Source organism: Vibrio sp. Vb2960 (assembly GCF_033337665.1).
GTDB lineage: Bacteria > Pseudomonadota > Gammaproteobacteria > Enterobacterales > Vibrionaceae > Vibrio > Vibrio alginolyticus.
Map to the genome: position 1 here is coordinate 173,014 of NZ_JAWORD010000007.1, position 53,349 is coordinate 226,362.

42 protein-coding genes and 5 tRNA genes (1 of these 47 only partly in view) are annotated in these 53,349 nt (G+C 45.9%); 20 read left to right on the forward strand and 27 right to left on the reverse strand.

Annotated elements, in window-relative coordinates:
- The 3 genes from R7O03_RS08375 to ftnA all read right to left on the reverse strand — a co-directional run.
- On the reverse strand, window positions 1-636 hold the 5' portion of the coding sequence (locus R7O03_RS08375; protein ID WP_005382944.1) for an NAD(P)/FAD-dependent oxidoreductase. 558 nt of this gene lie to the left of the window's left edge; only the first 636 of its 1,194 coding nucleotides appear in the window; the start codon lies at window positions 634-636; its stop codon lies off the left edge, out of view.
- Between the two features lie 180 nt (window positions 637-816).
- Entirely contained in the window at window positions 817-1,140 is a 324-nt protein-coding gene (gene uspB / locus R7O03_RS08380; RefSeq protein WP_005379169.1) for a universal stress protein UspB, read from the reverse strand.
- A 91-nt stretch (window positions 1,141-1,231) separates the two neighbouring features.
- On the reverse strand, window positions 1,232-1,759 hold the full coding sequence (gene ftnA / locus R7O03_RS08385; protein WP_005379167.1) for a non-heme ferritin: 528 nt from the start codon (window positions 1,757-1,759) through the stop codon (window positions 1,232-1,234).
- A gap of 282 nt (window positions 1,760-2,041) precedes the next feature.
- Here ftnA and uspA point away from each other — a divergent pair, with 282 nt between their 5' ends.
- A complete protein-coding gene (gene uspA / locus R7O03_RS08390; protein ID WP_005379165.1) occupies window positions 2,042-2,467 on the forward strand; it encodes a universal stress protein UspA in 426 nt (141 codons plus the stop codon).
- A 64-nt stretch (window positions 2,468-2,531) separates the two neighbouring features.
- Window positions 2,532-3,410 (forward strand): carboxylate/amino acid/amine transporter, encoded by an 879-nt coding sequence (locus R7O03_RS08395; RefSeq protein WP_017635030.1) that lies wholly within the window; start codon window positions 2,532-2,534, stop codon window positions 3,408-3,410.
- Window positions 3,411-3,478: 68 nt separating this feature from the next.
- On the opposite strand, the gene R7O03_RS08400 is transcribed toward R7O03_RS08395, so the two are convergent.
- From R7O03_RS08400 to R7O03_RS08410, 3 genes are all read right to left on the reverse strand, one after another.
- The gene (locus tag R7O03_RS08400) at window positions 3,479-4,051 is read right to left on the reverse strand and encodes a hypothetical protein (protein ID WP_104975734.1); all 573 of its coding nucleotides are present in this window, start codon (window positions 4,049-4,051) and stop codon (window positions 3,479-3,481) included.
- Window positions 4,052-4,237: 186 nt separating this feature from the next.
- The gene (locus R7O03_RS08405; RefSeq protein WP_053349765.1) at window positions 4,238-5,017 is read right to left on the reverse strand and encodes a class I SAM-dependent methyltransferase; all 780 of its coding nucleotides are present in this window, start codon (window positions 5,015-5,017) and stop codon (window positions 4,238-4,240) included.
- A gap of 89 nt (window positions 5,018-5,106) precedes the next feature.
- Window positions 5,107-8,232 carry an EAL domain-containing protein gene (locus R7O03_RS08410; protein WP_318131658.1) on the reverse strand — a complete coding sequence of 1,042 codons (3,126 nt, stop codon included), beginning with the start codon at window positions 8,230-8,232 and terminating at the stop codon, window positions 5,107-5,109.
- Between the two features lie 113 nt (window positions 8,233-8,345).
- On the opposite strand from R7O03_RS08410, the gene asnC reads away from it, so the two are divergent.
- Window positions 8,346-8,810 (forward strand): transcriptional regulator AsnC, encoded by a 465-nt coding sequence (gene asnC / locus R7O03_RS08415; RefSeq protein ID WP_086046422.1) that lies wholly within the window; start codon window positions 8,346-8,348, stop codon window positions 8,808-8,810.
- Window positions 8,811-8,876: 66 nt separating this feature from the next.
- Here asnC and prlC read toward each other — a convergent pair whose 3' ends face one another.
- Window positions 8,877-10,919: an oligopeptidase A gene (prlC, locus tag R7O03_RS08420; RefSeq protein ID WP_017635033.1), complete on the reverse strand. Its 2,043-nt coding sequence runs from the start codon at window positions 10,917-10,919 to the stop codon at window positions 8,877-8,879.
- 399 nt (window positions 10,920-11,318) lie between these two features.
- On the opposite strand from prlC, the gene R7O03_RS08425 reads away from it, so the two are divergent.
- Both R7O03_RS08425 and gorA read left to right on the forward strand, forming a co-directional pair.
- The gene (locus R7O03_RS08425) at window positions 11,319-12,158 is read left to right on the forward strand and encodes a 23S rRNA (adenine(2030)-N(6))-methyltransferase RlmJ (protein WP_285399610.1); all 840 of its coding nucleotides are present in this window, start codon (window positions 11,319-11,321) and stop codon (window positions 12,156-12,158) included.
- A gap of 259 nt (window positions 12,159-12,417) precedes the next feature.
- Complete coding sequence (gene gorA / locus R7O03_RS08430) at window positions 12,418-13,773, forward strand: glutathione-disulfide reductase (protein WP_005379157.1); 1,356 nt, start codon at window positions 12,418-12,420, stop codon at window positions 13,771-13,773.
- Between the two features lie 44 nt (window positions 13,774-13,817).
- Here gorA and R7O03_RS08435 read toward each other — a convergent pair whose 3' ends face one another.
- Together R7O03_RS08435 and R7O03_RS08440 are read right to left on the reverse strand one after the other, a co-directional pair.
- Complete coding sequence (locus R7O03_RS08435; RefSeq protein ID WP_116920845.1) at window positions 13,818-14,741, reverse strand: hypothetical protein; 924 nt, start codon at window positions 14,739-14,741, stop codon at window positions 13,818-13,820.
- A 52-nt stretch (window positions 14,742-14,793) separates the two neighbouring features.
- The gene (locus tag R7O03_RS08440) at window positions 14,794-15,009 is read right to left on the reverse strand and encodes a hypothetical protein (protein WP_069537309.1); all 216 of its coding nucleotides are present in this window, start codon (window positions 15,007-15,009) and stop codon (window positions 14,794-14,796) included.
- Between the two features lie 241 nt (window positions 15,010-15,250).
- Between R7O03_RS08440 and R7O03_RS08445 the strand changes: the two genes are divergently transcribed.
- Window positions 15,251-16,435 (forward strand): SDH family Clp fold serine proteinase, encoded by a 1,185-nt coding sequence (locus R7O03_RS08445; RefSeq protein ID WP_318131659.1) that lies wholly within the window; start codon window positions 15,251-15,253, stop codon window positions 16,433-16,435.
- Between the two features lie 86 nt (window positions 16,436-16,521).
- On the opposite strand, the gene R7O03_RS08450 is transcribed toward R7O03_RS08445, so the two are convergent.
- Window positions 16,522-17,133, reverse strand: a complete 612-nt coding sequence (locus R7O03_RS08450; RefSeq protein ID WP_268206441.1) for a bifunctional 4-hydroxy-2-oxoglutarate aldolase/2-dehydro-3-deoxy-phosphogluconate aldolase — start codon at window positions 17,131-17,133, stop codon at window positions 16,522-16,524.
- Between the two features lie 9 nt (window positions 17,134-17,142).
- Entirely contained in the window at window positions 17,143-18,519 is a 1,377-nt protein-coding gene (locus tag R7O03_RS08455) for a GntP family permease (protein ID WP_170890705.1), read from the reverse strand.
- A 153-nt stretch (window positions 18,520-18,672) separates the two neighbouring features.
- Between R7O03_RS08455 and R7O03_RS08460 the strand changes: the two genes are divergently transcribed.
- Window positions 18,673-19,197 (forward strand): gluconokinase, encoded by a 525-nt coding sequence (locus R7O03_RS08460; RefSeq protein WP_005467756.1) that lies wholly within the window; start codon window positions 18,673-18,675, stop codon window positions 19,195-19,197.
- Window positions 19,197-20,993 carry a phosphogluconate dehydratase gene (edd, locus tag R7O03_RS08465; protein ID WP_268206440.1) on the forward strand — a complete coding sequence of 599 codons (1,797 nt, stop codon included), beginning with the start codon at window positions 19,197-19,199 and terminating at the stop codon, window positions 20,991-20,993. The genes R7O03_RS08460 and edd overlap by 1 nt, the downstream gene beginning before the upstream one ends.
- A gap of 1,245 nt (window positions 20,994-22,238) precedes the next feature.
- On the opposite strand, the gene R7O03_RS08470 is transcribed toward edd, so the two are convergent.
- From R7O03_RS08470 to R7O03_RS08485, 4 genes are all read right to left on the reverse strand, one after another.
- On the reverse strand, window positions 22,239-22,568 hold the full coding sequence (locus tag R7O03_RS08470) for an SMR family transporter (RefSeq protein WP_005478614.1): 330 nt from the start codon (window positions 22,566-22,568) through the stop codon (window positions 22,239-22,241).
- Entirely contained in the window at window positions 22,565-22,969 is a 405-nt protein-coding gene (locus R7O03_RS08475; protein WP_318123666.1) for an SMR family transporter, read from the reverse strand. Before R7O03_RS08475 ends, R7O03_RS08470 begins: the two co-directional genes overlap by 4 nt.
- A gap of 269 nt (window positions 22,970-23,238) precedes the next feature.
- Complete coding sequence (locus R7O03_RS08480; protein WP_005379132.1) at window positions 23,239-24,174, reverse strand: LysR family transcriptional regulator; 936 nt, start codon at window positions 24,172-24,174, stop codon at window positions 23,239-23,241.
- A gap of 55 nt (window positions 24,175-24,229) precedes the next feature.
- A complete protein-coding gene (locus R7O03_RS08485; protein WP_268206439.1) occupies window positions 24,230-25,237 on the reverse strand; it encodes a substrate-binding domain-containing protein in 1,008 nt (335 codons plus the stop codon).
- A gap of 219 nt (window positions 25,238-25,456) precedes the next feature.
- Here R7O03_RS08485 and R7O03_RS08490 point away from each other — a divergent pair, with 219 nt between their 5' ends.
- From R7O03_RS08490 to R7O03_RS08510, 5 genes are all read left to right on the forward strand, one after another.
- Window positions 25,457-26,809 (forward strand): serine/threonine-protein kinase, encoded by a 1,353-nt coding sequence (locus tag R7O03_RS08490; protein WP_318131660.1) that lies wholly within the window; start codon window positions 25,457-25,459, stop codon window positions 26,807-26,809.
- Window positions 26,810-26,822: 13 nt separating this feature from the next.
- Window positions 26,823-28,295 (forward strand): chromosome partitioning protein ParA, encoded by a 1,473-nt coding sequence (locus R7O03_RS08495; protein ID WP_213893882.1) that lies wholly within the window; start codon window positions 26,823-26,825, stop codon window positions 28,293-28,295.
- 2 nt (window positions 28,296-28,297) lie between these two features.
- Entirely contained in the window at window positions 28,298-28,870 is a 573-nt protein-coding gene (locus R7O03_RS08500) for a sigma-70 family RNA polymerase sigma factor (protein ID WP_104979902.1), read from the forward strand.
- 2 nt (window positions 28,871-28,872) lie between these two features.
- Window positions 28,873-30,432 carry a hypothetical protein gene (locus R7O03_RS08505; protein WP_318131661.1) on the forward strand — a complete coding sequence of 520 codons (1,560 nt, stop codon included), beginning with the start codon at window positions 28,873-28,875 and terminating at the stop codon, window positions 30,430-30,432.
- 262 nt (window positions 30,433-30,694) lie between these two features.
- Window positions 30,695-33,016, forward strand: coding sequence for an acid phosphatase (locus R7O03_RS08510; protein ID WP_318131662.1), 2,322 nt, complete (start codon window positions 30,695-30,697; stop codon window positions 33,014-33,016).
- Between the two features lie 208 nt (window positions 33,017-33,224).
- On the opposite strand, the gene R7O03_RS08515 is transcribed toward R7O03_RS08510, so the two are convergent.
- The 5 genes from R7O03_RS08515 to R7O03_RS08535 all read right to left on the reverse strand — a co-directional run bounded on the left by R7O03_RS08515 (window position 33,225) and on the right by R7O03_RS08535 (window position 39,835).
- Window positions 33,225-34,238 carry an SPOR domain-containing protein gene (locus R7O03_RS08515; RefSeq protein ID WP_318131663.1) on the reverse strand — a complete coding sequence of 338 codons (1,014 nt, stop codon included), beginning with the start codon at window positions 34,236-34,238 and terminating at the stop codon, window positions 33,225-33,227.
- Between the two features lie 157 nt (window positions 34,239-34,395).
- On the reverse strand, window positions 34,396-35,346 hold the full coding sequence (locus R7O03_RS08520) for an ABC transporter permease (protein ID WP_033907403.1): 951 nt from the start codon (window positions 35,344-35,346) through the stop codon (window positions 34,396-34,398).
- A 2-nt stretch (window positions 35,347-35,348) separates the two neighbouring features.
- The gene (locus R7O03_RS08525) at window positions 35,349-36,326 is read right to left on the reverse strand and encodes an ABC transporter permease (protein WP_005379110.1); all 978 of its coding nucleotides are present in this window, start codon (window positions 36,324-36,326) and stop codon (window positions 35,349-35,351) included.
- A 147-nt stretch (window positions 36,327-36,473) separates the two neighbouring features.
- Entirely contained in the window at window positions 36,474-38,027 is a 1,554-nt protein-coding gene (locus R7O03_RS08530; protein WP_318131664.1) for an ABC transporter substrate-binding protein, read from the reverse strand.
- 92 nt (window positions 38,028-38,119) lie between these two features.
- Window positions 38,120-39,835, reverse strand: a complete 1,716-nt coding sequence (locus R7O03_RS08535; RefSeq protein ID WP_005379108.1) for a dipeptide ABC transporter ATP-binding protein — start codon at window positions 39,833-39,835, stop codon at window positions 38,120-38,122.
- A 661-nt stretch (window positions 39,836-40,496) separates the two neighbouring features.
- Here R7O03_RS08535 and R7O03_RS08540 point away from each other — a divergent pair.
- A complete protein-coding gene (locus tag R7O03_RS08540) occupies window positions 40,497-41,222 on the forward strand; it encodes an HAD family hydrolase (protein ID WP_005379107.1) in 726 nt (241 codons plus the stop codon).
- A 338-nt stretch (window positions 41,223-41,560) separates the two neighbouring features.
- On the opposite strand, the gene R7O03_RS08545 is transcribed toward R7O03_RS08540, so the two are convergent.
- The 5 genes from R7O03_RS08545 to R7O03_RS08565 all read right to left on the reverse strand — a co-directional run bounded on the left by R7O03_RS08545 (window position 41,561) and on the right by R7O03_RS08565 (window position 42,157).
- A tRNA-Pro gene (locus tag R7O03_RS08545) sits at window positions 41,561-41,637 on the reverse strand.
- A gap of 64 nt (window positions 41,638-41,701) precedes the next feature.
- Window positions 41,702-41,777 (reverse strand) — tRNA-His (locus R7O03_RS08550).
- 48 nt (window positions 41,778-41,825) lie between these two features.
- Window positions 41,826-41,902, reverse strand: a tRNA-Pro gene (locus tag R7O03_RS08555).
- A 69-nt stretch (window positions 41,903-41,971) separates the two neighbouring features.
- Window positions 41,972-42,047: transfer RNA gene (locus R7O03_RS08560), tRNA-His, on the reverse strand.
- Between the two features lie 33 nt (window positions 42,048-42,080).
- Window positions 42,081-42,157: transfer RNA gene (locus tag R7O03_RS08565), tRNA-Arg, on the reverse strand.
- 335 nt (window positions 42,158-42,492) lie between these two features.
- Here R7O03_RS08565 and R7O03_RS08570 point away from each other — a divergent pair.
- A complete protein-coding gene (locus R7O03_RS08570) occupies window positions 42,493-42,906 on the forward strand; it encodes a c-type cytochrome (RefSeq protein WP_005384252.1) in 414 nt (137 codons plus the stop codon).
- A 73-nt stretch (window positions 42,907-42,979) separates the two neighbouring features.
- On the opposite strand, the gene rep is transcribed toward R7O03_RS08570, so the two are convergent.
- On the reverse strand, window positions 42,980-44,995 hold the full coding sequence (gene rep / locus R7O03_RS08575; protein WP_005379104.1) for a DNA helicase Rep: 2,016 nt from the start codon (window positions 44,993-44,995) through the stop codon (window positions 42,980-42,982).
- Between the two features lie 170 nt (window positions 44,996-45,165).
- Here rep and R7O03_RS08580 point away from each other — a divergent pair, with 170 nt between their 5' ends.
- From R7O03_RS08580 to ubiK, 4 genes are all read left to right on the forward strand, one after another.
- Window positions 45,166-45,747 (forward strand): TetR/AcrR family transcriptional regulator, encoded by a 582-nt coding sequence (locus R7O03_RS08580; protein WP_005384254.1) that lies wholly within the window; start codon window positions 45,166-45,168, stop codon window positions 45,745-45,747.
- 18 nt (window positions 45,748-45,765) lie between these two features.
- A complete protein-coding gene (gene vmeC, locus R7O03_RS08585) occupies window positions 45,766-46,872 on the forward strand; it encodes a multidrug efflux RND transporter periplasmic adaptor subunit VmeC (RefSeq protein ID WP_005379101.1) in 1,107 nt (368 codons plus the stop codon).
- A 12-nt stretch (window positions 46,873-46,884) separates the two neighbouring features.
- Complete coding sequence (vmeD, locus tag R7O03_RS08590) at window positions 46,885-50,007, forward strand: multidrug efflux RND transporter permease subunit VmeD (RefSeq protein ID WP_005379100.1); 3,123 nt, start codon at window positions 46,885-46,887, stop codon at window positions 50,005-50,007.
- A gap of 131 nt (window positions 50,008-50,138) precedes the next feature.
- Window positions 50,139-50,390, forward strand: a complete 252-nt coding sequence (gene ubiK / locus R7O03_RS08595) for a ubiquinone biosynthesis accessory factor UbiK (RefSeq protein WP_005379099.1) — start codon at window positions 50,139-50,141, stop codon at window positions 50,388-50,390.
- A 278-nt stretch (window positions 50,391-50,668) separates the two neighbouring features.
- Here ubiK and ilvC read toward each other — a convergent pair whose 3' ends face one another.
- On the reverse strand, window positions 50,669-52,153 hold the full coding sequence (gene ilvC, locus R7O03_RS08600; protein WP_005379098.1) for a ketol-acid reductoisomerase: 1,485 nt from the start codon (window positions 52,151-52,153) through the stop codon (window positions 50,669-50,671).
- Between the two features lie 143 nt (window positions 52,154-52,296).
- On the opposite strand from ilvC, the gene ilvY reads away from it, so the two are divergent.
- Window positions 52,297-53,187 carry an HTH-type transcriptional activator IlvY gene (ilvY, locus tag R7O03_RS08605; RefSeq protein ID WP_005379097.1) on the forward strand — a complete coding sequence of 297 codons (891 nt, stop codon included), beginning with the start codon at window positions 52,297-52,299 and terminating at the stop codon, window positions 53,185-53,187.
- Window positions 53,188-53,349: the final 162 nt, after the last annotated feature.

Consider the following 53,349-nt stretch of genomic DNA (forward strand, 5'->3'; position numbering starts at 1 on the left):
ACCAGATAACTCAGCAAAGTCTTCTTTGTCTTCTTTATGCAGAGTAAATGGTACAAGACCTGCCGTGGTTGGGATAACTCGAAGACCAAATTGTTCCGCGACTTTATAACCAAATGGTGTCGCTCCCAGTTTTGGCATCGACAAGCCACCTGTTGCGATAACTAAAGACTCACATTCGACAATCTCAGTACCAGCATGCAAACGAAAGCCTTCATCAATTTTTTCAATCGAATGAACATCGCATTGGTAACGCTGCTCGATGTTCGGCATGTCACACTCAGCTAACAACATCTTCACGATATCTTTGGCCGTAAATGCATCGACACAAAACAACTGGCCGTGATCACGCTCTTCGAACTCAATGCCATGTTTACACACCATCGAGATGAAATCCCAGTTAGTGTATTGGGAGAGCGCCGACTTAACAAAGTGCGGGTTTTGACACAAATAGTGATTAGCTGAAACGTCGTAGTTAGTGAAGTTACAACGACCACCGCCCGAGATAAGGATTTTACGTCCTGGCTTTTTAGCATGATCGAGCACCAAAACACGGCGGCCTCGCTTACCTGCTTCTGCAGCACACATTAAACCTGCTGCGCCTGCGCCAATTACAACAACATCAAATTTCTTACTCATCGGTAGCTCTTAGACTGATTGGTATCGAATCAAAATAAAAAAGGATGTGCACATTGCACATCCTTGCTTTCTAGGCGCGACATTCTACCGACAAATACCGAAAGGGAAAAGCGCTTAAACTCTAAGCACTCTGTATGTACGTAAAATCTCAGAAAGAACAACTATCTAGATCATCGACTCTTAGAGAATGAAGGCCGCAAGTAGCGTCACGCCGAGCAACGCGGTCGATAGAACAAACAATTCACGCACTCTTTCACACTTACCAGTAAAAATTTCATCGTGGTGATGATGATATTCTTTACTTTTAATGTAGTGATACAACCTCACCTGCTTGGTGACATTTCCATGAGTGGTAAAAAAACCATTACCATCAACTTGCTGATATAACAGCGGATGCGCTTCACGCATGATATAAATTAGAGAACGAAGAGCGGTGAGATACCGGACCATATTAACTCCAGTTACCACCATTAGCGCAAATAAGATTGTGTCTCCACTAATCATCTTTTCCTCCCTACATCTTCAACAATGCTCAAGAGAAAAAGACGATCAACACTTCGTCTTTACCCGCTACTTACAACGTCCCAAAACGCGTTTACGCAGCTGGAGCATCCATGATTGAAGATGAACCTTCTTTCGCCATTTGTGCTAGATCTTTGTCAATGAAGAACAACGCTTTACCGTCTTCACCTACCAGTTCGATCTTATCTAAAATCCCTTTAAACAACTTCTCTTCTTCGTGCTGTTCTGACACGTACCACTGTAGGAAGTTAAACGTTGAGTAGTCTTGGCTAGTAAATGCAACGTGCGCCAGTTTGTTGATTTTTTCCGTGATCATTTGCTCATGTTCAAATGTCTCGCGGAAAACGTCACCTAGGCTCGCAAAGTCATGCTTTGGCGCATCAATAGCGCCTAAGATTGGCATTGAGCCAGTTTCACTCACGTAAGTGAATAGGCGTTGCATGTGCTCCATTTCTTCTACGGCGTGAGCGCGTAAAAATTCAGCCGCACCTTCAAAACCTTTGTCTTCACACCAAGCACTCATTTGTAAGTATAGATTGGATGAGAAAAATTCTAGGTTAATTTGCTCATTCAATTGTTCGACCATAGTTTGAGACAGCATGTTAACTCCTATTATTGTGCATGCAATATACCCAAGTAACCTCGAAATAAATGACGCTGCGAGAATAGCTTGGTCTGGCAGACACGGCGAAGTTTCACTTCAACTCTAGTCAGTAACACTACGCTTATTTCAGCATATCAAAGTCACTTGGGTATAACGCCACTATAACATGATTACTGAGACAAGACTTTGTACCTACGGCACCGATATGAGATCACTTCAGCAAATTTTTTTTGGGGTTGGTGCTAATCTAAAACTATGACCTTACAAGGAGATAGCAATATGAGTTACAAACACATACTTGTGGCAGTCGACCTTTCAGACGACAGTAAAGTGTTGATTAAGAAAGCCGTATCACTGGCTAAACCTCTGGATGCGAAAGTCTCTTTTATTCACATCGACGTGAACTACGCAGAACTCTACACCGGGCTTATCGATATCAATATGGCAGAAGCGCAACATCAAGCAATGGAAGCATCGCGCACACAATTGGCAAACTTCGCAGAATATGCGCAATACCCAATTGCCCATACTTTAGTCGGTAGTGGCGATTTGAGTAATGAGCTGTGCGATACCATTCAAGACTACAGCATTGATTTGGTGGTTTGTGGTCATCACCAAGATTTCTGGAGCAAGATTCTATCTTCGACTCGACAGCTGATTAACTGCTCACCAGTCGATATGCTGGTCGTACCGCTAAAAGACTGATTGGCGCAACGATAAAACTTGGTTAGACTGCGGGCACATTTGTTGTTGATAAAGATTCTCATCCATGGCTTATCTATCCGCAGTTACCCTACTTTGGGCATTCTCATTTAGCCTGATCGGCGTTTACCTCGCCGGTCAGGTTGATTCTTGGTTCTCGGTGTTCATGCGCGTGGCACTGGCGAGTTTGGTTTTCATTCCCTTTTTGAAATTCCGTGGCGTTAGCAAACCCCTGATCGCGAAACTGATGACTGTCGGTGGCTTCCAGCTCGGTTTGATGTATTGCTTCTACTACCAATCTTTTTTGCTCCTTTCCGTGCCAGAAGTATTGCTGTTCACCGTATTCACACCCATTTACGTCACGCTAATCTATGACTTCTTGAAAGGTCGCTTTTCACCTTGGTACTTAGTTACCGCAGCAATAGCCGTATTTGGTGCCGCCTGGATTAAATTTGCAGGCATTAATGAAGATTTCCTACTGGGCTTTTTGGTCGTACAAGGGGCAAACCTCTGCTTTGCCATCGGTCAGGTGGGCTACAAATATATCATGGAGAGTGAACCCGTCGATTTGCCACAACACACCGTGTTTGGCTACTTCTACTTAGGTGCACTTTGTGTAGCAACCGTGGCTTTCGCGCTCATGGGTAACCTCGACAAACTACCTACCACTGCAACACAATGGGGCATTCTGACATACCTTGGGTTGATTGCTTCTGGTTTTGGTTACTTTGCTTGGAACAAAGGCGCGACTATGGTGAACGCAGGTGCACTGGCAGTAATGAACAATGCATTGGTTCCGGCGGGCTTGATTGTAAACATTGTGATTTGGAACCGCGATGTTGATGTCATGCGACTCGCCATTGGCGGTGCGATCATCATGCTATCCCTATGGATTAACGAAACCTGGGTGAAAAAGCGCGTAGAGATGAGTTACGCCAATAAGTAACGCAGCTAATCCTATAAACATTTCGACAATAAAAAACGCTCTCCGACTGGAGAGCGTTTTTTGTTTGATTAATGCACTTTGGCTTGTGAGATTGCGTTCATCAAAGCATTAGGTGGCGTTGGCAGCAACACTTCTAGTTTCGCATTGCGCGCTTCAAGCTTGCGCTGACGCTTAAGTAACTTTTGTTGTTTTTTCGCCACTTTTAGCAACTTCTTTTGCTGCTTATAGTGCTTTTTCAGTGTTTTTTTCGCTTTCTTGAGCGATTTTTTATCCGCTAAATCAAACCATACTGGTGCGTCGGCTCTTACTGGCTCCGGAGATTTTTCGGCTTGTTTTTTCTCTTTCACACGCTCAACAACACGCCTCACAATCGCGGCTTTTTCGTTGCTTTGTTTAGTGGTCACTGGAATCGCTTGTGCTGGCAGAGCTTCAACCAATAAGCCACATGCTTGTTGCTCACTCAATGGCTTGTCTTGGCATTTTTGTGGAGGAATTGCGGCTGGCTTACAAAGGGTATCTTTGGCCGATGAAGAGCGTGCGCAAGAACGACAAACGAATTTTGGTGCGACAACTAAACGATGGATATCACCAAGTTCTGCCGCGATCTGTTTGCGACTCATTTTACATAAACGTTTAGCCATTCTACTACTCCAGCTTCCCAGTTATCGACCGCATCACAACAAGTGAAATAATAATAATTCTTAGTTAGATATACAGTCAGGGAAGGGAATTAGCAAGAGAAAACTATCAATAGAGACGAGGAAAGAGAGGCTGAGTCACAGCACGACACACCGTACTGTGACAAGAAAAGTTGAGCCGTCAGGAAGTTATGCCATCGATGCTTTAACGTAGACATCGAAGCGATTTTTTTTCGTTTCAATCGCCATGGTCGGTTTTTTCTCGTTCAGCCAGTTAGCATAGTCTGGGCGTTTAACTACTACACGCTTTGTGGCTAACGCCATGGCTGGTTCTAGTAGGCCATCGGCGTCCAAATCGGCGCCAACCAACGATTGGAAAACGCGCATTTCTTTTTTTACGAGCGCCGACTTCTTTTTATTTTCTGGGTGCGGATACATCGGGTCAAGATACACCACATCTGGCTGGACAAAGTCTTTATCTTGCGCCAATTGCTCTAGCGCATCATGGCTAGAAGCATGGATTAGCGACATGCGCTCAGATACCCAGGTGCCGATTTCGGAGTCTTGTTTCGCTCGAGCCAAGCCATCATCTAACAAAGCGGCTACGACTGGATGGCGCTCGACCATCTGCACTTTACAACCTAGCGAGGCGAGCACAAACGCATCACGACCAAGACCTGCCGTGCCGTCTAACACGGTTGGCGTTGCCCCTTTGTTCAACCCCGCCGCTTTCGCAATTGCTTGGCCTTTACCACCACCGAACTTGCGACGATGACCGACCGCACCACCAATCAAATCCACAAAGATTGCACCCAGCTTTGGCTCATCCACTTTACGTAGCTCCAAACGCTCGGTGGTTAGCACCAAAGCAAAATCGCTATCGTCAGTGTGTGAAAGCTGCCAACGCGCAGCGAGTTCATCAAGATGAGATTGTTGAGACGGGTTTTCACAGATCAATTGCAGTTGCAAAAGGAGGCTCCAATAAAAATCGAGGTAACTGGCGCTGAGTGTATACCTAAGTTACCTATTAATGCTAGGTTGAGCTTGCTACGCAGGGGTTATACAACCGTCAGTTGCTCCACTAGCTCAGAAAGCGGCTTAGGATGACCAATACCGTAGCCTTGACCGTAGTCCACACCGAGGTCTATCAAATGCTGCATGACCTGGTCATTTTCGACAAACTCCGCCACCGTCACTTTACCTAGTTGCTTCGCCAAGTCATTGATTGAACGAACCATCATGCGGTCCATTTCATTTACGTTGATATCTTGCACGAAAAGACCATCAATTTTCACGATATCAACAGGAAGTTTCTTTAAGTAGCCAAATGAAGACAATCCAGATCCGAAATCATCCAATGCAATCATACAACCCAAAGCCTTTAGCTTGGTAAACAGCTCAATGGCTTGATCCAGATTGCTCATCGCCGCTGTCTCGGTGATTTCTAAGCAGATTTTTTCACACGGCAGAGTCGAACTTTCCAATCGCTCCAATAAGAAGTCAATAAACTCTTGATTCCCCATAGATTGACCTGAAAGGTTTATCGAACAGCGACCAAGCTGTTCAACCACCTCAGGACGCTGTTCAAACCACTCTAGTGTTTGAGTAATAACCTGCTTATCAATCCAATGGGCAATGTTGTAACGCTCGGAAGCAGGGATAAACAGCGCAGGAGAAACATAATCACCGTACCCATTGCGAATACGCACCAAAATCTCAAAATACATTTGAGTCTCGTGCTTTTGTAAGCTTTTTATCGGTTGAGCAAACAGTTCTAAACGTTGATTCGACAATGCCTCATGCACCAAATTGACGCTCTGCATTTCCATCTGACGACGCTGCAACTCTTCGTTATCTAAGCTGAATAGATTATAGCGGTTACGGCCTTGCTCTTTAGCGGCGTGACAAGCAGAGTCTGCTTGAGCATGCACCATTTGTGGCGTATCAGCGGTATGATCGATGATACGGATACCAATTGAGCAACTGATGAACAGGCGTGTGTCTTCCCAAATAAAGAGGTGCTCGCTTAGTGTCGAGATGATCAGTTTGGCAATATTGATGGCGCCATATTCGTCACAGTCTTTGAGTAAAACCGCAAACTCATCGCCTCCCATTCGAGCCAAGATGGAATTGTACGGCAGAACGCCTTCCAGCATACTTGCGCAGAATTGAATCGCCGCATCACCTGCATCATGCCCAACCGTATCATTGAGGACTTTTAGTTGATCTAAGTCGAGGTACAACATGGCGTGGACTCGACGATGGCTGTCCACTTCGCACAGTGCGGTCTTAAGCTCTAGTTCAAAATGGTTTCTGTTGTAAGTCCCCGTCAGTAAGTCATAGCGAGCTTGGTATTCCAATTTCTCGGAAAGCAGTTTGGTTTCGGTAATATCTTCGCCCACAATCAGTAGTTGCTCAGATTCACTCAGCGGACGAATATTCTCGCGCACCCAAACACGATGACCATTTGCATGACGATACTCGACTTCACGTCGCCAAACACCATGCACTTGCTGGTTGGGTTGCAATAACACTTGGCGAGGGAACAGCACTTTGTCATCAAAATAGAACTCCCTCAGGCGATGTCCGAGCATGTCCATCGGTTTGTAGCCAAGAAGTAGTTGAGCAAATCGATTCACTTCTTGAATTCGGTTATTACTATCAAGCGTCACCATCATCACGGGCTGCTGCTCGTAATAGTTGCGTAGGGTTGACTCACGTTGGTAGAGCTTGTCCTCCATCAATTTACGACTGGTAATATCGCGCGCTTCAAACAAGTATTGCTTATGGTTCCCTACTTGCTGAGAAAAAGGCTTGAGCGAAACTTCTAATACCAAGGCGCCGTGTTCTTTACTCCAAATTTCAGCTTCAAACGTCGACACTTGATGGTGAGGCGCATGGAAATACTCCTCTAGCAGCGCTTGGGCTTTCTCACTCCAGTTGGGATGAAACCAAAGTGGTCGGTCTAAACGCAGTCCTCGGTGATAAAGTAAGGATTGAAGGTGATCGTTGCCCGATTTAAGCACACCGTTGGCATCCAAAATGCCCATATACTGCATGCTCTGATCGAAAATCGATTCTAGAATAGCCTGGCTTTCTCGCGCAGCGCTCTCACTTCGACGCATCCGCTGTAAATAGTAACCCATCAGCAAAATGACCACCGACATCACCACAAACAGGCTACCAAACAGGCGAATTTCCTTGGCAAAACGTTCAGAAAGCTTCATTGGCTTATTAAAAAATACCGCAGAAACCTCTTGTTCAGCCCCCAATCCCCAACGCGCTACCGCTTGGTAATCGAGCTTTATTTCAGAATAACTTTTTTTCACGACAGGCAGAGGCTGATCAGGATTATCCAAAACGAACTCAAGCATCTCTGCGCTCTCAATACCATGCCGATAACCACTTTGAATAACCCCTCCAACTGCGCCATGACCCAAACCAATGTCATGCACCATAAACAGCGGCGCGTTTGAGACTTTGTTGACACCAACCCAGTCACGCTCGCTGCCAACCATACCTTGTTTATCTCGGTAATAGGTCCAGAACAAGACGACTTTATCGGAACTCAGATTTGCGACTTGTTGTTTTAGATCGATGATGCTGTCTGGGACAAGTTGTACGATTTTGTCTCGATATTGCGGGAACTTGAGGACAAAATTGTCGATTTGATAACGCAACACCTCACCGGTCACCGAGTGGTCACTGACGATGAGAACTTGTGTGTAGTTCGGATGTAAGCGCTCAATAAGAGCGAGATTCGCTTCCAAATCGACATCTTCCATGACTCCGGTTGCATTCAGAGAACGATGTAAAGAAGGATGGTAGTTATTAATGCCGTTAAATATAACTGGGGTGTCTTTGATGATTGGGGCTAAACGCTGCATGAGTTCAAGCGCATTGTTATCGCTCACTAAAATGGCATCGAATCGCTCTTTGCGTAATTTCGTAAGATATAAGGATTTTAGTTGTGCAAAAAACTGCTCACTCTGGTTACGTTTCGAGTCTAGATAGAGCACACGCATGTCCAGCGCTCGATCGCCCAGCTGTTGCTCGATGCCTCGCTGTATGGAGTCCGTCCAGAAAAAACCCTGATGATAGGAGTGCACGACCAACACCTTCGGATCTGAGGCCGTAGCAAACGCGCTCCAACATAGCGCGGCAATAACCAGAAAACGCTGCACATTATCTCCATAGCTCGGAGTTAACCCGCAGTTACTCCTGCCAAACCTTGTGAATCCTATCCGCTATGAGTATAAAAGGGAGGTAAAACTCTATCCCTAACGGAAATCATAGTATGAATACGAGCCTGCCGAAACTCGACGACCTTGACCGCGCAATATTAAAAACACTGATGGCTGACGCCAGAACGCCCTACGCAGAAATGGCAAAGCAGTTCGATGTCAGCCCTGCCACTATCCATGTGCGTATCGAGAAGATGAAGTCGGCTGACATCATCGAGGGAACGGAGGTGATCATCAATACCAAAAAGCTTGGCTACGATGTGTGCTGCTTTATTGGTATTAACCTCAATGCAGCTCGTGATTACCACTCCGCGTTAGAAAAACTCAACGCGCTCGACGAAGTCGTTGAAGCTTACTACACCACGGGCGCGTATAACATATTCGTCAAATTGATGTGCAAATCGATTGAAGAGCTGCAATTTGTACTGATCGACAAGCTGCAAGCCATTGATGAGGTTCAGTCCACGGAGACATTGATATCGTTGCAGAACCCGATCAACCGAAACGTAAATCCGTAAAATTTTTTATAAAAACTGTACAAAAAAGGCCAACCGAACGGTTGGCCTTGATGTTTTTTGCTCAATTTACGCCGCAATACCCGAATGGCGCAACAGTGCATCGATTTGTGGCTCGCGGCCACGGAAGCGCTTAAACAGCTCCATTGGCTCTTCACTGCCCCCCATTTCTAGGATGTTGTTCAGGAAGCTTAGACCCGTCTCTTTGTTGAAGATGCCTTCTTCTTCAAAGCGAGAATACGCGTCTGACGACAGCACTTCAGCCCATAGGTAGCTGTAGTAACCCGCACTGTAGCCACCAGCAAAAATATGGCCGAAGCTGTGTGAGAAACGCGCCCACTCAACCGCAGGAACTACCGCGACTTTCTCTTTCACTTTCGCCAGAGTTTCCAGTACACGCGCACCCACTTCAGGGTCATATTCGGTGTGAAGCGTGAAGTCGAACAAGCCGAATTCTAGCTGACGCAAAATACCCATCGCAGATTGGAAGTTTTTCGCTGCGAGCATTTTGTCTAGCATCGCTTTAGGTAGCGGCTCACCTGTCTCATAGTGACCAGAAATGAACGCCAGCGCATCCTCTTCCCAACACCAGTTTTCTAGGAACTGACTTGGTAGCTCAACCGCATCCCAAGGCACGCCATTAATACCTGAAACAGCACCTGTATCAACTTGCGTCAACATGTGGTGGATTCCATGACCAAACTCATGGAATAGCGTCACGACTTCATCGTGCGTGAACAGTGCTGGTTTGTCGCCCACTGGACGGTTGAAGTTACACGTTAGATACGCAACCGGCGTTTGCAGCTCGCCAGATAGCGTAACGCGACGACCGCGACAATCATCCATCCACGCGCCGCCACGTTTGTGTTCACGAGCGTAGAGATCTAGGTAGAAACTGCCACGGAGTGTGCCTTCAGCATCAAAGATATCGAAAAAGCGCACGGACTCATGCCAAGTGTCTACGCCTTCGCGCTCAGTAACGGTCATGCCAAACACGCGGTTTAGCACTTCAAACAGACCGCTCACGACTTTTGACTCTGGGAAGTATGGGCGCAGTTCTTCATCCGAAATTTGGAACAGGTGCTGCTTTTGTTTCTCGCTGTAGTAAGCGATATCCCAAACGTTCAGCTCTTCAACACCAAACTCACTTTTCGCAAACTGACGTAACTCTTCGACTTCACGTTCACCTTGCGGTTTCGCTCGTGTCGCTAGGTCATTCAGGAAGCCCAGCACTTGATCCGGCGTTTCAGCCATCTTTGTTGCTAACGACTTTTCACTGTAAGTATTGAAACCTAGCATACGTGAAATTTCATGGCGCAGTTTTAGCTGCTCAGTAATGATTTCTGAGTTATCCCATTTGCCTGCGTTTGGACCTCGATCAGAAGCGCGCGTCACGTACGCTTCGTACACTTCTTTACGCAACTCTTGGTTATCGCAGTACGTCATGACAGGTAGGTAAGATGGGATATCTAGCGTAATGAGGTAACCATCTAACTCTTTTGCTTCTGCGGCAGCTTTCGCTGCTGCCAGCGCCGATTCTGGCATACCTGCTAGGTCTTTCTCGTCTGTGATGTGCTTGGTCCAACCCATGGTGGCATCCAGCACATTGTTAGAGAATTTAGAGCTCAGCTCAGACATACGTTTGCTGATCTCGCCGTAACGGTGCTGCTCATCGGATGGCAAACCAATGCCTGATAACTCGAAATCACGCAGTGCATCAGTGATGGTTTTCTGCTGGGCACGAGTTAACGTTGCAAATTCTTCGCTCGCTTTGATGGTTTTGTACGCTTCGTACAACCCTTTGTGCTGACCAACCCAAGTGCCGTACTCTGACAAAATTGGTAGGCAACTTTCGTAAGCTTCACGTAGCTCTTCGCTGTTCACTACCGAGTTCATGTGACCCACTGGCGACCAGATGCGGCTTAAGCGATCATCCGCTTCTTCAATTGGCGCAATCACACTGTCCCAAGTTGGGTGAGCGTTGTCTTGTAGAACTTCATCGATTTTTGCTCGGCAGTCAGCAATCGCTTGCTCAACGGCAGGCTTGATGTGTTCTGGTTTAATTTGAGAAAACGGAGGTAGGTCCGTAAACGTCAGAAGAGGATTAGACATGAATAATTCCTTTTGTGTTTTGACTCTGTGATTGCCTGTCTATTTTGTGTAGATAGGCCAACTCAATGTACAGACGAGCCAGCAACATGGATTGGGGGAGCTCCGTTCCCTTTCTCTATGCCGCGATGACCATCATATAGTCAACCAGCGCTACTCTGTCCTTGAGTCTTGTTATACCTAAATGAAATTTCACACCCTTTTGAGTGCGAGAAACTCACCTAGTTCAATTCGATTACCAATAGTAAGTGTGGGTGACTTAAAGAAATTTCAATAGCGTCCCCTTATCAGAGGAACAGATTTGATTGGAAGTTCTACATCTTTAAGTTACTTGAGTATAATACCGCCATAGAGTGAAAATCACAGACCACACTCAACCAAAGAGTGTTTCGAGAGTTTAATTTGTTAAGTTACCGCCACAGCTTCCACGCTGGCAACCATGCCGACGTGGTCAAACACATCGTTCAAAGTCTCATTCTTGATGCGCTGAAACAAAAAGATAAGCCATTCGTTTATCACGATACCCACTCGGGTGTGGGCCGTTACGATCTGACTCACGAATGGTCTGAAAAAACGGGCGAATACAAACAAGGCATCGCACGTATTTGGGATAACCCAAGCATTCCCGAAGACATCAAAAGCTACATCGATGCCATTAAAGTGCTCAACAATGGCGAGAAGCTGCGTTACTACCCAGGCTCACCAAGTGTGGCGCGCGCGCAAATCCGCCCACAAGATCGCATGGTGCTGACCGAGTTGCACCCGGCCGATCACCCATTGTTAGAGCAAGAATTCCATCGTGATCGCCAAGTGAGCATCTTCAAAGAAGACGGATTCCAACGCCTCAAAGCAAGCTTACCGCCACAAGAACGTCGTGGTTTGGTGCTGATTGACCCACCATACGAACTCGCGAAAGAGTACCGCGATGTGGTGCGAGCGATTCATCAGAGCCATAAACGTTGGGCAACCGGTATCTACGCGATTTGGTACCCAGTGGTAAACCGTCACGACATCGAAGATATGATCGAAGGCTTGGAAGCACTGGGCATTCGTAAAATTCTGCAAATCGAGTTAGGTGTTGCACCAGATACCAACGAGCGCGGCATGACGGCATCCGGCATGATTGTGATTAACCCGCCATGGAAACTGGAAAGCCAGATGAAAGAGATTCTGCCATTCCTGCAAGACGCGATCGCACCAGCAACTGGCCACTGGAAAGTGGACTGGATTGTGCCAGAGTAAGCACTTCAGTACTGATATCTTCAAGCGCAACGATATTCTCGTTGCGCTTTTTTATGCTCTCACCTTCTCCCTCCAATCGTGCTTATTCTTCTTTTTGTGCCTCTCATCGCTATTTGTCATAAGTATTGTCGCTTTTTCCCATTTAGGAATTAGTCGAATTCGATTTATGATAGTGGGATAACGGTGGCATTGAGTTCGGGCAAGGTCATCCCAATCTATCTATGTACCAGATAAAATTTATAAGCTCTTGGAGAAAGTAATGGCGACTCATTTTGACTATATCTGTATCGGTGGCGGCAGTGGCGGCATCGCATCTGCAAACCGTGCGGCGATGTACGGCGCGAAAGTTGCGCTAATCGAAGCTCAAGACCTTGGCGGTACCTGTGTAAACGTAGGTTGTGTACCGAAAAAAGTGATGTGGCATGGCGCGCAAATCGCAGAAGCGATGAACCTGTACGCAGAAGATTACGGTTTTGATGTCGACGTGAAAGGTTTCGACTGGAGCAAACTGGTTGAGAGCCGTCAGGCATACATCGGTCGTATTCACCAATCTTACGATCGCGTTCTAGGCAACAATAAAGTAAACGTGATTAAAGGCTTTGCTAAGTTTGTTGACGAAAAAACTGTCGAAGTAAACGGTGAACACTACACAGCAGATCACATCCTGATCGCGGTTGGTGGTCGTCCTACTATTCCAAACATTCCAGGCGCTGAATACGGCATCGACTCAAACGGCTTCTTCGACCTAGCAGAGCAACCAAAACGCGTTGCGGTTGTGGGCGCTGGCTACATCGCAGTTGAAATTGCTGGCGTACTGCACGCGCTAGGTACAGAAACGCACCTGTTCGTACGTAAAGAGTCACCACTGCGTAGCTTCGATCCAATGATCATCGATACATTGGTTGAAGTGATGGACGCAGAAGGTCCAAAACTGCACACCCACTCTGTACCAAAAGAAGTGGTAAAAGAAGCCGATGGCAGCCTAACTCTGCACCTAGAAAACGGTGAAAGCCAAAACGTTGACCAACTGATTTGGGCAATCGGTCGTCACCCAGCGACAGACGCAATCAACCTAGCGTCAACCGGCGTGGCAACGAACGAAAAAGGCTACATCAAGGTAGACGAATACCAAGAAACTAACGTGAAAGGCATCTACTGTGTGGGTGACATCATGGAAGGCGGTATCGAACTAACACCAGTAGCAGTGAAAGCGGGTCGTCAACTTTCTGAGCGTCTTTTCAACAACAAACCAAACGCGAAGATGGACTACGATTTGGTACCAACTGTGGTATTTAGCCACCCACCAATCGGCACTATCGGTCTAACGACGCAAGAAGCGGAAGAGAAGTACGGCAAAGACAATATCAAAGTCTACACGTCTGGCTTCACGGCGATGTACACCGCCGTTACTAAGCACCGTCAACCATGTAAGATGAAGCTTGTATGTGCGGGTGAAGAAGAAACGGTTGTTGGTCTACACGGCATCGGTTTCACGGTAGATGAAATGATCCAAGGCTTCGGCGTAGCAATGAAGATGGGCGCAACCAAAGCAGACTTCGACTCTGTTGTGGCTATCCACCCAACGGGCTCAGAAGAGTTCGTAACGATGCGTTGATAGATCTACGACCAACAGTAAAGACGTTCCTAGGAACGTCTTTATTAGTGCTTAATCAAACGAAACGAACCAAATTTCACTTTAACGTGCGATTTACAGGACTCACAATCCAATACATCACTCTTGCCCTCATCTCCTTTAGACATATTTCCGTTCACACTTGCAAACGTTGAAACGTTGTACCAACACACACTATCAATTTGCTCAAGCCTAAGAATTTGTATCGCTTCAGGGGCAACCTGACCTTCGGCTAAATTGGTTTGCTCATAATTATTGGTAAACTTCACCTCTAAAGAATCTTTGTGCCTATAACCGGAAATTGCAGTTACTAAAGAAATTTCTTGATTAGGCTCACGAGATTCGTTCGGTTCAGCAAGTTTATTTACAATACCAACGTACACCTTCCTACTTTTTAAGGTTACAAGGATAGCCTTTCGATAAACAAACGATTCGTAAAACATGTAATCAATAGGACTATCTTGAAGAATCTTCTTTAACATTGAGATTCTTTCAATATCATTGTGGACACGCCAACTTCTATTGGCGATTAGATTCCTAATCCAAACAAAAAATAGTTTCACGCACTGACATATGTATGAGAACAAAACTGTTAGGAATGACAAAGTCAAAAGCCAAGCGAATTGGAGAGTATCACTATCGACAACTTGCTTATTTTGAGACTCAGCAATAACTTTAGACAGATGAGTAACTAGAGGGAACTCTACTTCACTCAATGAAAATAGGGGGAAAAAGCCAAAAAAATCTAGTTGTAGTTCGAAAGAAAATTTCACATCTTTAAAGATGTATACGAGTAAGGATACGACTAAAAAGTAGCGGAGACCTATTTTAGCTGCCTTTAGGTAAAGCAGTTGACCATCATATCTATGTAAACGAAGACGTTCTTTTGGTCCTATTGATAAAACAATAAAGCCACTAATAAGAATAGGAAGGATCAAAAGTGCAAACATGAAAGACCCATGAGATTAAAGAATGGGTCTTATGATATAGCACTATTTTCTTTTATGCACCATGATTCACTTGATGCTGAGATTGAACCATTTGACGAGCTTGTTTTTGTAACGCTCTAAATTCTTCAGATGAGGCGATTACATTACCATCAATTACGATAGTACCGCGACCAACAACTTCAGCACCTTTTACATTTGCATTAGATAGCTCTTTACTTAATTCACGAGCATCTGAATTAAGAAAAATTTTACCAAGAATATCAAACATACGCGCTCTCCAAGTATCCGTTCATATGGTCGTGACGCTTACATTCCTAGTAAGCTTAGACTAATAATCACTTGAATTGTGGGAAATTGCCAGAAAAAAGTAACAGATCAAGATCAAACTTTATAACCACAACTGCAAATAGTATTATATGCAGCTGGGTGTATCAATTTGCGCGGGCATTGTACTCTTTTGAACACTTTTAGCAAGCAATATCGAGATAATTCTAAGATGAGGATTCACTGTGAGTGGTGAAAAACATGATGTCGATCCAAACAAAAGTCAAACCCTAGAGCAGCAACAAGAATCTAAAGTTAAGTCACTTGAGGCACCTCAAGCGCAGACTTTAGCTAAGGATTTGGATTGCACAACATATAAAGAAGATGCTCAGAGCAAAACAGACGTAATTAGTTATGTAGGTCCAATATCAAGGGATGGCTATACAAAGCTAACACAGATAATAGAGCAAAAAATTATAAATGGTGAAAAAGGTAATAACCTAATCCTAGTACTGACAACACCTGGAGGTAATCCAGACTATGGATATCGCATAGGTAGAGCCATAAATCATTACTATGATGATACATCTATTCTTATCCCTGATATTTGTAAAAGCGCAGGCACACTTGTGGCGTTGGCAGCCAAAAGACTTATTGTTGGCGATTTAGGAGAGCTTGGACCTCTAGATATTCAGTTCAGAAAACCAGATGAAATGGGAGAACAAACCTCGACATTGAATATCTTTAAAACTGTGTCAGAGCTTCAAGTAGCTACTCTCGACTCATTCAGACATTTTGTCACTGACATTCGCTATGGTAGTGGTATTGGTACAAAACTGTCAGCAGAAATAGCAGCTAACTTAACAAAAGCTCTGATTAGCCCCATTTCGGCTCAGGTCGATCCTATTAAGCTTGGGGAGCACAACCGAGCACTTCAAATAGCTAAAGATTACGCAAATAGACTCAATCAGGTAGCTAATAATTTAGTGTCTACAGAAGCATTAGATAAGTTAGTAAGTGGCTATCCGTGTCATAGTTTTGTAATTGATAGAAAAGAAGCAAAAACGCTATTCCGTTGTGTCGACAAACCAACAACGGAAGAAGAGAGCCTGATCTACCTATTTTCAAGACACTATTTATCTAAGGGCATCCTAGAGCGCTCTCTCTATGCAAGTGAAGCTGAAGTAATAGACTTCCACCAAATTATGGCTGAGTCCTTTAAAGATCAGGCACAAGAAGATACCTCTGATACTTCAGATACCTCTGATACTTCAGATACTTCAGATACCTCTGATACTTCAGATACTTCAGATACTTCAGATACTTCAGATACTTCAGATACTTCAGAAGATAAAGTTACAGAGCTTAGTCAAACTCAAGTAGAAGAAACAGAAGGCATTACTGTCTCAAAGTCAGCAAATGACGAATAAACAAAAAGGGTCATCAATTACTTGATGACCCTTTTTCTATTCACGTTTTCTAACGTTTGGGGGTATTTCGGAGCCGTTTGTGCGTTTTACTTAACTGCACGAACCAATTCAGCAATGCCTTCCCAATCGCCGTTGTCCATCATTGCAGTTGGCACCATCCAAGTACCGCCACAAGCCACAACCGATTTCAGCGCTAGGTAATCTTCCACGTTAGATGGGCTTACACCACCTGTTGGCATGAATTCCACTGGGTAAACTGCCGTTAGTGCTTTAAGCATGTTTACGCCGCCTGAAGGCTCAGCAGGGAAGAACTTCAGGGTACATAGACCCATTTCCATCGCTTGCTCAACCATGCTTGGGTTGTTCACACCCGGTACGATTGTCACGTTGCGTTGCTGACAGTATTTCACTGTGGTTGGGTTGAAGCCTGGGCTAACGATAAAGTCCACGCCCGCTTCAATCGCGATGTCCACTTGCTCTGTTGTCAGTACTGTACCAGCACCGATCAGCAGTTCTGGGTACGCTTCACGCATAATGCGGATCGACTCAGCCGCCGCTTCAGTGCGGAATGTCACTTCCGCACATGGTAAACCGTTTTCTACCAACACTTTTGCCAGTGGCAGAGCGTGTGCTACGTCGTTGATTGCGATAACTGGGACGATTTTGATTTCTCTTAATCGTTGTTCAAGTGTTGTCATGGGGAACCTCTAAAGAATAAAGCTTAATGTTGCGACGATAATAAACGCGATACCGCCAAGTAACGTTTCCATTACCGTCCAAGTTTTTAATGTGGTTTTCTCATCCATCTCAAGGAGACGAGATACCAACCAGAAACCAGAGTCATTGAAGTGAGACAGTACCGTTGCACCACCCGCAATCGCGATTACGATAAAGCAAAGGTCGAGTTCACTCAAACCTGTTGATGCTGCCACAACCGGCGCGATAAGAGCCGCCGTGGTGGTTAGCGCTACGGTTGCCGAGCCTTGAGCAACACGCAGACAGGTTGAAATAACAAACGCCGCCACAATCACAGGCATACCTGTGTCTGTAAGAACGTCAGCCAGTGCATCACCAATACCGCTTGAGCGCAGTACGCCACCAAACATGCCACCTGCACCCGTTACTAGGATAACACCACAGATAGGAGCCAATGACTCACCACATAATTTTTCTAGTTTTGCCATGCCGTAGTCTTTGGCAAACACAGCCAGACAGACAATCAAAGTGATCAGCAACGCAACTGGGGTTTTACCTAGCATGCGTAGGAACTCAACCAGTGCCGTTTTGCCATCAATCACACCCGCAACCGCCAGTGTGTTCAATACCGTATCCAAACAGATTAGCAGGACTGGCAGCACAAGGATGGTCATAACCGTGCCAAATTTTGGTGCGTTGCGCTCATCCACCATCGCTTCGCCATTAAAGAAGGCTTTAGATAGTGGGATATCGAATTTTTTGCCCGCGTACAAACCAAATAGGTAAGCGCCAAGGTACCAAGTTGGAATAGCAACCAGAATACCCACCACCAATAGCAGACCGATGTTTGCGCCAAGGAATTCTGCCGCTGCAACCGGACCTGGGTGTGGTGGAACAAACGCGTGCATAACCGCAAAAGCACCGGCTGCTGGCAACGCGTATTTAATTGGTGAGCCACCAAAACGAGCCGCCACACTTAGGATGATTGGCATCATCACTACAAGGCCTGCATCGAAGAAGATTGGGAAGCCAAACAGTAATGAAGCGACGCCCAAAGCAAATGGTGCGCGCTCTTTACCAAAGCGACCAATCAAAGTGTCTGCCAGCACTTTCGCACCGCCAGTCACTTCAAGAATTTTACCGATCATCGCACCAAGACCAACCAGCAATGCCACGGAAGCCAGAGTACCGCCGAACCCACCCATCATGGTCGATACGACTTTCTCTGAAGGAACGCCAGTGGCGATTGCCGTACCTAAACTCACCATAGTAAGGGAAGCAAAAGCATGGACTTTCAGTTTAATGATCAGAACGAGTAACGCTGCAATGGCAAGGCCTGCAATCGTCAGTAGGAACGTAGGATCTGGGGCTAGGGTTAATTGCTCCATAGGTTCACCTTTAAGAATTATTGTTTGTGTTATGGTTCACATTTATTTCAGTTACCGGTAACATGTTACCGATAACATGAATGAGATAAACCCATATTTTAAAGTGAATTCAAAAATTGAGATCACGCGCAAATTTGGTTATGAGGATAAGTTATGGCTGGTAGTAGTGTCATCGTTATGGGCGTTTGTGCTAGTGGTAAAAGCACAATTGGTGAGCATCTAGCGAAAAAGCTAGGGCGTAAATTCATTGATGGTGATGATCTTCATCCACGAGCGAACATTCAGAAAATGGCATCGGGCCAGCCTCTGAACGATGATGATCGCAAGCCATGGCTAGAACGCATTCGTGATGCGGCGTACAGCCTAGAAAGCAAAAACGAACACGGAATTATTGTCTGTTCAGCACTGAAAAAGATTTACCGCGATCAGATCCGCGAAGGCAACGACAACGTGACCTTCCTGTTCCTTGATGGCGATATGGAGTTGATCCTTAATCGCATGCGTATGCGCAAAGGCCACTTCATGAAAGAAAACATGGTGAAGAGCCAATTCGAGACGCTAGAGCGCCCAGACAACGAGCCTCAAACTCTGATCGTCAGTATCGACGGAGACATCAGCGACGTGGTGGAACGCTCTGCCGCTGAGCTAATCAAAATGCAAGCGATCGAGGTGGCGTAATGACTCACTCTGTTGTTCTTGAGGTCACACAACGTTTGACCGAGCGCAGCCGTGAAGCGCGCGCTGCGTTTCTTGCTCGCACCGAAGTGCAAGCCGAAGCTGGCAAAGGCCGTGTTGGTTTATCTTGTGGTAACTTAGCCCATGCAGTCGCCGCTTCTTGCTCTTCTGAAAAGAAAAATATTCTCGATTTTACTCATGCCAATGTCGCGCTGATCAGCGCCTACAACGACATGTTGAGCGCCCACCAGCCGTACCAAGACTACCCAGCGCAAATCAAACAAGTGCTGGCGGACTACGGCCATACAGCGCAAGTCGCAGGTTGTGTGCCAGCGATGTGCGATGGGGTGACTCAAGGTCAAGCAGGCATGGATATGTCGCTGTTTTCACGTGACTTAATTGCGCAATCAACGGCGTTGTCTTTGAGCCACAATGTCTTTGATGCCACATTACTGCTTGGTATCTGTGACAAAATTGCCCCGGGGCAACTGATGGGCGCGCTGTCTTACGCGCACCTGCCGACTGCGTTTGTACCAGCGGGTCTGATGGCAACGGGCATCAGCAACGAAGAGAAAGTCGACGTGCGCCAAAAATACGCAGCGGGTGAAGTCGGCAAAGACGCTCTGCTGGATATGGAGTGTCGCGCTTACCATTCTGCGGGTACCTGTACGTTTTACGGCACCGCCAACACCAACCAGTTAGTGTTCGAAGCCATGGGCTTGATGCTGCCGGGCGCGGCGTTTATTCATCCCCATACCCAACTGCGTAAAGCGTTAACCGATCACGCGGCTCTGAGAATCGCCTCAATGACGGCGGGTTCTGCACACTTCCGTCCGTTGGCAGAGGTGGTCACAGAAAAGAGCTTGGTCAACGGCATCATCGCTCTACTCGCATCTGGCGGCAGCACCAATCACACCATTCATATGATCGCCGTGGCGCGTGCTGCTGGCATCTTGCTCACGTGGCAAGACATCAGCGATCTGTCGGATGTGGTTCCTTTGTTAGCTCGCGTTTACCCGAACGGCCCAGCCGATATGAACGCGTTCCAAGACGCGGGTGGCGTGCCAGCGCTATTGCACCGCTTGAACGAATCCGAGCTTTTGCATCGCGATGTGAAACCCGTGTTTGGTGAATTTGAAGACCAGATAACGCTACCGAGTCTTGTCGATGGACAACTGACTTGGACACAGTGCCAAGGCAGCCAAGACGGTGACGTGATCGCCAAACCGGACGCCACTTTCCAAAATACTGGCGGCACTCGCGTATTGACTGGCAACTTAGGCAAAGCCGTGGTGAAAGTGTCTGCGGTGAAAGAAGAGCAACGCGTGATTGTTGCACCTGCGATTGTATTCCAATGCCAACACGAAGTGGAAGCCGCGTACAAACGTGGTGAGCTGAACAAAGATTGCATCGTTGTAGTCACACACAACGGCCCAGCAGCAAACGGCATGCCTGAACTGCACAAGCTGATGCCAATTTTAGGTAACGTGCAAAAAGCGGGCTTTAAAGTGGCGTTGGTTACTGACGGTCGTTTATCTGGCGCGTCAGGTAAAATTCCGTCTGCGATCCATGTTTCTCCAGAAGCCACTCGTGGCGGCGCGATTGGTTTGGTGCGCAACGGCGATTTGATTCGTCTGGATTGCCAAACGGGCGAACTGAACAACTTAAGCGACACCACTGGTCGCGAGTTGATTCATTTCGATACCGAATCGACCCAACAAACTTGGGGACGAGGTCTGTTTAGCGTGATCCGCCAAAACGTATCGAGTGCAGAAGAAGGCGCAAGCTTTATTGTTTAAGGCGAGAAGAAAGACCTCGTCATTTCGACGAGCCTAGACGAGATCAGGGATCTACTATCAAAGTGTTGTAAAGTCAGAGAAAACAACTCTGCTACAGCACTTTTTGTTGGTAGATTCTGAATCACGACCGTCCCTCGCTGTCCAGAATGACGAGCTTTAGGATTGGCCTCTATTCTTTCTAAAAAACGAATGAATCCGTCATTCCGACGAGCCTAGGCGAGATCAGGAATCTACTATCAACGTGCTGTGAAGACAGAGAAAACACCTCTGCCACAGCACTTTTTGTTGGTAGATTCTGAATCACGCTCGTCCCTCGCTGTTCAGAATGACGAGCGTTGGGATTGGCCTCGGTTCTTTTTAAACGAATGAATCCGTCATTCCGACGAGCCTAAGCAAGATTAGGAATCTACTATCAACGTGCTGTGAAGCCAGAGAAAATCCCCTCTGCTACAGCACTTTTTTGTTGGTAGATCCTGAATCACGCTCGTCCCTCACTATTCAGAATGACGAGCTTTGAGATTGGCCACCGCTATTTCTAAAAACGAATGAATCCGTCATTCCGACGAGCCTAAGCAAAATCAGAAATCAAATATCGACATGCTATGACGTCAGAGAAAACTCCTCTGCCACTGCACTTTTTTTGTTGGTAGATTCTGAATCTTGCTCGTCCCTCGCTGTTCAGAATGACGAACTTTAGGATTGGCCTCTGTTCTTTCTAAAAAACGAATGAATCCGTCATTCCGACGAGCCTAAGCGAGATCAGGAATCTACTATCAACGTGTTGTGAAGCCAGAGAAAACTCCTCTGCCACTGCACTTTTTGTTGGTAGATTCTGAATCACGCCCGTCCTTCGCTGTTCAGAATGAAAAACTTTGGGGGTTGATCGCGGTTCTTTCTAAAAAGTGAATCCGTCATTCCAACGAGCCTAAGCGAGATCAGGAATCTAATAGCAAGATGCTGTGAAGCCAGAGAAAACACCTCTGCCACAGCACTTTTTGTTGGTAGATTCTGAATCACACTCGTCCCTCGCTGTTCAGAATGACGAGCTTTGGGATTGGTCACTGCTCTTTCTAAAAAAGTGAATCCGTCATTCCGACGAGCCTAGGCGAGATCAGGAATCTAATATCAACGTGCTGTGAAGCCAGAGAAAATCTTCTCTGCCACAGCACTTTTTGTTGGTAGATTCTGAGTCACGCTCGTCTCTTTCTGCTCAGAATGACGATATCTAGCATTCAGTAAATTACATCAAGCGGTCTTCATCACCACGACGGCAGCAATCACCACAAAGATACCAAACCAGCCGATTGGTTTGAGTTTCTGCTTAAACAGCAAGGCTCCACCTACTGCGGTACCCAAGATACCGATCGCACCCCAAGAGGCATAAGCAATGGCTAAGTCGATCTCTTTCACCGCTTGTGCCAACAGCGTGAATGCTGTCAGTACCAACACAATCGCCGCAATGCCCCAGCCTTTATATTTAAAACCTTTTGAGCGTGTCAGCGCCATATTGGCCATGATATCGACCAAGGCAGCCATCACGACAAATCCAAATGACATCGTAAAAAATTGACTCATGATTCGCACCTTGTACTAGTAGAAAATGAACGTTCTTTTGCCGATTTATCGGCATTTTTCTTGGCGTTAGGTTGACCATGTGATTCCCCTAAGGTCACACACACAATGCCAACAACGGCTAACATCAAACCAAACAACTCTTGATGGTTTAAGTTGGAATCAAAGGCGATGATCGACACCACGGTGATCAACGAGATACCTAACCCTTCCCAGACAGCGTATGCCACACCGATAGATATTTTCTTCGCGGCAAACGCGAGAAAGTAGTAAGAGATTGCGATCAGCACATACATTACGATGTAGCCCCACCACCCGTGCCCTTGTCCGATAAGAGACATAGTGCTGGTGCCAGCCACTTCGGCAACGATGGCGAGCAATAAAAATAGACGTGCAACTAGCATGATTAATCCTCCATCAGAAATTAAAAAAATGCATAACGGAGAATGGTGAATGCCGCGTACCTATATCGACATTCAAAAAGTTAAAAAGATAAAAATGAGCCACTTCTCCTGACTATTTGAGATAAGGTTAGCGCTGGGTAGGAAAAAGAGACAGGTAATTGAGATATTCATTTTTGAATATCTTAAGAAATAAGTTGTCTATGTAATCACACAACATTGATAAGGTTAAAGCATCTGCTCTCTCATTCAGCTGATGCCATAAGGTGACGTCACTGCGTAAAAATCAGCGGCGTATTGAGGGTTTGTCGCACCACTTTATGTAGGTGTCTGTGCAAAGGATGGTTGCGGTTGGTTTGAAGGAAACCGCCAGAGACCACAAACTGACTGAACTCACGATTAACGGGTGGCATTGCGTAAGAGGCGAGTTCTGGCATCAACAATGCCGAGCTTTGACTGGCATACATAATCGCGTCGGTTTCTTGCAACATTTGGCAAGCCAAACGCAAATTATAGGACTTCAGTAACACTACTGGCTCATAACCCATGCGTCGATACTCGGACTCCACGGTACAAAGCGGTTTATATGACGCGGGCGCAGGCAAAGAGACAAGTGGTAGTTTGGACACCGTGTCCCAATCATTGCTGACTTTCGACAACGTTGGGTGATTTTTGCGCGCCAAAATCACCCGTTTTTCAACGAATAACGGGCGCATGTAAATGTCTTTCGACAGCTCGGTCTCTTGGTCAAGAATGCAGTAATCGTGCTCGCCTTCTAACATTTCATCGTGCGAGTAAGTATTCCAGCTGGAAAAAGCAAAGTGCGCTTTGGGAAAGGCTCGATGACAACCAGTGAGCAGTCGCTGCCCTTGTTCATCCATCAAATAAGGATCAGTTACAATCGCAATCTGCCCTTGGTATTGCAGTGGGTCGAACACTTCAAATTCTTGCACCACTTTTTCCAGTGGCGCAACCATATTGTCGAACTCGGCGGCGAGACGAATCGCCATGGGTGATGGCTCTACCCCATGTGCTTTACGCACAAAAAGCGGGTCATCAAACACTTGCTTCAACTTCATCACGCCGCGGCTGGCGCTCGGTTGAGAAATGCCAAGCTGCATTGCGGCCAGCTTGATGCTGCGGTTTTCCACCACGGCTTTTAATAAACGCATTAAGTTGAGATCCAATGCATCCAGCTGATGTGCCATACCCTAACCTACCAATACCATTGATGAGCGAATACAAAGAGCAGTTAACAATTAGTTAAACACTCTCTCCCGACGTGATCTGATACCCCATATCGAAGACTTTTTCTTCTTGCGTTTCGCCTTTCAGGCGCGCAATTAATAGTTCTGCGCTCTTTACACCAATTTGGAAACGCGGCGTATCAACGCTGGTCAGTTTCGGACTGATGGTTTGACCGATATCCAGCGCGTTATAGCCCGCCACTGCCAATTGCTGTGGAACTTGAATGCCACGTTGCTGCGCACTCAGCATGGTGCCAATTGCGATGTCATCGTTGGTACAGAACACCCCATCGAGCGTTCGGTGCGTTTCCAGTGCGCGTTCGAGCAAATCATGTGCTAAAGAAAAACTAGAATGATCACCAGTTAATACATGTTTGGGTTCTAGCCCTGCTTCTGTCATCGCGCGATCGTAACCTTGCATCCGCAATTTGGTTCGCGTATCCAGACGCGCGCCAAAATAGACGATTGTACTCTTCCCCGTATCTAGCATCTGCTTAACCACGGTGTACGACGCATCTTCATGATCGAGTCCAACCGCCATATCAATCGGCTCCGATGGCAGTTCCATGGTTTCGACCACCGGAATGCCCGCATTTTTGATCATCTGTAATGTACGCGGCGTGTGATGGCTTTCAGTTAGAATAAGCCCATCGACTTGATAAGAGAGTAATGACGCGATCTTGCGCTCTTCTTCAAGCTCATCGTAGCTAAAATGCGCTAAAAGCGTCTCATAGCCATTGGCTTTGGTCACCATCTCTATGCCCTGAACAAAGGAAGCAAAAATTTGGTTGGACAAAGACGGCAGTAAAATACCAATGGCTTTACTGGAGGACTTTGACAACATCGCCGGTGCACGGTTTTCGATGTAACCCATCTCTTCAATCGCAGTCGCAATCTTGGCCCGAGTCTTTTCTGCCACCGATTCAGGGTTACGCATATAGCGTGAAACGGTCATCTTCGTGACGCCAACCTGGTCTGCGACATCCTGCAATGTCGTACGAGTTTTCTTATTCTGTTGAGCCATAAATATGTGATTTATCAGTAATGTTACAAGTAACATTATGACGAATAGACTCTCTGCCGACAAGCTCAGTGAAAATAATTCGCAAAATCATGACGTTATTACTCCACTAGCCATCAAATTGCGTTTCATGGATTGTGAATCAAAACCGAATAAATAAATGACATTTATATCAAAGTTCTTATAAAATGCCGTACCTAAAAGAATAAGACATTAGTCACAGTGCAGTTAGGCTCTAGCGAAACCCAGATTTACTACCACCTGCTTGATCTGGACGACTCCCAAAAGCAGCAATACCTCCAAGCATTGCAACGAAGTCAACCTGAGCTGTATCGACAACTCGTTCCTCTTTTAGCCAACGAGACACCGGAAGAACAACTAACGCAGTTACTTTATTTTGGTGCTCATCAGGCAACGAACCAAGACGTCGATCTAAGCGGAGAAATCATCAGTAAGTACCGCCTAACTCATGAGTTGGGGCGTGGTGGCATGGGTGTCGTATACGCCGCTCTACGTGCAGATGAAACGTTCGAGCAAGATCTGGCTATCAAGTTTATTCAAAGCAATTTGAGCAATGTGTTAGGGCAACGCGCACTCTTCGATGAAGCTCAACTTCTCGCGCGTCTAAACCATCCTTACATCGCGAAAGTGTTTGACGGCGGTCTCCATCAAGATTCGGTTTACATCGTGATGGAGCGGGTGTTTGGTCAAACTTTGGATGAGTACCTATCTGAAAATAAGCTAGAAAAAACGGAGAAGCTGCTGCTGTTTAAGCAGATCTGTCAGGCGATGGAGCACGCCCACCAGCACCAGGTTTTGCATGCCGATCTAAAACCAGAAAATATACTGATTGATCGTAGCAAGCGTCCCAAGCTGCTTGACTTCAACTTGACTCAAAAAGCGCACTCCAACCGAGAAGATTCACCCTCAGCGCTGATTGCGTTTAGCCAAAATTTTGCCAGCCCAGAGCAGCAAGCAGGACTGGTTCTAACAGAGCAAAGCGACGTGTACTCCTTGGGCAAAATTCTCGCTTTGATGTTTCCATCACCAACAATTTGGTCTGATGTTTACTGGGTGATAAGACGCGCAACGCGTCCTGCCACTCAAATGCGATATACCGATGCTAGAGTATTGCGCATTGATATCGAACGAATTATCGAACGCCGTCCAATCGAGCAGAAAAAAAACTGGCCATTGTATAGCGCCTTTCGCTTGGTACAGCGACGTCCCCTTGCTTCGGTATTGTCAGGCATCATTGTGCTCTCTGGTGTGTTATTTGGCAGCGCCATGATGCAAAAGAATATCCAGCTGCAACAAGAGAAGAAGATTGCAGAAGATATGATGTACGAAATGACTCGCCTCATCTTCCACGCGAAGGGGCAAAATGTCGAACATCTCTCAGTGAACTCCATGATGGAGTTAACACGAAGGCGGATACTCTCTAACCCAGATATCCCCAAACATATAAAACAAAAAATGTTGTTGGCGATGATGACACCGGTGCCAGAGAAGCACCTAACTACACCAATGAGTTGTCAGCCAAATTGTGCGTCTAAGGACAGCACCAACCAATAAGGCTTAAAACAAGATGTATACACATTCAGTGGTATTTTGGCTGTCTGCATTGACGGCTACGTCCACGTTGGCAGCAGACGTTTCAGCTGCCACTTCACACCCACCAGCTTCAACCTTGAAGCAAGGCTACTTTATCGACGCCCCAGTGACTGGCCTGTATTACAAAACCAGTTCCAATATCACTGGCGTCACTCAGCAAGGAGCATTTCATTACCAACCCGGTGATGTAATTAGCTTCTTCCTTGGTAACGATGATAAAGGTTATCTGCTGACGACCTTATCAAGCCAAGAAGTGCTGACGCCGACGATGGCGACAACCAAACCTAGCCGCAGCATCAATATGACGCGTCTGCTGCTTTCTCTCGACAGCACGCCTGAGAATCGTGAGGAAATTGTCCTAGCAAACCGTGTGCTGTCTGATCCTCACTTTCAAAGCCAGCTCAAAGGCCTTGATCTCAATTACCTAGATGACGCTAAACGCTACCTCAATCTCGATTGGGTATCTGTCAATGAGGCGATTGAGCACCTAAACGAAAGCCAGCAGTACATTGAAAAAAATTTTTCCTCTGATGAGATCATTTTTGAACCTCGCGACATGACGTTCAAAAACATCGTCATCAAAAAGAAGGATTGGCAAGGCCGCGCTTGTTCTTACGATCTACGCTATCAGCATCATCCCAAATATCGTCCTCCTATTGGTGAAACTCGATTCACCATCACCAAAGACTCATTGATTGAACACCCAAGCATTGGCGATCATTTTCAAGGCTGCTTCCTCTCGATGAAACGCCCTATCACGGAAGATGTCGTCGAACCGATAAGCAAGTTTGCGGATTGGTTTAATATCGTTGGTTGTTCAATCACAGGGTGCACCCGCAACGACTTGAATGGCTTCTCTCTCGAAGACTTCGATGATGAAGGCGACTGGAAGTACCGCTCCGTTGCCCTCAATTTTGATCCGAGCACCGAGTTATTGATGGAAAAAGTACAAGGTCTCGGGCGTAAAAAAAACATCCAACACAATAACCGCACAGAAATGCTCTGGTTTACGTATCCCAATACTAGCGAACACGACATTGACTACCTCGGCGTGTGGCAGCAAACCGAATACCACCAACAGTCCATGACACAATCGTGCCTATTGATGCGCCACCAACAAGTCATGCGACTGCCGCAAAATACGGACACCTGCCCAACCGAAACAAGCCTGTACACCCAAGATGTTACCCGCGAATTTGCCGACATGTGGTGGGTCAACAATAGCGCTCCCAAAGCCGAACTCGCGCAAATGAACGTCATGGTACGTTGGTCAACAACCCCATCCGAAATCAATTACACCACCTGGGAATACTTGCCAGCTGGTGCAACTTGGGAGCAAGGCATTTTATATCGCTATCAACAAAATGTTCTGCGCAACCAAGACGGTTCCGATCGCATTGAAACCCACACCATTTCTGAATTTGTCAAAGTGAGCGAGGATGTATAACCATGGCAACAGCAGTAGCACTGACACAAATCATTCAACAATGGCAATCTGGTGATAAACAAGCTGAGAGCGAGCTCTATCAGTTTGCTTATTTACAGTTGCGTAAGATCGCCCAACATGAGCGTGAACGAAATGCAGAAAAGTACGGCACCGACAACAAAGTATTGGCAGACAGCGTCAACAGCACCACGGCATTGATTCATGATGCTTACCTGAAAATGTCCAACTGCGACATGAGTGAAATTGAAACAAAACGTGATTTCTTTTTGATGGCCGCCAAAGTGATGCGTCAAATCTTGATCGATAATGCACGCTCGCACCAAGCACAAAAGCGTCAACACATTACATTGATGAGAGATGAAGAAGATCGTTTCGAGCAATTGATTATCATGGATAAAGCTCTGGATAGTTTCAGTAGCCGCTATCCACGCCAATCGAGCGCACTCAAACTCAAGTATTTAATGGGCATGAAAAACCAAGAAATCAGTGAGCTACTCGAGTGCAGCGCAAGCCTGATAGAGAAAGACCTCAAATTCTCTCGCAGTTGGCTACAATCACGAATGGCGCACACGTAATCATGAACAAAAAGCTTTGGATAATCGGCGCAGTATGCGTCGGTTTGTTCGGTATTTACTTCATTTCAAACAAACACAATTTGGCATCTGTGAAAGACTCGTCAGACAACGCCGACAAGTCAACCCAGCAAGCACATCGTCAATATGAGCGCACATCTTTAGTTGAAGTAAAGCAAGCGTTGACAGGTTCTGCGTTGGATCGCACTCCTAAAAAAATGGGAGATGACGCATTTAACTCCGCCCTTTTAGGACAACCAGGCCCTGTTACGAATCCATTTCATACCACAGAAGACAACACGTTTTACGAGTCAGCATTGGGTGATAAGAACAGCCGACCACAAGAGGACCCATCAGAGAATAATAAACCCATCATCAACCTCACTGTGGAACAGCAGCTACAAACCATTATTTATGCTTGGGAGCTGAAACAAAACTCTCCGGTGAGTTATTCGCTCAACCTTAACCAGCTTTTTGAAGACCCAGATGGCGATCTCCTCACCACTCAGATTTGGCTTGAAAACGCCAATGGGTTAAGAGTCCTCAACCAAGAACAAATGATGGTGCAAGGAGCGCCTGAGGAAATAAAAACCACCACATATTTGGCGGTAGCAGCGCGCGATGATTATCACGGTAATAGCGATCATGCATGGGTCACAACGCGCTTTGAGTTACCCGTTATCACACCCGATCAAAATGACACAGAACACCCGTTAGTTGGCGATGTAGTTTATCGCCTAGAGACGACACAAAATCTTGCAGGTATCGCGTACGCGTATGAAGTGGTGTATTGCGAGGCCTTTCAGTTTGAGGGGGGCGAAGTAAGTTATGCCGCCTCACACAACAAACGCCAGTGTCCTGAAAAGGGAGACTTGAAAAAAGTGGGCAAGTACAAAATCAGTGATGACTCGTTGATCGTTTATGTCCAAGGTGTACGCCAAATTTGGACCATCAAAAAAGAATACCCATCTCAGGTTCATGAAGATACTCGGAACTACTTCACCACCGTGTTTGATGGTAAACAATTCGAAAGCTACACCATGCAAAAAAACAAGCAATCGATGGAAAAACGCATCAATGTCCACACTGGTGAGTACGAATATCAAGGAACGTTGTTTGACTACCTCTTTCCCATTTCAGGAGGGGGTTACATAAACGGGACTGCTAGCAACTACATATTTGATAGAAGTGTTCAGGGTAACGAACCAGTGCACAAGCTGGACTCTGATCTCAATATGAAATCAAATCAACATGACCTATTTTGTCATGATTATTTATTTTACTGGTACAGCTCTATCGTAGCGGGGCGAGGCGAGTTTGCCGATATTATCTCTAGCTCAATGGATTTTGACGGCGTAAATCCAATACATTGTGCTGAATGGCCAGATAATTACTGGCAACGAACATTTATGTTTTACAACCTTGAATACACAGATTACGACATATTCATTCCAGGCGAAGTCTACAGTTATGTGCTTAAACCTCACCCTCAATTTGCTGATCGCGTTGAGGAATTTAAGATCAACATGATTTATCACGCCCCTGTCCTTAGCGACACCCAATAAACCTTTTTTACAGGTGGTTATTTTAACAAAACAATCATTTCCAAAATAAAACTGGAACCGTGATCAAATTATAAATTTTCCATCATAGACAAAAAATAGAAATAAATTTTACGGGTTTTGTGCGGATTTTCGTGTCTTGAACCTAAGCTCAATAGTCATTAAAAAGACACCACTCTCTTATATCTCACTAGTGAGATATAAAGAAAAAAAGAATAAAAAAAGCGACTTTCTCATTCGGAAACGAAACAAGGACAAATAAATAATGAATAAGGTGAGTTTACTAGCAGCGTCAGTGGCTATCGCTCTTACAGGCTGTGGCGGTTCAGATGGTGGTTCAAACAGTGCTAACGACGGCGTTGTGATCACAGGTTTTGACGGCTACTTCAAGCATGCCGTTGTTTTTGAAGATACGAACAACAACGGCCAATGGGACACTCAAGAAACATTCCTTGGTCTGACCGATGAGAAAGGTCAACTGAAATTGGATGCAAAACCAGAAAGCACTCTAGCGCTACAGACCATCACACCAAACGGTTCAAAGCAGAAACAGCTCATCGCCTTGGATGCGAAAGAGTACGCTGGCAAATACACGGTAGATATGGATCATCCAGGCCAAGCTATGGCGCACGAAATCGTATTCCGTGCACCAACATCATCAAACGTGATTTCACCTATCACGGATCTTGTGGCGATTGAAATGGCAAAAGATCCAGCCATTAGTGAAGAAGACGCGAAAGCGAAAGTAAACCAAGCGCTAGGAGGCTCAGAAGAAGCACCAATTGATCTGTACAGTGATTTTGTTGAAGGTGCGACAAAAAACGCCGAACTACATAAAACCGCTCAGATTCTGACCGACTCGAAAGCACAAAACCCAACGAATTACGAGAAAAAAGCCACGGAGTTTGCTCAAGCGGCAAACCAAGAAGTGGAACGTCTTGTTACATCTGGCGAAAACATCAATGACCCAAATCTACGTCCAATCATCACTGACGCGACCCCACACAGCGACACCTTAGCACCTGAAACGGCAGTTAATAACAAGCTAACCGTAAACAAAATCGTCGAAAAGGCAGCTAAAGATAAGCTAGAAAAACTACCAAAAATCGTACAAGGCGTGGACTTTGATGGCTTAGAGCTAGACATTGAAGGTCTATTTGCAGACAAAGACCAAAACCTTGTGACAACCAAACTGACGCACAACTTTGCAGGCACAGGCATTGAAGTTGTGCAAACTGGCAACCTGATTGTTCTACATCCAACTGCAATCGTAGAGAAAGCTGGTGATTTTGAGATTGTTCTAACGGCGCAAGACATTGATTCGTCAGGTAAGGTTTTGGGTACGGTAAGCACCGTATTTCAGTTCGAAATCGAATCGGCAAACTTACCACCAATGGTTGTAGAAACAGAACAAGCGCGTCTGCAGTCCATCGTTGATGGTTGGTACCTACAACAAGGTGAAGTGTTTGAACAAACACTCGATATTTCTGGTTTGTTCCAAGATAAAGACGGTCAAATTACCGACTACTCAGCGGACTATGTAGACATTGAAGGTCTAACAGTATCTGAGGATGGTAATGCAATTATCACCATTAAAGGCACACCAACAAAAGCAGGTGAAGCTGGAGCAGTACTTGCGATTAGCGCAACAGATGGCCATACCGCGGTACAAATTGCGCTCAGCATGCCAACGGTTATCGAAGGCGTCACGCCACCACCAGTAGTACCGACTTTGGGCTTCACTCACGAGCACTTCAACGGTCAAGAATGGAAAATGGGTAGCTTTGCACAGAAAGATGGTGAAATTGGCTACGCCATGTTGATGCAAGATTCTGAAGGCCTACTATTCTGCTGGGGTTCAAACCACGATGAGATGAATCAAGAGTACAAAGCGAACATCAGTGACTTCCTAAAAGACACATGGGAACACGATGCTTACGCCATTCTTGCCGATCTGGACCAACAAACTGGTTACACGGAATACAACAATAAAGACTGTAACGACGTTGAGCTGAAAGACGGTAAGCTATACAACAGCTACGGCGACGAGTATGAAATGTTGTACCAGCACAAAACCGAGCATAACGGCACTCAAATGATCGTTAAAATCTCAGATGATGAGCTGTTCTGGATGGACTCAAGCAATACCCCATTTGCAGAATCACTTTCGGTTGCAGAACACATCAAACACGGCACGGTAGAGCATGACTTGATGGTAGAAAGTAATGGCACAGGCGACGACACAGTCCTGAAATACTCGTCAGGTGCGTACGAATACGACACTGATACTTACAACTACACTTCGTTCATGCCAACAGGATTCCAAACTCCAGGTAATTGGGAAATCCAGAATGATGAAGACCGTGAACTGCTGATTCTAGAAGAAACAGGCTCAGAGTCAGATTACAAAACTCGTCATCGTTACATCAACCGCGATTTTGGTGATTTTTATATCGGTATTCGTTGGAGTAAAGAACAAAACGGTCATGAATCCGCGCCGGAATATGGTCTGTACTCTAACAGCAAAGAAGCCATGACAAGCATCGCGAGTTCACTACCGATTTTGGAGCCTGGTGATGATGACTAAAGCAACCATCGTTAACCCTTGCTGTGATAGCGTGCATTTGCGTAGAAGACGCAGAACACTTTGGGAACGATTGGTCGGCATCAAAGAAGTGTATATCTGCTCTAACTGTCACAAAGAAACGCCACTCAAATAGCGATAATATTTGAGACCGCAAAAAAGCCCCGAACTCGGGGCTTTCTTCTATATTTTGACCGCAATATCTGAGTCGTTATTTCACGCACACCACGTTCAATAATGAGGTTCCGGTGAGCTGATTGGGCTCACGATCGGCGAACAAACCTTTCTTATCTTTGCCCCAATACGGCAGTTGCAGTGGCCATTGATTTTTTTCCATCACCCCAGACGCCCTCAGCGCTCTAAACTCTGCAGGGTTAGCTAAGTTCATACCCAGTTGCTGACATACTTTGTGCGAGTTTTCGTAGTTGAGGCGGTTCCACGGCTTACCATGTTCCATGTAAAACTGATTATGGTGATCGAGTAAATATGGGACCACGTACGTTTTGCCCTGTACTGAAGTTCTCAACCGAACTTCAATGTCATCATTTCCAGTGACAATTGGCTTCGCTTTGGTCTTAGCAACAGGCGTAGACGAAGAGCTATCACGTGAACTTTTTGCCTTGGTATCTGGCTTCTCTGCCCGCGCTTTAAAGGCGTCGGTATCAGCTCGCACAGCAGGAACTGGCGCGGGTTTCGGGGTCACCGTCGGTGTTGGCTTAACCGAAGATGCGGCTGATTTCGACGGCACAGCGGGTTTAGATAGTGTCGTAGACTGTTTATTCTCTTTTCCAACCACGCGGATGAACGCCTCTTTGTAATTCGACAAGGTTTTGACTCCTCGCAAATCTCCCCTCGCATCAGACAGATCTTTGTAAGGCCCAATCAAACAGCGATAACCTTTGGATTCAGGCTTCATCCACACGTCGGTCGTAATCTTGCTGTAAAGCGGCTTAGCTTTCGCGAGAGACATAGGCTTGGGTAGCAATCCGCATTGAATCCAGTAAAGGTAGTTGCCCCCCTGCGGCACTTTCTTTCCCCATACTCCGTTACCAATTGGGCACGTTTTCTCAAGCATCGGTAATTCTTTCTCGCTGGCTTGAGTGGCTTGGCAAAGGAACTCCTCCGCCGATACTGGGCTAGAAAACTGGGCGCATACCAGCAACAAGCCGAAAGCTAGGCTTGCTTGGAAGATACGAGATGGGTGTTGTGCCTTCTTCATTTCCATACACTTCACTCTAAATTAGTGGGTAAGGTCATTATGGCGGCAAAGCGCCAAAAAAATGTGAACAAAGAATAACTAGCAAAAAAAGAGCCGGAATTTGCATCCGGCTCTCAGTTTAGGAAGGAATTAAGCGAATTTACAACGCTTGGCGGGAAAATTCTTAACCTTTGTACAGTTTCGGGTTGAATACATCTCGTAACCAGTCACCCAATAAGTTGATAACCAGAACCAGTGTAACCAACACGATGCCTGGGAAGGCAGTAATCCACCACGCACCTGAGAAGATGTAGTTAAAGCCGATGCTGATCAGCGCACCTAGTGACGGCTGATCAACAGGAAGACCCAAACCTAGGAATGACAGTGCCGCTTCCGACATGATCGCATTCGCTACCTGTACCGTCGAGATAACCAAGATTGGTGATAGACAGTTCGGCAGGATGTGACGGAACATGATGCGTGGCGCTTTAAAGCCCATCACTCGTGCCGCTTCTACGTATTCTTTCTTCTTCTCTGCCAATACCGAGGCACGAATAGTCCGTGCGTATTGCGGCCATTCTGCCACACCGATGATCACCACCAGCATGACCACCGCATATTGGCTGTAAAAATCACTGCCAAAGCTGGCTTTGAAGATAGCTGACACGATGATCGCGACCATCATGGTCGAGAACGACAACTGTACGTCTGCAAAACGCATCAAGAAGCTATCGATACGGCCGCCGAAATAACCCGCCGACAAACCAATGATGATACCCAGTACCAACTGAAGGCCAACCGCCAGGAAGCCGATGGTTAGAGACAGACGAGAGCCGTAAAGAATGGTCGATAAAATATCGCGACCTTGCTCGTCAGTACCCAACACAAAGCGCTCATCGCCATCTTCCATCCACGAAGGTGGCAACTCAGAATCCATGATGTCGATAGACGTCAGATCGTACGGGTCTGTTGGCGCAAGAATCGGTGCAGCCAATGCCAATACTAAGAACATCATAAAGACGGTAAAACTCGCCATCGCCACTTTGTCGCGTTTGAAGTAATACAGAAAATCTGACTCTTTGAAACGCTGCCACGCTGATGGAGCAGGAGCTGGTGTTAAATTTGATTGGCTCATGATTAAGCTCCTTTTCCAGTTAGGTTCACAGTTGGGTTGATGATGCCGTACAGCAAGTCAACGATGGTATTGGTTACCACGAAGATCAGACCAACAAAGATAACGTAGGCAGTGATCAGCGGTGTATCTACACGGTTGATTGCCTCTAGGAAAAGGAAGCCAGTGCCCGGCCATTGGAACACGGTTTCAGTAAGAATGGTGTAGGCCACCATGGTACCAATCTGCACGCCACCGACCGTCAATACTGGTAGCATGGTGTTCTTAAGTGCATGTTGGTAATAAATCTTTTGTAAGTTCAAACCTTTTGCTTTGGCGAACTTAATGTATTCCGAACTCAGAACTTCCAGCATTTCTGAACGTACCAAACGGATGAACAGCGGCAACATGATAGACGCTAGCGCAATACACGGCAGGATAAGGTGCTTGATACCATCAATGGTAAAGAAGCCAGATTCCCAACCAAGCACATTAGCGGTCTCGCCCCGTCCGTAGGAAGGGAGCCAACCGAGTTCTATGGAGAAGACATACATCAGCATGATTGCGGTTAAGAACACCGGAATCGAGATACCGACACTGCTCATCGCCATCACAAATTTGGTAAAAACACTCTTAGGATGAATCGCAGAGTACACCCCAAGCGGAATAGAGAAAACAATGATGATAAGCGTCGCGCCAAACACGAGCTCTAATGTAGCTACCAGCTTGTCGAGAATCACCTCAACCGCAGGTCGCTTGAAAAAATATGAGGTACCCAAATCACCTTGCAGTGCATTACCCACAAAGCGCGTGTACTTTGTGATAAAGGGATCGTTCAGGCCCAAGTCGTCGCGTAGCGCTTGACGCTCCGATTCCGAAACCGACTGACCTACAAGCTCACGCAGCGGATCACCCAGGTTGTCCTGAATGGCAAACGCCACCAAACTGATCACAAACATCACTATCAGTGCCTGAAACAGGCGCTTGACCAGAAACGAAAACATTCCTTGCCCCTTAACTATCCATAGATCTCTAAATTAGAGAGAAAATTCAGTCTAAATAACCGACTCAATCCGACTGAAACAAAACTGAGTCGAGTGCTTTAAGTTGAGGAGGGAAATCCATCCCTCCTCAAAGTCGACTAACCGTGATTATTCAACCACTAGGTCACCGAAGTAAGGCATTACCATTGGGTTAACGATGTCTGCCGCTTTCACGTTAGACTTCGCGCCCCATGCTTCACTTTGCCAGTGTAGCGGTACGAATGCTGCGTCGTTGTATAGTGTCACTTCTACGCCCTTCAGCATTTCTGCACGTTTCGCAGGATCCGTCTCTACGTTCGCAGCTTCAACCACTTTGTCCATTTCTGGGTTTGAGTAGTAACCACAGTTGTACTGACCACGACCGGTTTCTTCGTTACGAGTCATAGTTAGGAACTCGTTGAAGTTCGCTGAGTCTTCTGTATCTGAGTGCCAACCGATCATTAGCATGTCTGCCGCACACTTGTCGAACTCAGGCCAGTACTGCGCTTTTGGCATGGTCTTCAGATCAACCTTGATACCGATCTTAGACAACATTGCCGCCGCCGCTTGTGCTACTTTCGCATCGTTCACGTAACGGTTGTTTGGTGCGATCATCGTTAGCGTCAGGCCATTTTCGTAACCCGCTTCTTTCATCAGCTCTTTCGCTTTCTTCAGATCGTAGCGAGGAACCAGTTTGTCATCGTGACCCACGTAACCTGCCGGGCTTTGCTGACCAGCGGCCGTTGCGAAACCTTTCATGATTTTCTTCACGATACCTTCGTTATTGATTGCGTGAACAATCGCTTGGCGAACGCGAACGTCTTTCAATGCTTCGTTGCTGTTTTGGTTTAGTTGGAACGTGATGATACGAGTACCAGGTAGCGTAACTAGGTCGATGCCGTCAGCATCTTCAACGCGTTTGTGGTCGTTTGGCGCTACAGGGTGAATCATGTCAACACCGCCAGAAAGCAGCGCTGCTACACGAGTCGCGTCTTCTTTGATTGGAACAAGTGTTAGCTTATCAACGTTACCTTTCGACTCTTTGTCCCAGTAATCTTTAAAGCGTTCAAATTCCACTTTTACGCCCTGCTCACGTGATGTCACGATGAACGGACCCGTGCCAGAAACGTTAGTCGATGCGAATGAGTTACCGTGCTTCACTAGTTCAGACTTGTCTTTGCCGTCTGCGGTTTTACCCGTGTAGAACTTGCTGTCCATAGGGAAAATGTACGTTGCGGTTTGCAACACTAGTGGGTAAGGACCTTTAGTTACAAGATCGAACGTGTTGTCGTCAACTTTGACGATTTTTTCGTACGGGTCGAAGATGTTTTTAAAGTCAGGAGAGCTTTGTAAACGCTGGAACGTCCACACGACGTCGTCAGCCGTTAGAGTATTGCCAGAATGGAATTTCACGCCTTCACGTAGTTTGAAACGAACAGTCGTATCGTTAATACGTTCCCAGCTTTCTGCTAGGCGAGGCTCGAAATCCATTTTTTGAGTAAAGCGAACCAACGGATCAAATACCATGTGTGACATTTGCAGTGTGCCACCTGATAGCTGCTCATGTGGGTCAAGCGATACTGGGTCAGCTGCATAGCCAACTTTGATATCTGCTGCCATTGCGTTAAAGCTTAGGCCCGCAGCCATTAGCGCCACTGCTAATTTGCTTTTCATGGTTTTCATTTGCATAACTCCTTCATGCGGGGATACGGATCCCTTGTTGTTGTGTTTGCGTCTTTGTTATGACTAAAGGTTAGCCAAGCGAATTGCTTGGTTTATGCCGTTTCGATCTCTTCTCGCAAGCCAGTAAACTCCGGCATCAGAGAAATCAATTTTTTGCTGTATTCGTGTTGAGGTGCCGTGAATAACTGTTCTGTTGGTGCCACTTCTAAAAGTGTACCCATTTGCATCACACCTACTCGGTCACACATCTGACGAATAACAGGTAAATCGTGGCTGATAAACAACATAGTCAAGTTCAGCTCACTTTGCAGATCTTTCAGCAAGTTTAGAATTTGTGCCTGTACCGATACGTCCAGTGCTGAGGTCGGTTCATCACAAATCAAAAGTCGAGGACGAGTCGCCAACGCACGCGCAATAGAAATACGCTGACGCTGACCACCGGAGAATTCATGAGGGTACTTAAGCCCAGCCATTCGACCCAAACCAACATGATCCAATAAGTCATTCACGATTTGGCGAGTTTCCGACTCGTTTTTCGTCAATTTATGGAAACGGATTGGCTCAGCAATAATATCGAATACCTTCATACGAGGGTTCATTGAAGTATATGGGTTTTGGAACACCATCTGCATTTGACGACGCATCGGGCGGCGCTCTTTCTCAGAGGTTAAAGCGGTCAGGTCAATGCCCTCGAATTTCACCTGACCAGAGTTAGGTTGGTATAAACCAGCAATCACACGTGCAATGGTCGATTTACCTGAACCAGACTCGCCCACCAAACCAAAGGTTTCGCCTTCGTGCACTTCAAAGCTCACATTATTAGATGCTTGCACGTATTCTCGGCGGCTCTCGAACAAAGAGTCTTTGGTCACAAAGCGAAGATTGACGTTCTTCACGTCCAAAAGCGGGCCAGTGTACTCACGCTCATCTTGGCTTTGTCCTAACCAGTGGTTCTTGATATCGAGTGGCTCCATTTCCGCCGCTTCTTCGATATAGCTTACTAACGGGAAACGATCTAGCTTTCTGTCTGAACGTGGTACCGCTGAAATTAGACTGCGAGTGTAAGAGTGATCAGGATCGCCTAATACTTTGGCTGTTGGTCCAAACTCCACCAAGTCACCACGATACATTACCGCCACGCGATCGGTGACGTTGGAGACGACACCCATATCGTGAGTAACCAACATACAGCCGACATTGTTCTTGATACACAGCTCGCGGATCAAGTTGAGGATTTGGTCTTGGATAGAAACGTCTAACGCCGTAGTTGGTTCGTCCGCAATGATGAGATCAGGCTCACCAGCCAAAGCAATGGCAATGACAACACGCTGACGCATACCACCAGAGAATTGGTGCGGGTACTGTTTTAAGCGGTTTTCTGGTTGCGGAATACCAACCTGCTGCATAAGAGAAAGCGCGCGCTGATACGCCTCTTCATCAGAGACCTTCATGTTAGCGTGGATCGTCTCTTTCAGCTGTTGCTCAACAGTAAAAAGTGGATTGAGCGAGGTCATCGGATCTTGGAAAATAAAACCTATTTTCGAGCCGCGAACCTTACGCATCGCTTCTGGTGATAGGCCAGAAATTTTTTCTCCATCCAAGAATACATCACCGCTAGCAACGCGACCTGGGGGACTAAGCAAATCGATAACAGCGTTACCAACGGTGGATTTACCCGCACCTGATTCGCCAACAACACCCACGATTTCACCACGTTCAATATGAAAAGAAAGTGACTTCACGGCAGCGTGAACGCCGTGTCGGGATGGGTATTCAATACGAAGGTTTTTCACTTCTAATAGTGACATTTCAGACCTCTACTGCCTTGTCTGTGGTATCGAATCATGCCAAAGGCACCATTCATCACCTGAATGAATCCGTTCAAATTCAGAATAATACTCTGAAATCTTAATGCGGAAATAATTTGGCAAAAATCACACAAAAAAGCAACAATTAAAGTATATTCCGCCGAAAAAACATTAAATAAACGCACAATTAGCGAATAAAAATGCATTAACAAGTATTTAACCATTTTCATATCACACTATTTTTGTGCGTCATGCACCAATAAAACTAGAAAAATGCTCTAAAAGTAAACATGAGCTAAACAAGATCATTAACCATATTATTCATGTGCATTTATTAACATTTAACAAACAATATCATATGCAAAAAGTGTTTTTTCAACATAAAAAACTATTAATAAAATAGTCGGCAAATACAAAAAGCCAAACTTAGGAAGAGAAAGGATAGGTCAAAACGTGAACAAAACAGCAAAACCACACAAATCCTGCTCCAACGCAGATTATGCGCCACTTAAGCGGTTTATTGACTAAGCAAAGGAAAGTACCGCTATCCTCATTCGTACGTCATAAGAAAACTCGCCGGTTTTAACCCTTTACGACACAATTGAGAGTGGGATAATAGATGAACAGTGTCAAAGCCAAGCCGTAAATAAAAGGAGCCCCTGTGCTTAAAGCGATTTTTTTTGATATGGACGAGACTTTATGTGCAACGTCACAAGCCGATAAAGTTGCAGGACAAGCGTTTACAACTTGGATTCATAAGACCTACCCACAAGTTACCGAGCCAAAAGCGTTTTTGCAGCGCTACTTACAGGGTGTATACAAAAAGCTGAATGCTGAGTTCCCTCACCTTGTGGCTCTGCTACCCGATGAAAATGCCTTCCGTTGTGGCCTGATCCAAAACATCTTGGCGGAGCAAGGCGTCAGCATCACTGCAAAAGAGGCTCAACAAGCTCAAGACTACTTTGACTCTGCACGTATGGGCGCGTTCACCTTCTTCCCTGGTGTAAAAGAAATGCTCAGCGACCTTCGTCAACATTACAAACTCGTCGTGATCACTAACGGTCCGATTTTTTCTCAACACCCTAAATTAAACGCGACACAAATGAGCAACTGGGTGGACCATATTATTGTGGGAGGAGAAGAGCCAGAAGAGAAACCTGCTACAAGTATTTTCCAAAAAGCGCTCGACTTGGTCGAAGTAAAACCAGAAGAGGCTCTACACGTGGGCGACTCTTTACCTGCTGACATTGCTGGCGCTAACAATATGGGTATTTTGAGTGTGTGGGTGAATGCGACAGGCGCAAGTAACTCAACGGATATAACGCCAAGTTTTGAAATCCAAGAAACGGTAGAACTGAAAGAAATCCTTAAAACACTCGCCCAATAAAAGCAGCGGATTAGAAAACTACAAAACCCCAGACACTGCTCTGGGGTTTATTTTGTCAGCTCGAAAAGCATTTGGATCATAGGTGGTCAAAAGCCCCTAGAGCTGTACACTTTTGGGGAAAATTGAAATGGAATGCCGATTCTTTTCAGGAGAGATGCAAAAAAGCCCCAGTCTTTCGACTGGGGCTCTAAATAGCGGTCGGTGAAGAGCCGAATTCTAACTTCAGGCGAACCCCACTTGGGTTCAAATCCATTGATACATTACCGACTAATACAGTCCAAGCGAGATCATAAACTCTAAAACGACGAAAGCCTGCTAAAAAGCAGGCTTTCTAATAGTGGTCGGTGAAGAGGGATTCGAACCCCCGACCCTCTGGTCCCAAACCAGATGCGCTACCAAGCTGCGCTATTCACCGAACTGTATTTGCTGATTTTCTCAAATCAGACAGGACACTTCAACTAAGAAGTCACCTTAATTAATGGGGTGGCTAACGAGATTCGAACTCGCGACCACCGGAATCACAATCCAGGGCTCTACCAACTGAGCTATAGCCACCATCAATTTTTTCTGTTTACCGCTCTATTAGAGCCATAAACTAAATAGTGGTCGGTGAAGAGGGATTCGAACCCCCGACCCTCTGGTCCCAAACCAGATGCGCTACCAAGCTGCGCTATTCACCGACGATGTTTTATCTTGATTGAATCAAGATTGGGAGCAATGCTACCGCATTCAATCTAAAAAAGAAAGAATGGGGTGGCTAACGAGACTTGAACTCGCGACAACCGGAATCACAATCCGGGGCTCTACCAACTGAGCTATAGCCACCACTGATTTTTACCGATGTATCCTCCGAGGCAATGGTACGCCCGAAAGGATTCGAACCTTCGACCTTTGGCTCCGGAGGCCAACGCTCTATCCAACTGAGCTACGGGCGCATGCCCTATCGGCGGAGTGGAATAATACGGATATCACACTATGCCGTCTAGTACTTTTTTTACTTTTTTTATCGTTTGGTCTCTTTTTCGACAGTTATCTTCCGTTAAAGTGGATTTTTGATGTGATTCACGCCCTGTCATGGATAACTTGTTGTTTATTGCAACAAGTTATCGGGATATAATCACCCATTATTTACATTGATTTAACAGCTGCAACCAAGTTGTCTAATCATTCTATGCCATTCAGTGGAATTTAATGATTTCTCTGCTCGGCATTAATACTCTAACTATATAAATAGGTAAGTCACTTACCTCGGGAATGTGAAGTGGGTTTAATGGATATGTCTCGACAAATGATTAGCGTTTTGTTCGCTGCCTTAACGTTTTCTACGGCAGCTTTAGCTTCTGACATCAGCCAAACTGAATACGATGCGATCGCAGAACGCATCCAACCTGTCGGTGATGTTTATCTAGCAGGTTCTGAGCCAGTGAAAGAAGAACCAACCGGTCCACGTGATGGCGCCACAGTTTATGGTACTTTTTGTATTGCTTGTCACGCATCTGGTGTAAACGGCGCACCTAAAACAGGTAATGCCGATGATTGGGCACCACGTATTGCACAAGGCAAAGATACGTTAGTGAAGCACGCATTAGAAGGCTTCAATGCGATGCCAGCCAAAGGGACCTGTATGGACTGTTCTGACGATGAAATCATCGCAGCAATTGACCACATGATTGAAGGTCTATAAGTAAAGACATCAACGAAAAAGGCTTGCCAGTTGGCAAGCCTTTTTGTTTTTAGTCAGTGAGAACAAGGTTACTTTACTTCTTAAACATTGCTCGAATATTGGCAATGTGTGCTTGACCTTTCGCCATACGCTCTTCTGCTGATACTGGCTTTTTGTTTACTTCCCATTCAACGTCATCAAATGGCAACTCATCCAAAAAGCGGCTTTGAGTCGGTTTGATCAACTCGCCGAACTGCCGACGCTCTTTGCACATAGTGAAAGTCAGTTCACGTTGCGCTCGAGTAATACCAACGTACATCAGGCGACGCTCTTCTTCCACGTTATCTTCATCAATACTGGTTTGGTGCGGTAAAATACCTTCTTCGGACCCAATTAAGTATACATATGGGAACTCAAGGCCTTTTGATGCGTGCAAGGTCATCAGTTGTACTGCATCACTGTCTTCATCTTCTTCACCGCGCTCCATCATGTCACGCAAGGTCAAACGTTGAACGACTTCTTTTAACGTTTTCTCTTCTTGATCGTAGTTGTCACCCTCTAGGTCCGCCACTATCCATGAATAAAGGTCAGAAACGTTCTTCATTCGCATTTCAGCGGCTTTCGGACTTGCTGAAGTTTCGTATAGCCAATCTTCATAATGGATATCACGAACTAGCGAACGAACCGCTTCGACGGTATCACCACGCTCAGCTTGATCAGCAATCGCCACTAGCCATTGGGTGAAACGACGCAAGTTTTCTAGACCACGTCCCGTTAGGTGCTGTTCGAGCCCCATTTCAAAGCTCGATTCAAACAGGCTCTTCCCTCGCATATTGGCATAACTGCCTAACTTCTCTAACGTTACTGGGCCAATTTCACGTCGTGGAGTATTCACAATGCGCAAAAATGCATTGTCGTCATCCGGATTAACCAAAACGCGCAAATACGCCATGATGTCTTTAATCTCTGCGCGCGCAAAAAACGAGGTGCCGCCAGAAATTTTATACGGTACACGGTTTTGCATCAGAGACTTTTCAATCAAACGTGATTGGTGGTTACCACGATATAGAATCGCATAATCTTTATATTCGGTACGGTTTAGGAACTTATGCGCAATTAGTTCACCCGTTACGCGCTCTGCTTCGTGCTCTTCATTTTTAGCCAACAACACTTTGAGTTTTTCACCGTCAGGAATTTCAGAGAACAGGGACTTCTCATAGACGTGAGGGTTGTTAGCTATCAAAATGTTGGCCGCACGCAGGATTCGACTCGTTGAACGGTAGTTTTGCTCTAGCTTAATCAAACGCAAATTCGGATAATCTTCACCTAGCAACACGAGGTTCTGAGGTTTCGCACCACGCCATGAATAAATAGACTGATCGTCATCCCCTACAACCGTCAATCGTCCACGTTCTCCGACAATTAATTTGACCAGCTCATACTGACTCGTGTTGGTATCTTGATACTCGTCAACCAGTAGGTAACGGATACGATTCTGCCAACGCTGACGAACGTCTTCATGATTACGTAAGAGTAAAACGGGCATCAAAATTAGGTCATCAAAATCGAGCGCGTTATAGGCTTTCATTTGCTTTTGGTACATATCAAAACAGAACGCAAACAATTGTTGCTGTTCACCTTGCGCACGCGCTTTGGCTTGCTCTGGCGTCAACATGTCGTTTTTCCAGTTGGAAATACAACTCAGAAGCTGACGTAGCAGATCTTTATCACCATCAAGCTGCTTTTCAGTAAGCTCTTTGAGCAGAGCTAGCTGGTCTTGGTCATCAAACAGTGAGAAGCCCGCTTTCAACCCTAAATGCTTGTACTCACGCTTGATGATGTTCAATCCTAAAGTGTGGAATGTTGATACCATCAAACCTTTAGACTCACCTTTCCCTAACGTTTGACCTACACGCTCCTTCATTTCACGTGCTGCTTTGTTGGTAAACGTCACCGCCGCAATGTTACGCGCTTTGTAACCACATTGCTGAACCAGATAAGCGATTTTATTGGTAATAACACGAGTTTTGCCCGAGCCAGCACCTGCTAGCACTAGGCATGGACCAGACACGTATTTCACGGCTTCATCTTGACTAGGGTTCAGCTTCATAGAAATTCTCTGCGGGTGATGAATGTGGCGCCTATGATAAAGGGGTGGCCTCGTGAAAGCTATGCTGATTTCTTGTAATTTTCACACCAATTAAGTGCAATATTCTGTTGCATAAATGGCGGGTATTTAAGCTATAATGAATGAACGTTCATTCACTAAAGGGTGACATTATGAAGGATAACCCTGCTGTAGATAAACGAGAACAAATCTTAGTCGCTGCTGAACAACTCATTGCTGAATCTGGCTTTCAAGGGCTTTCCATGCAAAAGCTCGCCAATGAGGCAGGTGTCGCAGCAGGGACGATTTACCGTTATTTCTCAGATAAAGAACATCTTTTAGAGGAACTACGCCTTAACGTTGCTAAGCGTGTTGCTACTGCGGTGCAACTAGGTGTTAGTGAAGAGATGCCTTTAAAACAGCGTTATCGAACCATGTGGCTCAATATTTGGAATTTAGCGAGCTCGAACTTAAGTGCGATCAGCAACCGAGTCCAATATGAGTCTTTACCCTGTTCAAATAGTAGCAAAGCTCGGGAACTTGAGAGACAAATGTTTGCCCAAGTAGATCTTCTTTTCAATCAGGGCAAAGACGAGGGAGTATTCAAGCTTCTCGATAACGAAGTACTTTCTGGATTGAGTTTTGAGGCAAGTGTTGCACTTGCTCGGAAACACGCTTTGGGATTTTATCAACTGGATAAGACGGCATTAGAGGCCGCTATTGAAGCCAGTTGGGATGCAATTATTAAACACTAACTTGGAGTTCTTAATAGAATGAAAAAGTGGACTTTCTTTATGTTACTTATCGCCGTTCTCTTGTTCGGCAGCGTGATAGGTTTCAATTTATTTAAGCAACAAAAGATCGCTGAATACATGGCAAACCGTCCTGAACCTGAGTTCCCAGTAACCGTGACAGAAGTGCAAGCGGTGGATTGGGTACCAGTCATCGAGGCAATTGGTTTTATCGAGCCAAACCAAGGCGTGACGGTAGCAAATGAGACCAGCGGTGTTATCGATAAAATCGCGTTTGATTCCGGTACTCAAGTTAAATCGGGTCAGCCATTAGTGTTGCTTGATTCTGAAGTCGAAAAAGCAAATTTGAAGAGCTCGCAAGCTAAGTTGCCAGCGGCAGAAGCGAAATACAAACGCTACCAAGGCCTATTCAAAAAAGGCTCTATTTCTAAAGAAGCGTATGACGAAGCAGAAGCAAACTACTTCTCCTTAAAAGCGGATATTGAAAGCCTGAAAGCAACCATCGACCGACGCGAAATCAAAGCGCCATTTGATGGTGTGGTAGGTATTCGTAACGTGTACCTCGGTCAGTACCTACAGGCGGGCACCGATATCGTTCGCCTTGAAGATACCAGCGTGATGCGCTTGCGCTTCACCGTGCCACAAACCGATATTTCACGTATCAATATCGATCAAGAAGTGGATATCTTTGTTGACGCTTATCCAGACCAACCTTTCAAAGGGTCTATTTCTGCGATTGAACCAGCTGTAAACGTACAAAGTGGTTTGATTCAAGTTCAAGCGGATATCCCTAACAGTGACGGCAAACTACGTAGTGGTATGTTCGCGCGTGCAAACATCATTCTGCCTAAATTAGAAAATCAGGTCACTCTACCTCAAACCGCGATCACATTTACGCTGTATGGCGACAATGTTTACATCGTAACAGAAGAAGATGGCGAAAAACGCGTTAAGCAGCATGTGGTAAAAGTTGGCGAACGCTCTAAAGATATCGCACACATTCTAGAAGGCGTGAAGCCAGGTGATGTAGTGGTGACGTCGGGTCAAGTCCGTTTGAGTAACCATGCGAAAGTAAGCATTGTCGAAAGCGATGCAACTACCCCACCTGCTGAAACACCAATGCTTTAAGTTGGAGGCATCATGCGCTTTACAGATGTTTTTATAAAACGTCCAGTTTTAGCGGTATCGATCAGCTTTTTGATTGCATTGCTTGGCTTGCAAGCGGTGTTCAAAATGCAGGTTCGTGAATACCCTGAAATGACGAATACGGTGGTCACCGTGACCACCAGTTACTACGGTGCAAGTGCCAACTTGATCCAAGGCTTTATTACTCAGCCATTGGAGCAAGCGGTAGCGCAAGCCGATAATATTGATTACATGACTTCGCAATCGGTACTGGGTAAATCGACCATTACTGTAAACATGAAGTTGAATACTGATCCAAATGCGGCGTTGTCTGACATTCTGGCGAAAACCAACTCGGTACGTTCACAGCTACCAAAAGAAGCCGAAGACCCAACCGTAACCATGTCGACAGGTTCGACAACGGCGGTACTGTACATCGGCTTTACGAGTGACGAGTTATCTTCAAGCCAGATCACTGACTACCTTGAGCGTGTAATCAACCCGCAGTTGTTCACCGTAAACGGTGTGTCCAAAGTTGACCTGTATGGTGGTATGAAGTACGCACTGCGCGTATGGCTAGATCCTGCCAAAATGGGCGCTTTGAAGTTGACCGCAACCGATGTGATGAGCGTTCTTAACGCCAACAACTACCAATCTGCAACCGGTCAAGCGACGGGTGAGTTCGTGCTTTATAACGGTAGCGCAGATACTCAGGTATCAAACGTTGCTGAACTTGAAGCATTGGTCGTGAAAACTGGTGAAGGGGATGTCATCCGCCTAGGTGATATCGCTAAAGTAACGCTAGAGAAGAGTCACGACGTTTATCGCGCAAGTGCAAACGGTCAAGAAGCTGTGGTTGCAGCGATCAACGCAGCGCCAAGTGCTAACCCAATCAACATTGCAGCAGACGTACTTGAACTGTTGCCTCAGCTTGAGCGCAACCTACCAAGTAACATCAAAATGAACGTAATGTACGACTCAACTATCGCCATCAACGAATCGATTCACGAAGTAGTGAAAACGATTCTTGAAGCAGCAGTAATCGTACTTGTGGTTATCACACTGTTCCTAGGTTCATTCCGCGCGGTAATCATTCCTATCGTGACCATTCCACTTTCATTGATTGGTGTGGCAATGGTGATGCAGGCAATGGGTTTCTCTTGGAACTTGATGACGCTACTGGCGATGGTGCTTGCCATCGGTCTGGTGGTGGATGACGCGATCGTTGTACTAGAAAACGTTGACCGTCACATCAAAGAAGGGGAATCACCATTCCGAGCTGCAATCATTGGTACACGTGAAATTGCGGTTCCAGTTATCGCGATGACATTGACGCTAGGTGCAGTGTACGCACCGATCGCATTGATGGGTGGTATCACCGGTTCATTGTTCAAAGAGTTCGCTTTGACACTGGCAGGTTCAGTATTCGTATCCGGCATCATCGCTTTGACACTATCACCAATGATGTGTTCGAAGATGCTGAAGGCGAACGAGAAGCCAAGCAAGTTTGAGCAAAAAGTTCACCATATCCTTGATGGCATGACCACTCGTTACGAAGGCATGTTGAAAGCGGTAATGGCTCATCGTCCGGTTGTTATTGCGTTTGCAATCATTGTATTTGCAAGCTTACCGGTCTTGTTCAAGTTTATTCCTAGCGAACTAGCACCATCTGAAGATAAAGGTGTGGTCATGCTGATGGGTACCGCCCCATCAAACGCGAACTTGGACTATATCCAAAATACCATGGATGACGTAAACCAAATACTCTCAGATCAACCGGAGGTGGAATACGCACAGGTCTTTAATGGTGTACCAAACTCAAACCAAGCGTTTGGCCTAGCAACATTGAAGCCTTGGAGTGAACGAGAGGCAAGCCAATCTGAAATCACGAAACGTGTGGGTGGCCTAGTATCAAGTGTGCCTGGTATGTCTGTCACTGCATTCCAAATGCCAGAGCTTCCAGGTGCAGGCTCAGGTCTACCTGTTCAGTTTGTAATTACAACACCAAATAGCTTCGAGAGCTTGTTTACTATCGCTAGCGATATTCTAACCGATGTTGCAAGTAGCCCAATGTTTGTCTATTCCGACCTGGATTTGAACTACGATTCAGCAACGATGAAGATCAAGATCGATAAAGACAAAGCGGGTGCCTACGGTGTGACTATGCAAGACATTGGCATCACTCTCAGCACCATGATGGCAGATGGTTATGTAAACCGAATCGACCTGAATGGCCGCTCGTATGAGGTGATTCCTCAAGTTGAGCGTAAATGGCGTCTAAACCCAGAATCGATGAAGAACTACTATGTACGCTCTGTGGATGGTAAAGCGGTTCCATTAGGCAGTCTGATTACTATCGATGTGGTGGCTGAGCCTCGCTCTTTGCCACACTTCAACCAGCTAAACTCAGCGACTGTGGGTGCAGTACCATCGCCTAGTGTTGCTATGGGTGACGCAATCGACTGGTTTGAGAATATTGCACAAACCAAGCTGCCTGCAGGCTATAACCACGATTACATGGGCGAATCTCGTCAGTTTGTAACGGAAGGTAGTGCCTTGTATGCAACCTTCGGTCTTGCACTTGCGATCATCTTCCTCGTTCTGGCGATTCAATTTGAATCACTCCGCGATCCTATTGTCATCATGGTATCTGTACCTCTGGCAATATGTGGTGCCTTGATCGCATTGGCCTGGGGTACGGCCTCGATGAACATCTACTCGCAGGTTGGTTTGATAACGCTGGTCGGCCTAATAACCAAGCACGGTATCTTGATCTGTGAAGTCGCCAAAGAAGAGCAGTTACATAATAAACTGTCTCGTATTGATGCGGTGATGGAAGCTGCGAAAGTGCGTCTTCGCCCTATCCTAATGACCACTGCTGCGATGATCGCAGGTCTTATCCCGCTGATGTACGCAACAGGTGCAGGTGCCGCGCAACGTTTCAGTATCGGTATCGTCATCGTTGCTGGCCTTGCAATCGGTACACTGTTCACACTATTTGTACTACCTGTGATTTACAGCTACCTAGCTGAAAAACACAAACCTCTGCCAGTATTTGTTGAAGACAAAGACTTGGAGAAGTTAGCGCGAGTTGACGAAGCGAAAGCAGCTCATCGTGAATTAGCGGATAACAGATAAGCTATTAAGGCATTCAAAAAGGTCACTTCGGTGGCCTTTTTTATTGCCGCTCTCTTTTTTGCCATCTAAGTGGCGACTTTCACGTATCATTTACTTAAAATGAGGACAAATCAAAAGGAGTTTTAGCCACTATGTTTGACCCAAAGAAATTAGAGCAAATTGCTAAACAGATTCACGACTCAATGCCTCAACCTGTAAAAGAGTTGGGCTCTGATGTCGATCAGAAAGTTCGTCAAGTAATCCAAGGCCAGCTAAACAAGCTAGATGTTGTAAGTCGCGAAGAGTTTGATGTTCAAACTCAAGTTTTACTACGTACACGTCAAAAGCTAACAGAAATGGAACAGAAGTTGGCGCAACTTGAAGAAAAGCTTGCTGAAAAATAAGTATCAAAGCGCTCCTCACAAAGGAGCGTTTTTCTTATCGGCGCGCAGATAAATCGGCTAAAAACAAAAAGGCTTGGTCAACGGCGACCAAGCCTTTTGATTAGATGTTGTGTTTTATTTTGTATTTATCACTCCAGTCTGCCTGGAGTTTATCTACTGCGTTACTTGAGACTAAGTAAATTACGCTGTATTAAGGTTTCATTTCTAGGAGAAGGCGCGGACTTTACGATAGTAAACGAGCACCTTCGACACCGAAATGGAGCCTTAAGGCCAGTCATTTAGCCGCCCACCGCGATACGCTTCATATCAGTCATGTAACCACGTAGCTCTTCACCGATGTACTCTACAGGGTGGTTACGGATTGTTTCATTCACAGCGATAAGAGTCGCGTTATCCACTTGGTTAGACGTTTCACCTAAACCTTTACCAATTACGTCAGTATTTACGGCTGGCATAAACTTCTCACGTAGAAGCGGCGTTGCTACGTTAGCGAACAGGTAGTTACCGTATTCCGCAGTGTCTGAGATAACCACGTTCATCTCGTATAAACGCTTACGTGCGATAGTGTTTGCGATAAGTGGCAGCTCGTGTAGAGACTCGTAGTAAGCAGACTCATCGATGATGCCAGATGCCGTCATCGCTTCGAATGCTAGCTCAACACCCGCACGAACCATAGCAACCATCAAGATACCGTTATCGAAGTACTCTTGCTCAGAGATTTCTACGTCAGTTTCTGGGTAGTTTTCGAAAGCAGTTTCACCTGTTTCTGCACGCCAGCCTAGTAGATTTGCATCGTCGTTTGCCCAGTCAGCCATCATAGTGCTAGAGAAGTGACCGGTGATGATGTCATCCATGTGCTTGTTGTATAGCGGACGCATCAGTTCTTTTAGCTCTTCAGAAAGCTCAAATGCTTTCACTTTTGCAGGGTTAGTTAGGCGATCCATCATGTGAGTGATACCACCAAACTTCAGTGCTTCAGTGATGGTTTCCCAACCGTATTGAAGAAGCTTACCAGCGTAGCCAGGATCGATACCATCAGCAATCATCTTCTCGTAACACACGATAGAGCCAGCCTGTAGCATGCCACAAAGGATAGTTTGCTCACCCATTAGGTCAGATTTCACCTCAGCAACGAAAGAAGACTCTAGACAGCCAGCACGGTGACCACCGGTTGCTGCTGCCCAAGCTTTCGCGATATCCCAACCTTCACCTTTTGGGTCGTTCTCTGGGTGAACAGCGATAAGAGTCGGTACACCGAAACCGCGCTTGTATTCTTCACGAACTTCCGTACCTGGACATTTAGGTGCAACCATTACTACCGTTAGGTCTTTACGGATTTGCATGCCTTCTTCAACAACGTTGAAACCGTGAGAGTAACCTAGTGCTGCGCCTTCTTTCATCAACGGCATTACCGTCTCAACAACGTTTGTGTGCTGCTTATCTGGAGTAAGGTTTACTACTAGATCAGCTTGTGGAATTAGCGTTTCGTAGCTACCTACCTCAAAACCGTTGTCTTTTGCGTTTTTGAATGACTGGCGTTGCTCATCAATCGCGGCTTGGCGAAGCGCATAAGCAACGTCTAGACCAGAGTCGCGCATGTTCAGACCTTGGTTAAGACCTTGAGCACCACAACCTACAATGACTACTTTCTTACCTTTCAGATAATCCGCTTCTGAAGCGAACTCACTGCGGTCCATAAAACGACAACGACCTAATTGGTCCAACTGCTCGCGCAAGTTTAGGGTATTGAAATAATTAGCCATCTGGGTGCTCCTTTGAGATTCTTCCATTGAGGTCAGTAATTGCCTTACCGAATAACTTCATACTAAAACAGACATGAGATTGCTTAAAGTGATATATTCACAATTAGTTATTGCAATTTATGCAACATGGAAATGAAAATTTAATGAATATCAAAAGCCTGCAACTTTTCATTCATCTCTGTGAGAGTAAAAGTTTCGCCAAGACCGCAGCGGCAATGCATATTAGCCCTTCAGCCTTAAGCCGACAGATACAAAAACTAGAGGAGGAAACCAGCCAACAATTGTTTTTACGCGACAACCGTAGCGTTGATTTAACTATCCAAGGTAAAAAGCTAGTCCCAGTTGCCTTAAAGATTCTTGGCGAATGGCAGCAGTATCAGAGTCACCTGAAGGGAACCGAGGATGAACTGAAAGGAGAAATCCGTCTCTTTTGTTCTGTTACTGCAAGCTACAGCCATCTTCCGGAGCTAATCTCTGACTTTCGTATTCAGAACCCTTTCATTGAGTTCAAACTATCAACCGGCGATCCAGCTCAAGCGATCGACAAAATACTAGCAGATGAAGCCGATATTGCCATATCAGCCAAGTCAGAACAGATGCCAAATAAAATCGCATTTGAAACGATCAGTGAAATCCCACTTTCTGTCATCGTACCTGTTGGGGTTAGTGCGTTTGCTGAAGAGCTACAAAAAGAAAAACCAGACTGGTCGGTCATTCCATTCATACTCCCAGAAGCAGGAACGGCAAGGGACAGGGCCAATACTTGGCTCAAACAAATGAAAATAAAGCCAAAGATCTACGCACAAACCTCCGGACATGAAGCCATCGTAAGTATGGTTGCATTGGGGTGTGGAGTAGGTATCGCACCTGATGTTGTAATCAACAACAGTCCGGTAAGAGAAAAGATAAATCGTTTAAAAGTCTTACCAATTAAACCTTTTAAACTTGGTGTTTGCTGCAACAAAACTCAGCTGGAGAATCCGCTTGTTAAAGCCTTTTGGAAGGTTGCAGAGAGCAAGTATATCGCACCTTAGATGAACACTTTTTAGGTATAAAGTGAGCTAATTTTAAAACTCTATAGATGCAAAAAAGCCCGCTCTTTCGAGCGGGCTTCTTAAATTTAAAGCCTGGCGATGTCCTACTCTCACATGGGGAAGCCCCACACTACCATCGGCGCTATTTCGTTTCACTTCTGA

What these genes read in the sequence shown, in the direction of transcription:
- uspB (WP_005379169.1), bottom strand. Translation starts at nt 1,140, where the DNA reads ATGATTAGTGGAGACACAATCTTATTTGCGCTAATGGTGGTAACTGGA.
- ftnA (WP_005379167.1), bottom strand. Translation starts at nt 1,759, where the DNA reads ATGCTGTCTCAAACTATGGTCGAACAATTGAATGAGCAAATTAACCTA.
- uspA (WP_005379165.1), top strand. Translation starts at nt 2,042, where the DNA reads ATGAGTTACAAACACATACTTGTGGCAGTCGACCTTTCAGACGACAGT.
- R7O03_RS08395 (WP_017635030.1), top strand. Translation starts at nt 2,532, where the DNA reads ATGGCTTATCTATCCGCAGTTACCCTACTTTGGGCATTCTCATTTAGC.
- R7O03_RS08400 (WP_104975734.1), bottom strand. Translation starts at nt 4,051, where the DNA reads ATGGCTAAACGTTTATGTAAAATGAGTCGCAAACAGATCGCGGCAGAA.
- asnC (WP_086046422.1), top strand. Translation starts at nt 8,346, where the DNA reads ATGAATACGAGCCTGCCGAAACTCGACGACCTTGACCGCGCAATATTA.
- prlC (WP_017635033.1), bottom strand. Translation starts at nt 10,919, where the DNA reads ATGTCTAATCCTCTTCTGACGTTTACGGACCTACCTCCGTTTTCTCAA.
- gorA (WP_005379157.1), top strand. Translation starts at nt 12,418, where the DNA reads ATGGCGACTCATTTTGACTATATCTGTATCGGTGGCGGCAGTGGCGGC.
- R7O03_RS08435 (WP_116920845.1), bottom strand. Translation starts at nt 14,741, where the DNA reads ATGTTTGCACTTTTGATCCTTCCTATTCTTATTAGTGGCTTTATTGTT.
- R7O03_RS08440 (WP_069537309.1), bottom strand. Translation starts at nt 15,009, where the DNA reads ATGTTTGATATTCTTGGTAAAATTTTTCTTAATTCAGATGCTCGTGAA.
- R7O03_RS08450 (WP_268206441.1), bottom strand. Translation starts at nt 17,133, where the DNA reads ATGACAACACTTGAACAACGATTAAGAGAAATCAAAATCGTCCCAGTT.
- R7O03_RS08455 (WP_170890705.1), bottom strand. Translation starts at nt 18,519, where the DNA reads ATGGAGCAATTAACCCTAGCCCCAGATCCTACGTTCCTACTGACGATT.
- R7O03_RS08460 (WP_005467756.1), top strand. Translation starts at nt 18,673, where the DNA reads ATGGCTGGTAGTAGTGTCATCGTTATGGGCGTTTGTGCTAGTGGTAAA.
- edd (WP_268206440.1), top strand. Translation starts at nt 19,197, where the DNA reads ATGACTCACTCTGTTGTTCTTGAGGTCACACAACGTTTGACCGAGCGC.
- R7O03_RS08470 (WP_005478614.1), bottom strand. Translation starts at nt 22,568, where the DNA reads ATGAGTCAATTTTTTACGATGTCATTTGGATTTGTCGTGATGGCTGCC.
- R7O03_RS08475 (WP_318123666.1), bottom strand. Translation starts at nt 22,969, where the DNA reads ATGCTAGTTGCACGTCTATTTTTATTGCTCGCCATCGTTGCCGAAGTG.
- R7O03_RS08480 (WP_005379132.1), bottom strand. Translation starts at nt 24,174, where the DNA reads ATGGCACATCAGCTGGATGCATTGGATCTCAACTTAATGCGTTTATTA.
- R7O03_RS08485 (WP_268206439.1), bottom strand. Translation starts at nt 25,237, where the DNA reads ATGGCTCAACAGAATAAGAAAACTCGTACGACATTGCAGGATGTCGCA.
- R7O03_RS08495 (WP_213893882.1), top strand. Translation starts at nt 26,823, where the DNA reads ATGTATACACATTCAGTGGTATTTTGGCTGTCTGCATTGACGGCTACG.
- R7O03_RS08500 (WP_104979902.1), top strand. Translation starts at nt 28,298, where the DNA reads ATGGCAACAGCAGTAGCACTGACACAAATCATTCAACAATGGCAATCT.
- R7O03_RS08505 (WP_318131661.1), top strand. Translation starts at nt 28,873, where the DNA reads ATGAACAAAAAGCTTTGGATAATCGGCGCAGTATGCGTCGGTTTGTTC.
- R7O03_RS08510 (WP_318131662.1), top strand. Translation starts at nt 30,695, where the DNA reads ATGAATAAGGTGAGTTTACTAGCAGCGTCAGTGGCTATCGCTCTTACA.
- R7O03_RS08515 (WP_318131663.1), bottom strand. Translation starts at nt 34,238, where the DNA reads ATGGAAATGAAGAAGGCACAACACCCATCTCGTATCTTCCAAGCAAGC.
- R7O03_RS08520 (WP_033907403.1), bottom strand. Translation starts at nt 35,346, where the DNA reads ATGAGCCAATCAAATTTAACACCAGCTCCTGCTCCATCAGCGTGGCAG.
- R7O03_RS08525 (WP_005379110.1), bottom strand. Translation starts at nt 36,326, where the DNA reads ATGTTTTCGTTTCTGGTCAAGCGCCTGTTTCAGGCACTGATAGTGATG.
- R7O03_RS08530 (WP_318131664.1), bottom strand. Translation starts at nt 38,027, where the DNA reads ATGAAAACCATGAAAAGCAAATTAGCAGTGGCGCTAATGGCTGCGGGC.
- R7O03_RS08535 (WP_005379108.1), bottom strand. Translation starts at nt 39,835, where the DNA reads ATGTCACTATTAGAAGTGAAAAACCTTCGTATTGAATACCCATCCCGA.
- R7O03_RS08570 (WP_005384252.1), top strand. Translation starts at nt 42,493, where the DNA reads ATGGATATGTCTCGACAAATGATTAGCGTTTTGTTCGCTGCCTTAACG.
- rep (WP_005379104.1), bottom strand. Translation starts at nt 44,995, where the DNA reads ATGAAGCTGAACCCTAGTCAAGATGAAGCCGTGAAATACGTGTCTGGT.
- R7O03_RS08580 (WP_005384254.1), top strand. Translation starts at nt 45,166, where the DNA reads ATGAAGGATAACCCTGCTGTAGATAAACGAGAACAAATCTTAGTCGCT.
- vmeC (WP_005379101.1), top strand. Translation starts at nt 45,766, where the DNA reads ATGAAAAAGTGGACTTTCTTTATGTTACTTATCGCCGTTCTCTTGTTC.
- vmeD (WP_005379100.1), top strand. Translation starts at nt 46,885, where the DNA reads ATGCGCTTTACAGATGTTTTTATAAAACGTCCAGTTTTAGCGGTATCG.
- ubiK (WP_005379099.1), top strand. Translation starts at nt 50,139, where the DNA reads ATGTTTGACCCAAAGAAATTAGAGCAAATTGCTAAACAGATTCACGAC.
- ilvC (WP_005379098.1), bottom strand. Translation starts at nt 52,153, where the DNA reads ATGGCTAATTATTTCAATACCCTAAACTTGCGCGAGCAGTTGGACCAA.
- ilvY (WP_005379097.1), top strand. Translation starts at nt 52,297, where the DNA reads ATGAATATCAAAAGCCTGCAACTTTTCATTCATCTCTGTGAGAGTAAA.